The organism is Rahnella inusitata, from assembly GCF_965118895.1.
Taxonomy (GTDB): domain Bacteria; phylum Pseudomonadota; class Gammaproteobacteria; order Enterobacterales; family Enterobacteriaceae; genus Rahnella; species Rahnella inusitata_A.
Map to the genome: position 1 here is coordinate 1 of NZ_CBCPJJ010000021.1, position 57671 is coordinate 57671.

Below are 57671 nucleotides of genomic sequence, written 5' to 3' on the forward strand. Positions count from 1 at the left end.
TGGGAATAGGTGGTTCCGTTTACATATCAGAACGTTTTCTGCTCAGATCCACTGTTTATGAACCACTGCTTTATCGCTTGATTCCCCTAATATATGTCTCTATATATCTAAAACGTCTAAATAAATAACTGAAGCTGAAACATTTTCACTTACTGCTTGCAGGCTCGACATTGCTCCTAAAATTCGCTATCTTCGGCTATCTAGAAGTCTAAACGTATAAATGGATGCAGTGAGGAAGTTGCTATGCCGATCCGGGTTCCAGATGATTTACCAGCCGTGAATTTCCTGCGCAATGAGAACGTCTTTGTGATGACATCGTCGCGCGCAAAAACTCAGGAAATCAGACCTTTGAAAGTGCTGGTACTTAACCTGATGCCAAAGAAAATTGAGACCGAAAATCAGTTTTTACGGCTGCTTTCCAACTCTCCTTTGCAAATTGATGTTCAGCTTCTGCGCATCGATAACCGCGAGTCAAAAAATACGCCAGCTGAGCATCTTGATAACTTCTACTGTGATTTCGAAGATATCCAGCATGACAACTATGACGGTCTGATTGTCACCGGAGCACCTCTCGGACTCGTCGATTTCTGCGATGTCGCCTACTGGCCTGAGATAGAGCGCGTTATCCACTGGGCAAAGGAGCACGTTACTTCGACGCTGTTTGTATGTTGGGCGGTTCAGGCGGCTTTAAATGTGTTATACGACATTCCCAAAATGACGCGCGAAACTAAGCTGTCAGGTGTTTATCCGCATCAGACACTGCAATCCGTTGCATTGCTAACTCGCGGATTTGATGAAACTTTCCTGGCACCACACTCCCGCTATGCAGATTTCCCGGCGGAGGTCCTGCGTCAGTACACGGATCTGGATATTTTTGCTGAATCTGAAGAAGCGGGAGCTTATTTGTTTGCGACTAAAGATAAGCGAATGGCCTTCGTCACCGGGCATCCTGAATATGATGCAGGTACTCTGGCCGGTGAATATCTCCGAGATGTCGCAGCAGGGCTATCTCCAGACATGCCTTGCAACTATTTTCCGCAAGATAATGCCGAGTTATCGCCAAAGGCGACCTGGCGTAGTCACGGCCATTTGCTCTTTACGAACTGGCTTAACTACTACGTCTATCAGATCACACCGTTTGATCTTCGCCAGATGAATCCAACCCTGGAATAACAGACTTAAAGATCCGGAAAACGATCACGCCTGATCGTCTGCCGGATTTACTTCTTCCCCGCGATCACCCTACTTTTCGGTACATCCCCTAACAGTTTTTTCTAGATTTCGAAATTCATTATCATTTCTGAATAATTATATTTCTCAGTATCTATTTGATTAAAATGAATATATTTCAAAGCTAAAAATAAAATGGAAATCGTTTTTGATTTTATGTAATTCCTGATTACGCTTAAGTCTATCGGGTGATAAATAACCAGAAAGAAATCGTCATAGAGATTGGCTGACGAGACTGGTTTATTTCCTACCGTAATAGCATCTGTCCAGTGAGGCGGTCTGGCAGATTACGCAGATAAATCAGGAGAATAGCGATGTCAGAGCAAATTACCTGCAGTCAGCTTGGCTTTACACGCCAATTTGGTGAGCATGAACCCCTTATCCTGACGGAAGAAGCCGTCAATTTTTTGTCAGAACTGGTGGTGCATTTCACCCCATCGCGTAACCGACTGTTGGCAGACCGCATCGCTGTACAGCAGAAAATTGATCAAGGAGAATTTCCTGATTTTATTTCGGAAACAGATTCCATAAAAAAATTAGACTGGAAAATTCGTAATATTCCAACTGATTTGTTGGACCGTCGCGTTGAAATTACCGGACCGGTTGAGCGCAAAATGGTGATTAACGCGCTTAATGCCAATGTGAAAGTTTTTATGGCTGACTTTGAAGATTCGCTGGCTCCTGACTGGCAGAAGGTCATTGAAGGGCAAATCAATTTGCGGGATGCGGTAAATGGGACCATCAGCCACACCAATGAATCCGGTAAAATTTATCAGCTCAAGCCTGATCCTGCGGTGCTGATTTGCCGCGTTCGCGGTCTGCATCTCCCAGAGAAGCATGTGACATGGCAGGGCGAAGCGATCCCTGGTTCATTGTTCGATTTCGCTTTGTACTTTTTCCACAACTATCGCGCCTTGCTCGCCAAAGACAGCGGTCCCTATTTTTATCTGCCCAAAATGCAGTCTTATCATGAAGCTGACTGGTGGAGTCAGGTCTTCAGCTTTGCCGAGGACTACGCAGATTTACCGCGCGGCACAATCAAAGCCACCGTATTAATTGAGACGTTGCCCGCCGTTTTCCAGATGGACGAAATCCTGTACCACCTGCGAGATCACATTGTCGGACTTAACTGCGGTCGATGGGATTACATCTTCAGTTATATCAAAACGCTGAAAAATCATAGTGATCGCGTTTTACCCGATCGCCAGTCGGTCACCATGACCCAGCCTTTCCTTAGCGCCTACTCGCGGTTGCTGATCAAGACCTGCCACCGTCGCGGTGCCTTTGCTATGGGCGGCATGGCGGCATTTATCCCCAGCAAAGATGTCCAGCGTAATGAACTGGTGCTCAATAAAGTCAGAACCGATAAAGAGCTTGAGGCGAACAACGGACATGACGGCACGTGGATCGCGCATCCAGGGCTGGCCGACACGGTGTTGGAAGTCTTCGATAAAGCACTCGGATCGCGTACTAATCAGCTTGATGTCATGCGCGAAGAAGATGGGGGAATTACCGCTCAGCAGTTGCTTGAACCCTGCTCAGGCGAGCGTACCGAAGAGGGCATGCGCGCCAATATCCGTGTGGCGATTCAGTACATCGAAGCCTGGATTTCCGGCAACGGTTGCGTACCGATTTACGGGCTGATGGAAGACGCAGCAACTGCAGAAATCTCCCGTACCTCCATCTGGCAGTGGATCCGTCATGGCAAAACGCTCAGCGACGGCCAACTGGTGACCAAGCCCCTGTTCCGCCGCATGCTGAATGAAGAAATGCTGGTGATCCAGCAAGAGCTGGGAGAACAACGTTTCAGCGCTGGCCGCTTCACGCAGGCTGCCGCTTTGATGGAAAAAATCACTACACAGGATGAACTTATCGACTTCCTGACACTGCCGGGCTATCAGCTGCTGGCCTGATCCTTCTTACCCTACCTATAAAAAAGACCGGAGCATTTGCCATGAAAATAACACGTACTCAGCAAATTCAGCAGCTTGAAGAAACCTGGAGCCAGCCACGCTGGAAAGGCATTACCCGTCCGTATACCGCCGCTGAAGTGATCAGTCTGCGCGGCTCCGTTAACCCTGAGTGCACGCTGGCACAGCATGGCGCATCCCGTTTGTGGCGGTTATTGCACGGTTCATCACGTAAAGGGTATGTGAACTGTCTCGGCGCGCTGACCGGCGGTCAGGCATTGCAGCAGGCGAAAGCCGGTATCGAAGCCATTTATCTCTCCGGCTGGCAGGTCGCTGCGGATGCCAATACTGCATCCAGCATGTATCCCGACCAGTCATTGTATCCGGTGAATTCCGTTCCGGAAGTCGTGGCACGCATTAATAATACCTTCCGCCGCGCCGATCAAATTCAGTGGTCGAATAATATTGAACCGGGGCAGTCGGGTTACACAGATTACTTTCTGCCGATTGTTGCTGATGCTGAAGCCGGGTTTGGCGGTGTATTGAATGCATTTGAGCTGATGAAATCCATGATCGAAGCGGGCGCAGCGGCTGTGCATTTCGAAGATCAACTTGCAGCGGTGAAAAAATGCGGGCACATGGGCGGCAAGGTGCTAGTACCGACTCAGGAGGCGGTGCAAAAGCTGGTTTCCGCACGTCTTGCGGCAGATGTGCTCGGCGTTCCGACGTTACTGGTCGCAAGAACAGATGCCGATGCGGCGGATTTACTGACATCCGATTGTGACCCCTATGACAGCCAGTTTATTACTGGCGAAAGGACGCACGAAGGTTTTTACCGCACTAACGCCGGAATCGAACAGGCCATCAGCCGCGGGCTGGCTTATGCCCCTTATGCTGATATCGTCTGGTGCGAAACCTCGACGCCGGATCTGGCGCTTGCCCGGCGATTTGCGGACGCCATCCACGCAAAATTCCCAGGCAAACTGCTGGCGTACAACTGCTCACCCTCGTTTAACTGGAAGAAAAATCTCGACGATAAGACCATCGCCAGCTTCCAGGATCAGCTTGCCGCGATGGGCTACCAGTATCAGTTCATCACGCTGGCAGGTATCCACAGTATGTGGTTCAACATGTTCGATCTGGCCCATGCTTACGCGCAGGGCGAAGGCATGAAACATTACGTTGAAAAAGTGCAGGAACCGGAGTTTGCAGCCATCAGTCGCGGCTATACCTTTGCTTCTCATCAGCAGGAAGTGGGCACCGGCTATTTCGATAAGGTCACTAACATCATTCAGGGTGGGCACTCCTCGGTGACTGCTTTAACGGGTTCAACGGAAGAGCAGCAATTCTCGCCGACACATCACTGATTTTTATTCTGCCCGGCGAAAGTCGGGCATTTCTTCTTCAGGAGCCAGACGATGCGCATAGAGCTGTTGATTGCCCAGACGATTTTACAAGGGTTCGATGCGCAGTATGGTCGTTTTCTGGAAGTGACCGCCGGTGCTCAGCAGAGATTCGAGCAGGCAGACTGGCCCGCGATACAGGCGGCGATGAAGCAACGGATCCATCTTTACGATCATCACGTCGGGCTGGTGGTCGCCCAGCTTAAATGCATCACTGGCCCTCATTTTTATGATGCGGCTTTTCTGGTTCGGGTCAAAAATTGTTACTCAGAACTGCTGCCAGACTATCCACGGGCAGAAATTGCTGAAAGCTTCTTTAATTCAGTCTATTGCCGGATTTTCAAACACCGCGATCTGACCGCAGATAAACTCTATATTTTCAGTGGGCAGCCCGCTCATCCGCAGCGACACTGCCCGCGGCCGTTAGCGCGTAAATACCTGGTTCAGGGAAATCTGACGACCACGCTTGAAAAGGTGCTTGGCGATCTCCCAATGCGCTTACCCTGGGAAAACGCCCCGCGTGATGTCGAATATATCGCCACAGCGTTGCAACAACGTTTTTCTGCGGTACAACTCTCTGACGCTGTGATTGAGATAGCGATGGAGATTTTTTACCGCAATAAAGCCGCATGGGTCATTGGTAAAATCAGAGTCGGGCAGCAGGTTTTTCCGTTGTTGCTGCCTGTGCATCGGGGGCATAAGAGCATGTTGTTCGTCGATGCCTGTCTCACCGACAGCAACGACGCCAGTATTGTCTTCGGCTTTGCCCGATCGTATTTCATGGTGTATGCCCCTCAGCCCGGTGCGCTGGTGGAATGGTTGCGTGAGATTTTACCGGCCAAAACCACCGCCGAACTCTACAGCGCCATCGGCTGCCAGAAGCACGCAAAAACGGAGTGTTATCGTGAGCATTTACGTTTTATGGCGCAGACCGATGAATCTTTCATTGTAGCACCGGGTGTCAAAGGCATGGTGATGCTGGTGTTTACCCTGCCAGGCAGCGACCGTGTTTTTAAAGTGATAAAAGATCGTTTCGCGCCGCAAAAAGAGGTCACCGAAGCGCAGGTCATGGCGTGCTATCAGCTGGTCAAAGAACATGACCGTGTTGGACGTATGGCGGATACCCAGGAGTTTGAGCACTTTATTCTGCCGAAGAAAAATATCAGCCCGGAACTGATGGCGGAGTTACAGCGGGAGGTACCGGCAAAGATGGAGGATTTGGGAAACAGTATTGTTCTGCGGCATTTGTACATCGAACGACGTATGACCCCGCTGAATATCTATCTGGAGCAGGCCAGCGATCAGCAGCTGTATGACGTGATCGAAGAATACGGGAACGCAATAAAACAGCTGGCAGCCGCCAATATTTTTCCCGGCGATATGTTGTTCAAAAACTTTGGCGTGACCCGCCACGGCCGCGTAGTGTTTTATGATTACGATGAAATCTGTTATATGACTGAAGTGAATTTCCGTAATATTCCCTCACCGCGTTTTCCAGAAGACGAACTGGCCAGCGAACCCTGGTACAGCATCGCGCAGAACGATGTTTTCCCCGAAGAATTTCGACATTTTTTATGCAGCGATAAACGTATCAGGCAGATCTTTGAAGCTGTCCACGATGACCTGTTTCAGGCGGATTACTGGCGCGGTTTACAACAGCGTATTCGTGAAGGGCATGTGGAAGATGTGTTTGCCTACCGGCGTTGCCAGCGCTTTAAACCTAGCCCGGCTGGTGAATACGGATATCCCTGAACTTTGCATTTCAGGGATGTCTCATAAGTTATATTGTTATTAACTCGAAAAATCCGAGAGATGGCGTGAAATCACTGAACCTGACGGATTAACAACACTTAAATCATTAAAGATACATTCCTGGTAAAGATGTCCCGGAAGTAAGCGTTTAATATTCGCAGATAAATTGGTACTGCGTAATTGAGACGGTGGACGATAATGACCACTGTTATTTGTCCACATCGTTAATCTTCCATTATTAAATGTCATATCACCCGCAAAAAGGACGGGTTTCCACATAGTGATGGAAGTGTGACCTTCTATTTCAACCCGCTTATCTGATAAAAACCCATAGAACGGATGGGAAATATGACCGTTTGTTCCTAGCCCCGGATCGCTGCCGCGACGCTCACTTTTATAGGGATGTATAGAGGCATTGCTGACGTGTCTTTCAACTTTGTGTTGATTACCTTCCATCATTCTATTGAGAATATCGTACGGCTGTACGCAATAAATTGTTTCCGGTTCGCTTGCCAGTATAGCAAATAAGAAACGGCCATGAAGTCGTGGTCTGAATTTGGGAATATCATTAACTGGTTTGAAAAAATAATCAGTAGGTGAATTACACCCTAAAATGAAACGTTGATTTTTTGTGGCAGGTGCTTGTAAAGACGTAGAATCAACCGGTATCGGGGTGACGGATGATGAAGAGATAAAAGGAGACCCTGAATGACCACGATTTTTCGAGCCGAATACACTTGGCATAAATATCCTTATAAATTACTACCTGGAAAAATTAAAGGTCTTGACTGACTATCAATGAGTTAAGCATAAGAGCATGACTTAACCCAAATCATTTCATGGTCACTTCATCTGAAAATCAGTGTCCACCACCATAAGCCTGCGTAATTTCTTTTGCTGCGTGGATCACCAGTGCACCCAGTTCGGTGACTCGGTCATCGGTGATGCGTGAGACCGGGCCTGAAATCGATATCGCTGCATAGGCATCGTTATGCTCATCGTAAATGCAGGTCGCTACACAGCGCAGTCCCAGTGCGTGTTCCTCGTCATCAAAGGCATACCCGCGCTTGCGCGTTTCCGTCAGTTCCTGCTTCAGATTTACCGGCGAGGTTTTAGTCAGCGGCGTATAGCTATGCAACCCGATTTTATGCAGCAGTTTCACCAGCCGCTCTTCCGGCAATGTGGATAGAAACGCTTTCCCCGCGCCCGAGGCGTGCATCGGCAGTTTTCCTCCGATCGGCGCTGACATTCGCATTAGCGCATTACATTGCACCTGATCGATGATGATCGCCTGATAGTCACTGTGATCCAGCACCGCCAGATTCACGGTCTCGCCGGATTCTTCCATCAGGCGGCGGAGCATCGGATGCACCATCGCCAGCAAGTTACGGCTTTGCAGAAAGCTGCTGCCCACCACAAATGCATGCGAGCCAATTGTCCACAGACCTAAATCCCCGACCTGACGCACAAATCCCTGCTGCTGCATGGTGGTCAGCAAACGGTGTGTGGTGGAATTCGGTAAACCGGCCTGCTGAGCCAGATCGGTTAGCGCTACGCTGCCCTGTGCCTGGGCAATATATTCCAGCAATTTGAGGCCACGGGTCAGGGACTGGACCTGTCCGGTGGCGGCGCTGCCTGTTGCGGTTGCGGCTTTGGTTTTTTTAGCGCGTTTGGCCGGGGTCGATGCGGACGTTGCCATAAGCCTGTTCCTTGTAAGATGCGCCAAAGGTTGGCGAAGAAAAATCATTTTTGGAAGTAGTTTTCGTTTTTACAGTATGGATCGCAACCTGCCTTTGCGCTCATCCGATGTGTTGCATTGCATTTGCGGGATGTCTTCCCGAATTGAAAAAGTCTCACGTCGGCGCGGCCTTTTGGTTCGGGAAGGTATGCTAGGATGTTGACCATAATTTCCGGTGCATGAGTGAACAATTTGCCCGGTGTGCGTGATGGGTGATGAGGTGAAAGTGACTAATCGAGTAGAAGCGCTACATAAGCAGCTGGCACAGCGCATAATGGTTCTGGACGGCGGCATGGGCACCATGATCCAAAGCTATCGTCTGGAAGAAGAGGATTACCGCGGCGAGCGTTTTGCCGACTGGGAAAGCGATCTTAAAGGCAATAACGATCTTCTGGTGTTAAGCAAACCGGAAGTGATCGTCGAAATCCATAACGGCTACCTGGCTGCTGGCGCAGATATCCTTGAAACCAACACTTTCAACTCCACCACTATCGCGATGGCTGACTACCACATGGAGTCGTTGTCGTCTGAAATTAACTATGAAGCCGCCCGTCTGGCGCGTATCTGCGCAGACGAATGGACCGCCCGCACACCAGAGAAACCGCGTTACGTTGCGGGTGTTTTAGGGCCGACCAACCGCACCGCCTCGATCTCTCCGGATGTGAACGATCCGGCATTCCGTAACGTCTCTTTCGATCAACTGGTGGAAGCCTACCGCGAATCCACCCGTGCGCTGATCAAAGGTGGCGCTGATCTGATCATGATCGAAACCGTGTTTGACACGCTCAATGCCAAAGCCGCCACATTTGCAGTAGAAACAGAATTTGAAGCATTGGGTATTGTGCTGCCGGTCATGGTCTCCGGCACAATCACCGATGCCTCCGGCCGTACCTTGTCAGGCCAGACGACTGAAGCCTTTTACAACTCCCTGCGTCACGTCAAACCGCTGACCTTCGGCCTGAACTGCGCACTGGGCCCGGATGAATTACGTGAATACGTCGCCGAATTATCCCGTATCGCGGAATGCTACGTTACGGCCCACCCGAACGCCGGGCTGCCGAATGCCTTCGGTGAGTACGATCTTGAAGCCAAAGAAATGGCCGAGCATATTGGCGAATGGGCGCGCTCAGGCTTCCTGAACATTGTCGGTGGTTGCTGTGGTACAACGCCCGCGCACATCGCGGCGATGGTCAAAGCCGTCGAAGGCGTGCCACCGCGCGTCATACCGGACATTCCTGTCGCCTGTCGTCTGGCCGGGCTTGAACCGCTGACCATCGATCCGAAAACACTGTTCGTTAATGTGGGTGAGCGTACCAACGTCACTGGCTCAGCGCGCTTTAAACGTCTGATCAAAGAAGAGAAATATGCCGAAGCGCTGGCGGTTGCCCGCCAGCAGGTAGAAAGCGGTGCGCAAATCATCGATATCAACATGGATGAAGGGATGCTGGACGCCGAAGCGGCGATGGTGCGTTTCCTTAACCTGATTGCCGGTGAACCGGATATCGCCCGTGTACCAATCATGATCGATTCCTCCAAGTGGAACGTTATCGAGCAAGGGCTAAAGTGCATTCAGGGCAAAGGCATTGTTAACTCGATATCGATGAAAGAAGGTGAGGAGGCCTTCTTACATCATGCGCGTATTGTTCGTCGCTACGGTGCCGCCGTGGTGGTCATGGCGTTTGATGAAACCGGGCAGGCGGATACCCGCTCGCGCAAAATTGAAATTTGTCGCCGCGCCTATAAATTACTGACCGAAAAAGTGGGTTTCCCGCCGGAAGACATCATTTTCGATCCGAATATTTTTGCCGTCGCAACAGGTATCGAAGAACACAACAACTACGCGGTGGATTTCATCGAAGCCTGCGCTGACATCAAAGCGCAGCTGCCGCACGCCTTAATTTCCGGTGGTGTTTCCAATGTTTCGTTCTCGTTTCGCGGCAATGATCACGTCCGCGAAGCTATTCACGCCGTATTCCTCTATCACGCCATCCAAAACGGTATGGACATGGGGATCGTCAACGCCGGTCAGTTAGCGATTTATGATGATTTACCAGCCGAACTGCGCGATGCCGTGGAAGATGTGATTTTGAACCGTCGCGATGACGGTACGGAGCGGTTGCTCGATCTGGCGGAAAAATATCGCGGTAACAAAGATGACGGCGAAGCCAATAAACAACAGGCCGAATGGCGTGGCTGGGACGTCAAAAAACGTCTCGAATATTCCATGATTAAAGGCATTACTGAGTTTATCGAACTGGATACCGAAGAGTGTCGTCAGCAGGCTGCCCGCCCGATTGAAGTGATCGAGGGACCATTGATGGACGGCATGAACGTGGTCGGGGACTTGTTTGGTGCCGGTAAGATGTTCCTGCCGCAGGTGGTAAAATCTGCGCGCGTGATGAAACAGGCGGTGGCTTACCTCGAGCCATACATCGAAGCCAGCAAAGAGAAAGGCAAAACCAACGGCAAAATCTTGCTGGCCACGGTGAAAGGCGATGTGCATGACATTGGGAAAAACATCGTTGGCGTGGTGCTGCAGTGTAATAACTACGAGATTATTGATCTCGGCGTAATGGTTGCTACTGACAAAATTCTGAAAACCGCCATTGAGGAAAAGGTTGATATCATTGGTCTTTCCGGGCTGATTACGCCTTCGCTGGATGAAATGGTGAACGTGGCAAAAGAGATGGAGCGCCGTGGTTTTACCATGCCGCTGCTGATTGGTGGGGCGACGACTTCCAAAGCGCACACCGCCGTGAAAATCGAGCAAAATTACAGCGGGCCAACAGTGTATGTGCAAAATGCCTCACGTTCGGTTGGCGTGGTGTCTGCGTTGTTGTCGGATGAACAGCGCGGTCCTTTTGTTGAGCGCACGCGCAAAGAGTACGACACCGTGCGTATTCAGCATGGCCGTAAAAAGCCGCGCACACCGCCGGTCAGTCTGGAAGTCGCACGTGATAACGCCACAACGATTGACTGGGAAAGCTATACGCCGCCGGTTGCGCACCGTCTGGGTGTGCAGAAAGTGGAAGCCAGTATTGAAACGCTGCGTAATTATATCGATTGGACGCCGTTCTTCATGACCTGGTCGCTGGCGGGTAAATATCCCCGCATTCTGGAAGATGAAGTGGTCGGCGAAGAAGCCAGGCGCCTGTTCAAAGATGCCAACGATCTGCTGGATAAACTCTCGCTGGAGAAACTGCTCAATCCGCGTGGGGTCGTTGGTTTATTTCCGGCAAACCGCAAAGGCGATGATATTGAGATTTACAGCGATGAACGCCGTCAGGACGTGCTGGTAGTCAGCCATCATCTGCGTCAGCAGACGGAGAAAAATGATTTCGCCAACTACTGTCTGGCTGACTTTGTCGCCCCGAAATCCACTGGCAAAAAAGATTATATGGGCGCGTTTGCGGTCACCGGCGGGCTTGAGGAAGACGCGCTGGCCGAGGCGTACGACAAACAGCATGACGACTACAACAAAATCATGATCAAGGCGCTGGCAGACCGTCTGGCCGAAGCCTTTGCGGAATATCTGCACGAGAAAGTACGGAAAGTGTACTGGGGCTTCGCGGCCAATGAGAATCTCAGTAACGAAGAATTGATCCGCGAAAATTATCAGGGCATCCGCCCTGCGCCAGGCTATCCGGCTTGTCCTGAACATACAGAAAAGGGCCAGATCTGGAAATTATTGGATGTGGAAACCAACACCGGTATGCAACTGACGGAATCTTTCGCCATGTGGCCGGGTGCGGCGGTATCGGGCTGGTACTTCAGTCACCCTGACAGCAAATACTTCGCCGTGGCGCAGATCCAGCGCGATCAGGTGGAGGATTATGCGGCGCGTAAAAATATGCCGATCGCTGAAGTTGAGCGCTGGCTGGCACCGAATCTGGGCTACGACGCCGACTGATCGTAAAAATGCCCGTTAATTAACGGGCATTTTTTTATCTGTTTTCCCCACTCAGTTCACTTCCACATCAATGTGCAACGCGTCATAACGCCAGTATTCAAGATCGCAGTCGATAACCCGGTCATGCTGATCGCGGTTGGTGCGCGTAATAAATAACGCCGGGCTACCGGAGGCGACCCTCAGCGCGCGTGAAGCTTCTTCGGTCAGCAGCGTCGGCACCATATCGAAACGAACCCGACCATAGTGAATGTCATAACGCGAGGCATACAGGTCGGTCAGCGAGGACGTCAGGTCCGCGTCGAGAATGCCCTGAAAATACAGCGCATTGAGATAATGCTCGACGTATAAGACAGGGCGACCGTCGATGTAACGAAGCCGCCGGATACATATCACTTCACTGTCAGGCGGCAGCTGCAATTTTTGACCTACGGCTTCGCTTGCGGCGCACTGTCTGGCATCGATCACTTCAGTTTGCGCACTGCGGCCCTGGTCTCTCGCCATGGCATGAAAATGGCTGCGTTGCAGCGGGTTGTAGATAATCCGTGGCGGTGAGACAAACCAGCCGCGGCGGACTTCCCGGTAAATCAGCCCCTGAGCTTCCAGCTGACTTAATGCTTCCCGCAGCGTGATACGGGTGGTTGAAAAACGTTCGCTCAGCGCACGCTCAGAGGGCAGCCTTCCCTCGGCCGAAAATTCCCCCGTCGCGATACTTTGACTTAATGCCTTACAGATCACGGCCAACGTCGTCTGCGGATCTCTCATCGGTCAGCAAGCCTCATTTCAGTGCGGTTATGCACCAATCCGACCCTTTTTTGTGTAAATAATGTGCGCCCGATAACAGCTGGAAGCTTAAAACTGCTGCTTTTTCAGGCTGACATATAATTATCACAATTGATCGTTAGATTGGCTTGGTTATTGCTGGACTAGACCAGCACCTCACACCCTACCATCTGGAGCTTCCGTTATGAAACAGTTGTTCGCTTCTGTGTTAACCAGCGCGCTCGTATTGTCCACCTCAACGGCTTTTGCCGCTGAGCCTCCTGCTGAACTTCTTAAAGCAGCGCAAGCTGAAGGAACGGTAAACAGTGTCGGTATGCCTGATGACTGGGCCAACTGGAAAGGGACCTGGAGTGATCTGAGCACCAAATACGGTCTCAAACACAGCGATACTGACATGAGTTCGGCGCAGGAAATTGCCAAATTCCTCGCTGAAAAAGATAACGCCAGTGCCGACATTGGTGATGTAGGCGCCGCGTTCGGACCGGTCGCCGTGCAAAAGGGCGTCACCCAGCCTTATAAGCCAACCACCTGGGATCAGGTGCCAGAGTGGGCGAAGGACAAAGAGGGTATGTGGGCACTCGCTTACACCGGAACCATTGCGTTCATTATCGATAAGTCTCAGGTGAAGGATGAACCACACAGTTGGGCTGAACTACTGAAGGGCAAATATAAAGTCACTATCGGAGATGTCAGCACCGCTGCGCAGGCTGCCAACGGCGTGCTTGCCGCCACATACGCCATGGGCGGTAATGAAACTAATCTGAAACCGGGTCTGGAATATTTCGGCAAACTGGCGAAAGCAGGGCGTCTGAGCCTCACTAATCCGGTGATCGCTTCTCTGGAAAAAGGCGAAGTGCAGGTCGGCGTGGTGTGGGACTTCAACGGCCTAAGCTATCGCGACAAAATCGACAAAACACGCTTCGACGTTGTTATCCCGTCCGATGGCTCTATCACCTCCGGTTACACCACGATCATCAACAAATTCGCTAAACACCCGAACGCCGCCAAACTGGCGCGCGAATATATCTTCTCCGATGCCGGTCAGATCAATCTGGCGCAGGGTTATGCCCGCCCAATCCGTGCCGACCACATCACCTTGCCTGACGACGTGAAAGCTAAACTGCTGCCGTCCAGCGAGTACAAAAATGCCCATCCGATTGCTGACCCTGCCGCCTGGGACAAGAGCGCCAAAACGCTGCCTCGTCTGTGGCAGGAAAACGTCATGATCAATATGCAGCAGTAATTACCTGAAAAAAAATAATAAAAGTATCCCCAAACTCATTAGGGTTGCCCGAACGACGGCGGGGATTTCAGCACCTGCAAGAAAGGCAAAAGTTTCATGAAAAGCATTCTGGTAGTACTGGACGGCCTGAATTATCAGGTCGCCCGCGACGCAATGGGGTATTTACAGGCGCAGTGTGCTGAAGGACGAGGCCGCTTGTATCAGCTGGAATGTGCCTTGCCTTCGCTGTCCCGGCCGCTATATGAGTGCATCCTCACCGGAATTACGCCGGTCGTGAGCGGCATTGTGAATAATCAGGTCGATCGCTTATCCACACAACGCAGTATTTTTCATTATGCCCGTGATGCCGGTCTGACGACGGCGGCCGCGGCCTATCACTGGGTCAGCGAGTTGTATAACCGTACGCCGTTTGATCCACCGCGTGACCGCCATACCAGCGATGAAACGCTGGCAATTCAGCACGGTCATTTCTATTACGATGACGCTTATCCGGATTCGCATTTGTTTGACGATGCCGAAAGCCTGCGTCGCCGTCATGACCCCGATTTTCTGCTGATCCACCCGATGAACATTGACGATGCGGGCCACAAATTTGGCCTCTCAACGCCGCAATACCGCAACAAAGCGCGGACGGCGGACGGAATTTTATCCCGCTTTTTAGGTGACTGGCTGGAGGCGGGTTATCAGGTGATTGTCACCGCCGATCACGGCATGAACGACGATCGCAGCCACGGCGGCATTTTGCCGGAAGAGCGTCAGGTACCGTTATTTGTTTTCGGCAGTGCGTTCACGTTAGGAGACGCTGCGCCACTGCAAACCGAGCTGTGCGGCACCGTCTGTCAGATCCTCAATATCACCCACGATAAGCCACATTGTGCGGCATTACTGGCCTGAATCCCGTCACTTTTAGAGGATACCCGATGAAAGCTAAGTGGATTGCGGCGCTGTTTATGCTGCCATTTCTGGTGTTTTTCATTGCCTTCCAGCTCGCGCCGCTGGCATGGATTGCGGTCAGCAGCTTCTACAGCGAAACCTATGAAGCCTGGGGGCTGGGAAATTACACCGATATCCTCACGTCGCCGTTCTATTTGCAGGCAATGCGCTTCTCGCTGGATATTTCAATCTGGTCAAGTTTCTATGGTTTGCTGATTGCGTTAGTGGGCAGTTACTCACTCCGTCAGCTAGGCCCGACAAAGCTTCATGACTTCGTGATGTCGTTTACCAACATGACCAGTAACTTTGCAGGCGTGCCGCTGGCCTTCGCGTTCGTCATTCTGCTCGGTCTCAACGGCTGTCTGACCTTACTGCTGCAAAAATACGGGCTGATGGAAAACTTCAATCTGTACTCGAAAAGCGGGCTGATTGTGCTTTACACCTACTTCCAGATCCCGCTCGGCGTCTTGCTGATGTATCCGGCATTTGACGCGCTGCGCGAAGACTGGCGTGAATCCGCCGCGTTGCTCGGCGCTGGTCGCTGGAGTTACTGGCGCTTCATCGGGATGCCGGTGCTGTTCCCGGCGCTGATGGGGACGTTCGTGATTTTACTCGCCAACGCGCTGGGGGCCTATGCCACGGTGTATGCCCTGACCACTGGCAACTTCAACGTGGTGCCGGTGCGGATCGCCGCGCTGGTTTCGGGTGATATTTCCCTCGACCCGAATATGGGCAGCGCGCTGGCGATGTTGCTGGTGGTGCTGATGGCGTTTATCACGCTAATCCATCAGTGGCTGCTGCGTAAAAGCTATCTCAGCCAACGGCAGTAATTGCTGCAAAAGAGGAGTGTGAAATGTCGCGATCTGAAGCGATTTACCACCGTGTGGTGATCTGGGTTTTACTGATTGTGTTGATGTTGCCCCTGCTGGCGACGCTGGTTTACGCGCTGGTATTGGAATGGGGCGCGACGATTTTACCGAGCGGCTTTACGCTCAAATGGCTGGTGGCGCTGTGGAGCGATCCACGATTTCTTATCGCGTTGTGGCATTCGCTGCTGGTGTGTTTCGGGACGCTTTTTCTCTCGCTGGCGCTGATTCTGCCACTGATGTTTGTGATTGCTTACTATTTTCCTAAGCTCGACGCGCTAATGAATATCCTCATTCTGCTGCCGTTTGCGGTGCCACCGGTGGTGTCATCGGTCGGCCTGATGCAGCTTTATTCTGGCGAGCCGTTATCGCTGACCGGCACGCCGTGGATCCTGATCGGTTGTTACTTCACCATCGCGCTGCCGTTTATCTACCGCGCCATTTCCAACAACATGCAGGCCATTAACCTGCGCGATTTGATGGACGCCGCACATCTGCTGGGAGCCAGCACCTGGAAAGCTGCGCTGCTGGTCGTGCTGCCGAACCTGCGCAAAGGCGCAACCATCGCCGTGCTGCTCTCTTTCTCCTTCCTGATCGGGGAATTTGTCTTCGCCAATCTGCTGGTGGGCAGCCGCTATGAAACGGTTCAGGTTTATCTCTATAACATGCGCAACGGCAGCGGCCATTTCACCAGCGCGCTGGTCATCTCCTATTTTATGGTCGTCCTGATTTTCACCTGGGTGGCGAACATGCTGAACAAAGGAAAGAGCTGATATGTCTTATTTGCAGGTCACTCAACTCAACAAGTCTTATGGCCCTACGCAGATTTTCAACAATATTGATTTCTCCGCCAGAGAGGGTGAATTCGTCACGCTGCTGGGGCCGAGCGGCTGCGGCAAGTCCACGCTGCTGCGCTGTCTTGCCGGTCTGACGTCCGTCGACAGTGGAAAAATTGTGCTTCAGGGGCAGGATATCGTTCCGTTGCCACCGCAGCAGCGCGGCATCGGTATGGTCTTTCAGAGCTATGCGTTGTTTCCCAATATGACGGTGGAAGCTAACGTGGCGTTTGGGCTGAAGATGCAAAAATTGCCTGCCGGAGAAGTGCATCGCCGCGTCGGTGAAGTGTTGGAACTGGTGGAAATGAATGATTACGCCAGACGTTATCCTCACCAACTTTCTGGCGGCCAGTGCCAACGCGTGGCGCTCGCCCGCTCGCTGGTGACGCAGCCGCGGCTGCTGTTGCTGGATGAACCGCTGTCCGCGCTGGATGCCCGCATCCGTAAACATCTGCGCGAACAAATCCGTCGTATCCAGCGTGAAATGAACCTGACCGCCATTTTTGTCACACACGATCAGGAAGAAGCGTTGACGATGTCAGATCGCATTGTGCTCATGAACAAGGGGCAAATCGTCCAAAATGCCGATGCCGAAACCTTGTATACTGAACCCGTGGATGCTTTCGCCGCCGGATTTATCGGCAGTTATAACCTGCTAAGTGCCGAACAGGCGATGGCGCTGACCGGCATCACCTACACGGGGCGCGTCGCTATCCGCCCGGAGTCAGTCACTGTGTGTGAAGTGATTGAAGGTATTCCGGCCAAAATTCTCAGCCACAGTCTGCTTGGCAACGTGGTGCGTTATCGCGTGTTAGCGCACGGCGTAGAGCTTTCTGTGGACGTCTTAAACCGGTCTGTGGCTTCACTTCGCGCCGATGGCAGCGATATTGGTCTACAGTTAGATCTTGTTACGTTACGGGAAGTTGCATGAAACTGGCGCTGTTTGATCTCGATGAAACCCTGATTAGCGGCGACTGTTCCAGTTTGTGGTCTGCCTATATGGTGGCACAAGGCTGGGTGGCCGATGAACAGGCTTTTCTGCAACAGGATGCTGCGCTGATGCAGCAATATGCCGTCGGTCAGATGGATATGCGCGAGTACATGCGATGTACGCTGGCGCCGCTGACCGGCCGTACTCAAGGCGACGTCGCGGCGATGGTCGCGCGTTACATCGAAGATGTTATTGCACCGCGTATTTATGCGCAGGCGCGTGAGTGTCTGGCCACTCACCGCGCACAGGGCGACCGGACGGTGATTATTTCCGCCTCCGGTGAGCATCTGGTGCAGCCGATTGCCCGTTTCCTTGGTGTCGATGAAACGCTGGCGATCGGTGTAGAAATTCAGAATGGCCGCTTTACCGGGGCCACGCAGGGAACGATGACCTATCGCGAAGGCAAAGTCTCGCGGTTGCTGGATCTCATCAATCAGGATGAAACCCTGCTGCAACAAGCCAGTTTTTATTCGGATTCCCACAACGATCTGCCGTTGTTGACCAAAGTGGGTCAGCCTTACGCAGTGAATCCGGACGCCATCCTGCTCCAGCACGCCCGGCAGGCAGGATGGCCGGTCTATGCCTGGCGTTAATGGAGCTGTTTTTTCGTGTTAACCCTTCTTCATCTGTTATCTGCTGTTTCCCTGCTGGTGTGGGGAACGCACATCGTCCGTACCGGCATCATGCGCGTTTTTGGTGCGAATTTGCGCCGCGTGCTGAGCAGTAGTGTAGAAAAAAAACCGCTGGCCTTCGTGGCCGGTATCGGTGTGACCGCGCTGGTGCAAAGCAGTAACGCCACTGCGCTGCTGGTGACGTCGTTCGTTTCTCAGGGGTTGGTGGCGCTGGCGCCCGCGCTGGTGATCATTCTCGGTGCCGACGTCGGTACTGCTGTCATGGCGCGTATCCTGACGTTCGATTTGTCGTGGCTTTCCCCGCTGTTTATCTTCGTCGGTGTGGCGTTCTTCCTCAGTCGCAAGCAAACCCGCGCGGGCCAGATGGGACGCGTAGGGATCGGCCTTGGCCTGATATTGCTGGCGCTGGAACTGATTGTTTCGGCAGCGACGCCGATCATGCAGGCGTCCGGCGTCAAAGTGCTGTTCTCGTCGCTGACCGGGGACGTGTTGCTCGATGCCCTGACCGGTGCGATCTTTGCCATCATCAGTTATTCCAGTCTCGCCGCCGTACTGCTGACCGCCACGTTGACGGCCACCGGTGTGATTTCACTGAAAGTGTCATTGTGTCTGGTGATCGGGGCCAACCTCGGTAGCGGTTTACTGGCGATGATTAACGCCAGTAAAATGAATGCTGCAGGTCGCCGCGTGGCGCTGGGCAGCACGCTGTTTAAGCTGATTGGTCTGGTGATTGTACTGCCGTTTGTCGGCCCGCTTTCGACGCAGCTGGCGCGGCTCGGTATTCCGGACGAAGAGCTGGTGATCTACTTCCACATGTTCTACAACCTTATCCGTTGTCTGGCGATGGTGCCGCTGACCGCGCCGATGGCGAGAGTGTGCGAGATGATGATTGCCGACGTGCCGGAAGATGACCCGCGCCTGCGTCCGCGCCATCTGGACGTCAGCGCCATTGATACCCCGACGCTGGCGCTGGCCAACGCCGCCCGCGAAACTCTGCGCATGGGCGATGTGGTAGAACATATGTTGATCCTCAACCGCGAAGTCATGCACGGGAAACTGGCGCAGGATCGCGAAGTGCGCCGCCTCGACGACGACGTGGATGTGCTGTACACCGCCATCAAACTCTATCTGGCGCAAATCAACAAAGAGGGGCTGGGGGAAGAGGATTCACGTCGCTGGGCGGAAATCATCGAAATGGCGCTGAACCTGGAACAGGCAGGCGACATCATCGAACGCATGACCGGCGATATCACCGCCAAATCCCACGCAACGCGCCGCGCATTTTCGCCGGAAGGGCTGGTGGAGCTGGAAGCCCTGCATGAAAAACTGCTCGATAACCTGCGTCTGAGCCTCGGAGTGTTCTTGTCGAATGACCTGACCAGCGCGCGTCGTCTGCGCCGTTCCAAACACCGCTTCCGCATTCTCGACCGTCGCTATGCACACGCGCACGTTGACCGTCTGCATCAGCATAACGTCCAGAGTATCGAAACCAGTTCGTTGCACCTTGGCCTGCTGGGCGACATGAAGCGTCTGAATTCGTTGTTCTGTGCGGTGGCGTATAACGTGCTGGATCAGGATGAGCAGGAAGATGAAATGCGTGAACCCAATGATGACGTGAAAGTGGTTTAACGTAAGGTATTCAGTAAAGTAAAACGGGCGCTGTCAAAAGCGCCCGTTTCTTTTTTAGTCTTTCTTAACCGGTTTGCCTGACCAGTAACCGGCCAGCAGAGAACCTGACAGATTGTGCCAGACTGAGAACAGCGCGCCCGGCAAGGCGGCCAGCGGGGAGAAGTAAATCTTCCCGAGCGTCGCGGCTAAACCTGAGTTTTGCATCCCGACTTCCATCGCCAGCGTACGGCAGGTGGTTTCGTCAAAGCCAAACAGTTTCCCGCCCCAGTAGCCGCTCAGCAGGCCGATCGCGTTATGCAGGATCACCGCCACAATCACCACCAGACCGACCGAGCCGATAAAGCCCTGACTGCCCGCCACCACGGCGCTGATGATAGCGACAATGCATACCATGGAAAACAGCGGCAGCAGCGGTTCGATCCGTTTCACCGTTTTAGTGAATAAATGATGAATAATCAGACCGGCTAAAATCGGGATCACCACGATCTGCAAAATACTCAGCAGCATGCCTTCCACATCGACTTTAATGTGCGTATCGACATACAACCGTGTGAGCAACGGCGTGGCCACCACGCCCACCAGCGTTGATACGGCTGAAATCGTGACTGACAGCGCTACGTCACCTTTCGCCAGATAGATCATCACGTTGGAAGCGGTTCCGCTGGCGACACTGCCCACCAGAATCATCCCGGCAGACAAATCCGCCGGCATGTGGAACAGTTTTGCCAGCACCCACGCCGCCAGCGGCATGATCAGATAATGCAGAAACGTCGCCGCTGCCACCGGGCCGGGGCGAGAGAGCACGCGTTTGAAATCACCGAACTCGAGGGTGACGCCCATCGCAAACATAATCAGCATCAGCAGGGTAGAAACATGCGGGCCGATGGGGGTGAACGTGGTGGGTGAATAGTACGCGGCGACCGATAACAGCACGGCCCACAACGGAAACAGACGGGTGATAATGGCTAACATTGAGGATGATCCTTGTCTTTGTTGTTTTGCAAAAATACAGACAAAAAAAAGACCGGGCACAAGGCCCGGTCTTCACAGATACCGCGCCCGTTATTGTTCGAATAGGTTGCGGTGTAGTGTTTTAACGACCTGATCGGCATCACTGCCCGGTACCAGGAAGCACAGGTTATAGCTGCTCGCGCCGTAGCAAATCATGCGGATGTTGAACGGATCCAATACGCCGAAGACTTCTTTGCCAACGCCACACGCCTGCGACAGCTTGTTGCCGATGATAGCGATCAGCGCCAGATTCTCTTCGACTTCCACGCGGCACAGCGACGACAGTTCGGTCAGCAGTGACGTGGTCAGCAGGCTGGCGTCAGATGAGGTGGAACCGGTGGTGTCCAGCGTCAGCGCTACGCTGACTTCGGATGTAGTGATCAAATCCACAGAAATGTTGTGGCGGGCCAGAATACCAAACACGTCAGCGAGGAAACCGCGTGAATGCAACATGCTCAGGCTGTGCAACGTGACCAGCGTTTGTCTGCGACGCAGGGCGATCGCGCGGAATAACGGTGGATTATCGCTGGTATCGCACACCAACGTGCCGCCGCCCGACGGATCTTTGCTGGAGCCGACAAATACCGGAATGCCGCGACGTACCGCCGGCAGCAGCGTGGCAGGATGCAGAACTTTGGCACCGAAAGTGGCCATTTCAGCGGCTTCTTCAAACGCGATTCGGTCAATACGTTTCGCAGCCGGTACCAGACGCGGGTCAGTAGTGTAAATGCCCGGTACGTCCGTCCAGATATCCACACGCACCGCGCCGAGCGCTTCGCCCAGCAATGCTGCGGTGTAGTCACTGCCGCCACGGCCAAGCGTCGTGGTGCGGCCTTTACCTTCTGAACCGATAAAGCCCTGAGTGATCACCAGCGCGTCCTGCAAACGCGGTTGCAGCTGCGAAAGCGTCAGGTCGGTCAGCGCCTGCGTGTCCGGCTCTGCGCGACCAAAGTGATCGTTGGTGCGCATGACTTTACGCACGTCGAACCATTCTACAGGCACGTTGCGCTGGCGGATGACTTCAACAAACAGCAGGGTGGACATCAGCTCGCCGTGGCTGACCAGTTCGTCGGTCAATGCGGTAGAGGTCGCGAGGCTTGCGGCTTCCGACAGCATGGCGATATTTTCCAGCATGCGACCCACTTCTTCGCGGATCACCGTTGGATTATCGAGGCGGTCAATAATGGCATTCTGGATGCGGCGGATTTCGTCAAGCAGGAAGACACGGCGTTCGGTTTCCTGGCCCGTTGCCAGCTCGACTAATAAATTGGTGACGCCCGCAGAGGCGGAGAGAACGACCAGACGAACTTCCGGGCGCGCAAGAACGATGTCTGCACTGCGGTTCATCGCGTCGAAATCAGCCACACTGGTACCGCCGAACTTGGCGACGATAACGTTGCCCAAAGGCTGCACAGTGGCGTTGCGGGATGCTGCGTGATTCATGTAAAACCTCATGTCCGGGACGTCATTTCTATGACGGCCACCTAATCCATAAGAATTGGCACAAGGGGAGAGCGGGAAACGGGAGCAGGCGTAGAGATGCTACGATACACCCAGAAGCGCCCCACCATGCCAATACCCTTTTTCGGGTATGTCGGTGACAACCCAGAGGATTCAGCCCCTGTGGTCGATCATCTGCCTGCCGTCAGCATTTGACCTCGGCGCCGCTCCCCCTGATGCACCTTCGTAGGATTTCGGCTCCTCCGGTACACTGCCTGGGCGACGCGCCTCTTCTGGCTCACAACAGCGTACGTGAGCACGCGTGCGAGTTCGGTGCTTAGGAATAACGGGTTATGGCGCGTCTGTCAACGGTCTCACGGCCGGTCGAGCCACATTTTGAGCGATTGTCATCTAATATTGTTCTTTGTCATTGTGGATCCACAGATCTGGCCTATCGCAAGAAAAGGCATCTCATCTCGGGAAGTTCAGGATACAATCGGGACAGTGACCTCATATTTATTCTCAGCCTAAGAGCATTGCTATGAAAAATATCAATCCAACTCAGACCGCTGCCTGGCAAGCGCTGCAGCAGCATTTCGACACGATGAAAGATGTGCAGATTAGCCATCTGTTTGCTGAAGATGGTGATCGTTTCTCCAAGTTCTCTGCCACGTTTGAAGACCAGATGCTGGTCGATTTCTCCAAAAACCGCATCACATCAGAAACGCTGGACAAGCTGCAGGCTCTGGCAAAAGAGACTGATCTTCAGGGGGCCATCAAATCGATGTTCTCTGGTGAGAAGATCAACCGTACCGAAGACCGCGCCGTTCTGCACGTTGCGCTGCGTAACCGCAGCAACACGCCGATTGTGGTCGATGGCAAAGATGTGATGCCGGAAGTCAACGCGGTTCTGGCGAAGATCAAAGGTTTTACCGAGCGCGTTATCGGTGGTGACTGGAAGGGTTATACCGGCAAAGCGATCACTGACATCGTCAACATCGGTATCGGCGGTTCAGACCTCGGCCCGTTCATGGTGACCGAAGCGCTGCGTCCGTATAAAAATCATCTGAACATGCATTTCGTCTCCAACGTTGATGGCACCCATATCGCCGAAACGCTGAAAGACCTGTCGCCGGAAACCACGCTGTTCCTGGTGGCATCAAAAACGTTCACCACGCAAGAAACCATGACTAACGCCCACAGCGCGCGTGACTGGTTCCTGAAAACCGCGGGCGATGACAAACACGTGGCGAAACACTTCGCCGCGCTGTCTACCAACGGTAAAGCGGTCGGCGAGTTTGGTATCGACACCGACAACATGTTCGAGTTCTGGGACTGGGTCGGTGGCCGTTACTCTCTGTGGTCCGCAATCGGCCTGTCAATTGCGCTGTCCGTCGGTTTCGAAAACTTCGAGCAGCTGCTGAGCGGCGCGCACGCGATGGATAACCACTTCGCGAATACCCCTGCTGAGAAAAACCTGCCGGTTCTGCTGGCGCTGATCGGTATCTGGTACAACGATTTCTACGGCACTGAAACCGAAGCGATCCTGCCATACGATCAGTACATGCACCGTTTTGCTGCATACTTCCAGCAAGGCAATATGGAATCCAACGGTAAATTCGTTGACCGTAACGGCAATCCGGTGGATTACCAGACTGGCCCGATCATCTGGGGCGAGCCGGGTACCAACGGCCAGCATGCGTTCTATCAGCTGATTCACCAGGGTACTAAAATCATCCCTTGTGACTTCATCGCGCCGGCCATCAGCCATAACCCGCTGAGTGATCACCACGCGAAACTGCTGTCTAACTTCTTCGCACAGACGGAAGCGCTGGCATTTGGTAAATCTCTGGACGTGGTCGAGAAAGAATTCGCCGACCAGGGTAAAAAACCGGAAGACGTGAAACACGTTGCGCCGTTCAAAGTGTTCGAAGGTAACCGTCCGACTAACTCCATCCTGCTGCGTGAAATCACGCCATACAGCCTGGGTGCGTTGATCGCGATGTACGAGCACAAAATCTTCACGCAGGGCGCTATCCTGAACATCTACACCTTCGACCAATGGGGCGTGGAATTAGGTAAACAACTGGCGAACCGCATCCTGCCAGAGCTTGAAGGCAGCGAAGATGTGAAGGGTCACGACAGCTCGACGAATGGCCTGATCAATCGTTTCAAAAACTGGCGCGCATAATTGCGTAGAAATACGTAAAAGAACGCTGGAAATAAAAGGGTTAGCCTTCACAGGCTGACCCTTTTTTAATGCCGCTTTTCCTGTGCGGACTCTGTGGTATTCTGCGGGTATTAATAACAAAAGTGGGATGTAGATCACATGGCAGGATCAAAACGGGCAACGATGATTTCGGTCATCATGCAGCGAATTTTGAACGTTTTTTTATTGGGACTGGCCGCGATTCTGATGATTTTTATCGGCCGCGAAACCTATCATTTAGCAATGGTATTGTTCGTGAATAACGATCAGTCTTCGTCGTATCTTCTGATAGAGGGGATTGTCATTTACTTCCTCTATTTCGAATTTATCGCGCTGATCATTAAGTATTTTTCGTCGGGATATCATTTCCCGCTGCGCTACTTTATTTACATCGGTATCACGGCGATTATTCGACTGATTATTGTCGATCACAAAAGCCCTTATGACACGCTGGTGTATGCCTGCGCGATCCTCGTTCTGGTCGTCACGCTCTTCCTGGCGAACAGCGAGCGTCTGCGCCGCGAGTAAAATGATGCAATTACTGCCTCGCATTCATGCGTTAGAATACGAGGCAGATAATTCATTGGAGGTATGAATACCTCCATTACGGAGCCGTTGATGTCTGATTCCCATTCCCCTGCACAACCCCCGATTCACTGGTTTAACGATCCGACTGATGTTCCTGCGGACGTGGCTGACTGGCTGATGGAAATGGGATCCATGACCCGTCGCTTTGAAAAACAGGGTGTTACTGTCACCGTTAAACCTCAAAACGAATGCTTTGTCAGCCGCGCTGAACTGGGAGAAAGTGAAGCGCAGCAGTTGCCGGAAAGCACCCGTTACTGGGTGCGCGAAATCGTACTGTTTGGCGACGCTGAGCCTTGGTTGCTCGGTCGTACCGTCATTCCCGAAGAGACACTGACCGGGCCTGACATGGCGCTGGTGGATCTCGGTACCATACCGCTTGGCCGTTACCTCTTCAGCGGTAATAACCTGACCCGCGATTACATCCATCTCGGGCAGTTGCAAAGTGAGCAGGGCGACTTATGGGCGCGGCGTTCGCGTCTGCGTCTTTCTGATAAACCGCTGCTGCTGACGGAAATTTTCCTGCCAGATTCACCGGTTCACCGCCCTGAAGGCAAAGTGAGCGGGATATGAGCCAGACCAATCCACAAGGAGAACAGAGAGTGTCGGGAAGTATGACGCAGGGCACCTGGCGGGATTATTGCCGCCTGATGCGCATTGATAAACCCATCGGCTCGCTGTTGCTGCTTTGGCCGACGCTGTGGGCACTTTGGCTCGCCGGTGGCGGCATGCCTTCTGCAAAAATTTTAGTGGTGTTCGTGCTTGGCGTTTTCTTTATGCGCGCCGCCGGTTGCGTGGTGAATGATTATGCTGACCGCAAAATCGACGGGCACGTTAAGCGCACCGCCAACCGGCCACTGCCGAGTGGGGCGGTCAGCGGTAAACAGGCCAAAATGCTGTTTGCCGGGCTGGTGCTGGTGTCGTTCCTGCTGGTGCTGACCCTCAACCGCATGACGATTTTCCTCTCGCTTGCCGCGCTGGCGCTGGCGTGGATTTACCCGTTCATGAAACGCGTCAGCCATCTGCCGCAGTTTGTATTGGGCGCGGCGTTTGGCTGGGCGATCCCGATGGCTTTCGCAGCCGTCAGTGAAACCGTTCCGCTCAGTTGCTGGTTATTGTTCGTGGCAAATATCTGCTGGACGGTGGCCTACGACACGCAATATGCGATGGTCGATCGCGATGACGATTTAAAGATTGGCGTAAAATCGACGGCCATTTTGTTTGGCCGTTTTGACACGCTGATCATCGGCCTGTTGCAGCTGGCAACGCTGGTTCTGATGGCGATGGTCGGGCATCTTTCCCAGCTTGGCGCGCCGTTCTACTGGTCGCTGTTGCTGGCCGCCGCGCTATTTGCGCACCAGCAAAAACTGATCGCGAAGCGCGAACGTGACGCCTGTTTCCTGGCTTTCCGTCAGAATAACTATGTTGGCCTGGTGTTGTTCCTTGGCATCCTGATGAGTCTGTCGGCGTTCAGTTTCTAATCCCTTCAGACAATGAAAAAACGCCCGGACTTTTTGCAAAGTCCGGGCGTTTTGTTTTCTGCCTTTTAAAGCGCTACTACGGGTGATTAATGATCGGTATCGCGCACATCCATCTTAGGTTCAGCCGGCGGTTCAGTCGGCTGTGGCAGCTCGGAAGGCATACCGGCGCTTTCGATAGTGAGTTTGATGTCTGGCGTCATCAGGTCGCTAAGCATGTTGTAAATCTCGCGCGTTTGTTCCTGAATCGCATCACCGATATCGTTGATATAGCCCTCTGCGCGCAGCGTGCCAACCAGCGTTGAGAATACCGCTTTATCGAAGAACTCAGGGGCATTGATACCGTGCAGCACCGACAGACGCTGCGCCATAATCCGGCTCTCTTTTTCCAGCGCACCGCGGTTGATGCTTGGATTGGTTGTGAGCAAGGAGAAGGTGATCGCGTAGCGTTGCAATGTTTCACGTACACCGGCAGCCAGCAGTTGCAGCGTGCGGATACGTGCCGGGTTCAGCGATAACTCATCATCTTCCAGATGAATAATCTGCTGACGCGCCAGTTCCAGCGTCAGAACATCCAGCACCTGTGGCAGATCGGTTTTATCGAAATGCATGAACAGTTCGGCTTTCAGCATCGGATAAATCAGTTCAACCTGACGCAGCAATTCCTCGCGGGTGACCAGACGGTGGTGCATCACGATGCTTGAAATCAGCGATGGTAACACCAGCATATGATGGATGTTGTTGCGGTAGTACGTCATCAGTACGGCTTGCTCGCGCGGCAGAACGATAATGTCACCGATATTATCTTTTTCGACCTGGAACTTGTTCATGTTCAGCGCGTGATCAAGTAACTGATCGGCGGTCAGATCGGGCACCGTTGAATCAGCATTGTACGGCACATTGCGCAGCAGCTGCAGGTAGCAATCAATCTGCTCAGTCAACTGTTCGCGGGTCAGTGAGCGCTGACGGGACGCCAGCAACGCGGTACAGCACAGGTTCATGGCGTTGGCCGCCGCTGAATTGTTGATGCGCACCATAATCTGCTCAGCCAGATCCTGCACCGTCGGCGTCAGCCAGCTCGGGCGCTGGGCTTCGATAGGGTCGATCGCCTCACGCCACGTTGGCACGTTTTGGTTCAGATAGGTGGTCAGATGCAGAGGTTCACCGAAGTTCACATAGCCCTGACCGAGGTTGCGCAGCTTACGCAGTCCGTTGAGCATTTGAGTCAGGCTCTCTTTCTCTTTGGTCGCGCCGCGTAACTCTTTCGCGTAAGTTCCCACTTCCATCACGTGTTCGTAACCGATGTAAATCGGCACCAGCGTAATAGGGCGGGAACCGCCGCGCAGCATGGCCTGAATCGTCATCGCCAGCGTGCCGGTTTTTGGCTCCAGCAGACGCCCGGTTCGCGAGCGGCCCCCTTCGACAAAGTATTCCACCGAATAACCCCGGCTGAACAGCTCGCCCAGATATTCGCGGAACACGGTCGAGTAAAGTTTATTGCCTTTAAAGGTACGACGGATAAAGAACGCACCCAGACGGCGGAAAATCGGGCCGGCTGGCCAGAAATTCAGATTGATACCGGCTGCAATGTGTGGCGGTACCAACCCCTGATGATAGAGCACGTAAGACAGCAGCAGATAATCCATGTGGCTGCGGTGGCAGGGCACATACACGATTTCCTGCCCGTCCTGCGCTAACTGGCGCACGCGCTCGGCGTTATTCACGTTGATGCCTTTATAAAGGCGGTTCCACGTCCAGCTCAATACGCGGTCGGAAAGGCGCACGGCTTCATAAGAGAAGTTCGCGGCAATCTCTTCCATCAGCGCGATAGCGTTTTGCTGGGCCTTTTCGTGTGAAATCTTTTTGCTGCGCGCTTCATCTTCAATGGCTTTTTCAATGGCTTTCGAGGCCAGCAGCTTATTGAATAAATCCTGACGGGCAGGCAGGCGCGGGCCGACTGCTGCCAAACGCAGGCGAGAGAAGTGCATTCGCGCCACGCGGGCGAGCTTTTGCGCGATGGTTTTATCCGTACCGTGCTCGGTCGCCATGTAGCGCAACGACACCGTATTAGAGAAGCGGACAAAACTGTCGCGGCCTAGCCACAACACGGCGAAGAATTTCTGAATGCCGTTCAGCACGCGCAGATGTGGCGTATCCTGACCTTCACGGCCCGGTGCACGTCCGAACATCACCGAGACGGGCAACATCTGAATGTCTAAATCCGGATTATTACGGTGCAGATCCAGATAGTCGTGGAACAGTTTTACGGATTCCTGCTTCGGCGTGTAATACGAAAACACGCGCGGGCCTTCAGCGATGAACACATGGCTTGGCAGCAGTGTGCCGTCGATATCCAGCGGAATCAGCGGATCGGGCAAATTCTGGGCAAGACACTGCGCACGCAGGGTCAGCAAATCTGCTTTGGAGTTATAAGGTAATACGTACAGGATCGGGCGCGTCGGGTCTAAGTGCAACTCGGTCACCGGATCTGTAGGTATGACTTTGCTCTTTACCAGCAATGAAAGCGGTAAATTCAATAATGTGTAATAAAGTCTACGCCAACCTGACATAAAAACGTGAAGCCTCTTGTTAGCCATTTCGCCGCAAGGATACCAGAAAGCTCAAATGAGATCTGTGGTGATGAGAGACCATTAAACCGCTAAAATGCATCAAACACCCGAAGGACTACCCCTCAAGGATCAGTAACAGAATGGCGAACCAAGTCACTGGATTTACCCGAATTTATAAAGCAGCCGGATATTCATGGAAAGGGCTGAAAGCGGCATGGCAAAATGAAGCGGCTTTCCGTCAGGAAGCCAGTGCGGCTATCCCCTTAATTTTGCTCTCTTTCTGGTTCGATGTGAGCAGCATCGAACGCATCCTGCTAATCGGCTCGGTGGTCCTGGTTTGCGTGGTGGAATTGCTCAACAGCGCCGTGGAATGCGCAATCGACCGCATCGGGCCTGAGTTTCACGTGCTCTCAGGACGTGCCAAAGACATCGGGTCGGCTGCCGTACTGTTGACCATCATATTGGCGATTTTTGTCTGGGTCAGCATCTTTTGGCCGCGATGGTTCTGATTTGGAATCTGTATTCCAGGAATCGCGCTTATGCACTGTTTTTATTCAATCTTAGGTTTTCATTGCCCGTATAGCTGTATATACTCACAGCTAGACTGTATAAACAACCAGGGGGCGGAATGAAAGCTTTAACGACCAGACAACAAGAGGTCTATGACCTGATTCGCGATCATATCTCCACTACGGGTATGCCACCAACCCGCGCGGAGATTGCCGCTCGTCTTGGGTTCCGTTCCCCGAATGCTGCGGAAGAACACCTGAAAGCTCTGGCGCGTAAAGGCGTCATTGAGATTGTCTCCGGGGCTTCGCGCGGTATCCGTCTGCTGATGGAAGAAGAAGAAGGTTTACCGCTCATTGGCCGTGTAGCCGCCGGTGAACCTCTGCTGGCTCAGCAACATATCGAAGGACACTATCAGGTAGACCCCGCGATGTTTAAACCGAGCGCGGATTTCCTGCTGCGTGTCAGCGGTATGTCGATGCGTGATATTGGGATTCTTGATGGTGATCTTCTGGCCGTGCATAAAACGCAGGACGTGCGTAATGGCCAGGTTGTCGTCGCCCGTATCGATGATGAAGTCACGGTAAAACGCCTGAAGAAACAAGGCAACGTGGTGCAGTTACTGCCTGAAAACAGCGAGTTCCAGCCGATTGTGGTGGATCTGCGTGAGCAAAACTTCAGCATTGAAGGCTTAGCGGTAGGTGTTATTCGCAACGGCGACTGGATCTAATCAGCCAACGAAAATGCGATTTCTGCGCTTTCCCCTGAACTAAGTCACACGAATTTCGCATTATCGCCCCTCACGGGGCGATTTCATTTTAGGCATATCCTGAACCTCCGGCATGAGATTCTCTATGCAACATCAATCCCTTCTGCAAAAGCTTCAACACACTTTTCTGAGCCCGACCGATAAAGCCCTCTGGATGCTCGCGCTGCCAATGATCTTTTCTAATATCACTGTGCCTTTGCTGGGACTGGTGGATACGGCAGTGATCGGTCATCTCGACAGCCCGGATTATCTCGGCGGCGTCGCGGTGGGTTCGATGATCACCACCTTCCTGTTCATGATGCTGCTGTTCCTGCGCATGAGTACCACCGGTATGACCGCGCAGGCGCTCGGCGCTAAAGATAAAGTCCTGCTGGCGCGCGCTTTTGTGCAGCCTTTTCTTCTGGCTGTGCTGGCGGGGGTGGTGATTTTATTGTTTCGGCATCCGCTAATGGAAGGGGCTTTTTACATTGTTGGCGGCAGTCAGTCGGTGCTGGAACAGGCGCGGCTGTTTATTGAAATTCGTTGGATTAGCGCGCCTGCTTCTCTGGCAAATCTGGTGATCCTGGGCTGGCTCCTCGGAATTCAATACGTGCGCGGGCCGGTGATTTTACTGATTGCCGGTAACCTGCTTAACATCGTGCTGGATCTGTGGCTGGTGATAGGGCTCGGCTGGAATGTACAGGGCGCAGCGACGGCAACTGCCTGTTCGGAGTATTTCACGCTGTTCATCGGGCTGTATTTTGTCTGGCGTGTGATGAAGCGCTGGGGGATCACTTTCCCGCTGCTGACCTCATCGTGGCGTGGCGACTTGCACCGGTTGCTGAGTCTCAACCGTGACATCATGCTGCGTTCGTTACTACTCCAGCTCTGTTTCGCCTCGCTGACTATTCTCGGGGCGCGGCTCGGCAGCCATATCGTTGCGGTGAATGCCGTTCTGATGAATCTTCTGACCTTTACAGCTTTTGCGCTCGATGGCTTTGCTTACGCGATTGAAGCCCATTCCGGTGAGGCGTTTGGTGCCCGTAACCGTGAAAAACTGCTGAAGGTATGGCGCGCAGCCTGTCGGCAGGCGGGTCTGGTGGCACTGGCGTTTGCGCTGTTGTATGCCCTGACCGGCGAGCAAATTATTAATGCGCTGACGTCTCTGCCAGAGCTGCGCCAGCTGGCTGACAGTTATCTGGGATGGCAGATTGTTCTGCCGCTGGTCGCGGTCTGGTGTTACCTGCTCGATGGTATGTTTATCGGCGCGACCCGCGGGCGGGATATGCGCAACAGCATGGCGATTGCCGCACTCGGGTATGGACTGACGTTGCTGTCATTACCGCTTTTGGGCAACCATGCGCTGTGGCTGGCGCTGACCGTCTTCCTCGGGCTGCGGGGCGTTTCTCTCGGCTGGATATGGCACCGGTACTGGCAGCGAGACGCCTGGTTTTCCTCGTCATCACACTGAATTGGCGACTTTTTTACATGGCAGGATATAGCGGTTAGCCGTTATATCCTGCTTTGGAATAATCCTAATAACGCGTTTTATCCCTTCGTTTGCAGGATAAATCCAAATTCTCTACTAACCTTAAAAGTGTTAAGCCCGAGCTGCAGCGGTAACCCGCAGCTCCATAAACCCTAAGGTAACAGGAGATATTTTATGAATAAGGACCAAGCCGACGGTAACTGGAAGCAGTTTAAAGGCAAAGTAAAAGAAAAATGGGGCAAGCTGACTGACGACGATCTGACCGTAGTGGAAGGTAAACGCGATCAGCTGGTTGGTAAGATTCAGGAGCGTTACGGCTATCAGAAAGATCAGGCCGAAAAAGAGCTCAAGGATTGGGAATCAAGCAACAAATATCACTGGTAAAAACGCGACTCCCCCTCGTGTTTCAGTGACGTATCCTGAGTAGAAGCTGCTCCTACCCGGAACGCTTTCAGGATACGGGTACAAGGATGTACCCACTGTTTTATCTTGAGCACGTCAGCCGTAAAATCCTCCCGACAGTACCGCATCCTCGCTATTCAAATCCCGCGATCTAAAATTTAGCGTTTCTTCACCACGATTGTGTGGTCGTGATCGCAGTGGTCGTGGCTTTCGCATGTCTCAACGACTTTGCATTCGCCGCACAGACCATGCGCTTCTACTACGGAATGACGTAATTCGAACCCAGAATCCAGTGCCAGTTTCGCCAGGCGCTCTTCGATACCGTCAGTGGTTTTTTCCGTCACCAGACCGCAGCGGTCGCAAATAAATAGCGCTGACGTATGGCTGGGCTCTTCAAAATGATGGCACAACACGTAGCTGTTAGCGGATTCCACCCGGTGAATAAACCCTTGTTCCAGCAGGAAATCCAGCGCACGATAGACCGTTGGTGGCTTGGCCTGCGGTTCGCTGACGCGCAGCAAATCCAGTAAGTCATAGGCGCTGATCGCACCGGGCTGTTGCGTCATCAGGCGCAGCACTTCCAGACGCTGCGGCGTAAGGCGAACATTACGCTGCTGGCAAAGCTCTTCAGCTTGTGAAAGGACTTTTTCCGGATTATTCAGGGTCATAAAAACGTTCTCTGAGCGCAGATTGGGATCGATAAGCCACATCATGTGGCCATTGTTGATTTTATCATGCTTCGGCCAAATCGACGAATTATGCGCCGCCGGGCTGTGACATATTCTGCCTCCTAAAACCCGCAGCGGATGCCGAATCTTTGTTCTGTGGTATAATCAGCAACTACCTTCCCTCTGGCCTGTGCGCCGGAGGGAGCGCCACGAACTCCTTCAGCGAATGTCAGGTCGATGTCAGAAACTCAACACGAAATACCCCAAACCCCCCCGTTTTCCGCTCAGCGTTTTTCCGTTGCGCCGATGCTTGACTGGACCGATCGTCACTGTCGCCATTTCCACCGCCTGATGACTGGCCAGACGCTGCTTTACACTGAAATGGTGACCACCGGCGCCATCATTCATGGTAAAGGGGATTATCTCGGCTTTGGTGAGGAAGAGCATCCGGTGTCGCTTCAGCTCGGTGGCAGTAATCCGGCCGATCTGGCGCACTGCGCTAAACTGGCCGAAGCGCGCGGGTATGATGAAATTAACCTCAACGTTGGTTGCCCGTCGGATCGTGTGCAGAACGGCATGTTCGGGGCCTGTCTGATGGGACAGGCGTCGCTGGTAGCGGATTGCATCAAAGCGATGCGCGACGTGGTGTCAATTCCTGTTACCGTCAAAACCCGCATCGGCATCGACGACCAGGACAGCTATGAATTCCTGTGCGATTTCATCCGTCAGGTCTCTGAAAAAGGCGGCTGCGATACGTTTATCATTCATGCGCGCAAAGCGTGGCTTTCCGGTCTGAGCCCAAAAGAAAACCGTGAAATCCCACCGCTGGATTACCCACGCGTGTATCAGCTTAAGCGTGATTTCCCGCATCTGACGATGGCGATTAATGGTGGGATTAAGACGCTGGAAGAAGCCAAAACGCATCTGCAATTTATGGATGGCGTCATGGTGGGCCGCGAAGCTTACCAAAATCCTGGCATGTTATTGAACGTGGATCGCGAACTGTTTGGCTCAGACGCACCGCTGAAAACAGGTCCGGACATTATCCGTGCGCTGTATCCGTACATTGAAGCGGAGCTGAGCAAAGGCACTTATCTTGGTCATATCTCCCGCCATATTCTCGGCCTGTTCCAGGGCGTGCCAGGTGCGCGTCAGTTCCGTCGTCATCTCAGTGAAAATGCGCATAAAGCCGGCGCGGGCATTGATGTGGTCGAGCAGGCTCTGTCGATGGTAAATCAACCTCAGGAAGCGACAGCGCAGGTTTAAGCCGTGAGTAAAATCACTATCTGTTAGTCAAATTCGCTATCTCTTCGCAGGTCATTCATGCCTGCGAATAATTTTATCCTTGATATTCAATGCAATAATTACTGTCTCCGATTGGCACGTTTCTTGTAATGGTAAACAGGTGTTATGACATCGCGTCTTAATGCAATTCGCTTATTAAGGAGCACCCGATGCTGGAAATTCTCTTTGTGCTTGGCTTTTTCTTCATGCTGATGCTGACCGGCGTCTCTCTGCTGGGCATGGCGGCTGCACTGATCGTGGCGTTTGCTCTGATGATGCTGGGCGGATTCTTGGCAATTGTTATCAAAATGTTGCCGTGGTTGGTTCTGGCTGTCATCGCGGTCTGGATTTATCGTGCGTATATCAGGCCGGACGCGCCTAAATACCGTCGCCGCCGTTTACCATGATTTTTGAAGTCAATAAGTGGATTCTATAACATCATGAAATCATGACGGTTAATAACGCACTGCTGTGCACATAAAAATGTAATCGTTACAAAGATAACTTTTACTTATGTGCTCGCGATCACAAGCTGGATCAGAATGTGCGGTCAAAGGTTATAAATCATATTTTTTAACATGGGTGACTGTTAGGATGAGATTCATTCATGGTCAGCAGGCCATAAACTGAATTCATCAAGTCCGTTGAGGCACACAATAGTCGCATAAGTGACACCGCCCTTCGGATTTACCTTGCAGTACCCTACGGCAGTACCCGTCTGAAATCAGAGGTCGTCTGGATCAGACAGTAAGAAAGGCTTCCAGATGGAAGCCTTTTTTGCATTTATCATTCAGCGGACTGATTATTTACCTGGAATCAGCAAACTCGACCCCTGGGTCGCGCGGCTTTCCAGCGTTTCGTGTGCGCGTTTGGCTTCGGACAGCGGGAATTTCTGCGCATCGCTGACGTCTACCTGAATTGCGCCGCTGGCGATCAGCGAGAACAGTTCGCCGCTGGCTTCTTCCAGCTCCTCGCGGTTAGTCACATAGCCATTGAGGGAAGGGCGCGTGACGAACAGTGAGCCTTTCTGATTAAGGATCGCCAGATCCACGCCTTTCACCGGTCCGGACGCATTGCCGAAACTCACCAGTAAACCACGGCGTTTCAGACTGTTCAGCGACTTTTCAAACGTGTCTTTGCCGACGGAATCGTAGACCACGCCGACTTTCTCACCGTTTGTCAGCTCCGCCACGCGGGTAGCGATATCTTCTTTATGATAATTGATCGTCGCCCAGGCACCGGCCTGTTTCGCGCGCTCCGCTTTTTCATCTGAACCGACGGTCCCGATCAGTTTCACGCCCAGCGCTTTCGCCCAGTGGCAGGCAATCAAACCCACGCCACCGGCGGCGGCATGGAATAAAATCGTTTCGCCCGGCTGCACTTTATGGGTCAGACGCAGCAGATAATAGACCGTCAGTCCTTTCAGGAAAGATGCCGCCGCCTGCTCGAAGCTGATTACATCCGGCAGAATGGCGATTTTTTCCTGCGGCACGTTATGGATTTCACTGTAAGCACCCAGGGCTGACTGGGCATACACCACGCGGTCGCCCGGTTTGATGCCGGTGACGGCGCTGCCCACTTTGATAACCACGCCTGCCGCTTCGGTGCCTAAACCGGCGGGGAAGCTGGCGGGCGGATACAGGCCGCTGCGCACATAGGTATCAATGTAATTGATGCCGATGGCTTTGTTTTCGACCTGAACTTCACCGGCCTGCGGATCTTGTGGCTGATAATCAACATATTGCAGAACGTCAGGTGTACCTGTTTCAGAAAACTGGATGCGCTTGGCCATGCTTTTCCCTCGTGATGGAGTCTGTTTTCCACCCTAGGCTAAATGCCCGCGACAATCCAGATTTTAGGCACAGCCGGTTAATACCCTTTTGAAATGAGACATGACAACCTATACTAACGCGCTAGTCTGGCTTTGGTTTTTTAGAAGCCCGACGCTCACAAAACAGGCGCTTAGAGCAGGAAGTAATCCACCGATGGCAGCAAAAAAACCAACCTTTCAACAGAACGAAACCCGCGATCGCCAGATGGAAGGCCTTAAGCTTCCGCCGCATTCGCTGGAAGCAGAGCAATCCGTTCTGGGCGGGCTGATGCTGGACAACGAACGCTGGGATAACGTCGCCGAGCGCGTGGTCAGCAATGACTTCTTCAGCCGGCCACACCGCCTGATTTTCACCGAAATGCAGCGCTTGCTGGAAATGAGCAAACCGATCGACCTGATTACGTTGTCTGAATCTCTGGAACAGAAAGGGGATTTGGATTCGGTCGGTGGTTTCGCCTATCTGGCAGAACTCTCGAAAAACACACCAAGTGCGGCGAACATCGGTGCTTATGCCGACATCGTGCGCGAACGCGCCGTGGTGCGTGAAATGATTTCCGTCGCCAATGAAATTGCCGATGCCGGATATGATCCGCAGGGCCGCAGCAGCGAAGACCTGCTGGATTTGGCCGAATCCCGCGTATTCCAGATTGCCGAAAGCCGCGCCAGTAAAGACGAAGGCCCGAAAAGCATCGACCGCATTTTGGAAAGCACAGTTTCCCGTATCGAAGAGCTGTTCCAGCGCCCGCACGACGGCGTGACGGGCGTCTCGACCGGCTATGCCGATCTGGATAAGAAAACCGCGGGTCTGCAAAAATCCGATTTAATCATCGTGGCGGCGCGTCCGTCGATGGGTAAAACGACGTTTGCGATGAACCTCGCCGAAAATGCCGCGATGATGCAGGACAAACCGGTCTTAATCTTCAGTCTCGAGATGCCCGGTGACCAGATCATGATGCGTATGCTAGCGTCGCTTTCCCGCGTCGACCAGACCAAAATCCGTACCGGCCAGCTTGATGATGAGGACTGGGCGCGTATTTCCAGCACCATGGGGATTTTGCTCGAAAAACGGAACATGTATATCGATGACTCTTCGGGCCTGACGCCGACGGAGGTCCGTTCGCGCGCGCGCCGTATCTTCCGTGAGCACGGCGGCCTGAGCCTCATCATGATCGACTATCTCCAGCTGATGCGCGTTCCGGCGCTGTCTGACAACCGTACGCTGGAAATCGCCGAAATCTCCCGCTCGCTGAAAGCGCTGGCGAAAGAATTGCAGGTGCCGGTGGTGGCGCTGTCGCAGCTTAACCGAAGCCTGGAGCAACGTGCGGATAAACGCCCGGTCAACTCCGACTTACGTGAATCCGGCTCCATTGAGCAGGACGCCGACTTGATCATGTTTATCTATCGTGACGAGGTTTATCACGATAACAGTGAAGAAAAAGGCATCGCGCAAATCATCCTCGGTAAGCAGCGTAACGGCCCGATCGGTACGGTAAGACTGACCTTCAACGGCCAGTTTTCGCGTTTCGATAACTATGGCGGCCCGCAATACGACGAAGATTAACCTCCCGGTTTTTGACGTTATCCCTCCCCTTCCAGAAGGGGAGGCCAGGTGGGGTTGTGTTCTCAACCCCGCTATCAGAAACTCTTAATTTCATTCCAAGGACTAAAAATGAAAGCGGCTACGGCTGTCATTGATCGCCGCGCTCTGCGACACAATCTGCAACGGGTACGTCATCTGGCGCCACAAAGTCGTCTGGTTGCGGTAGTGAAAGCAAACGCTTATGGGCACGGTTTGTTGGAAACAGTGCACAGCCTGCAAGACGCTGATTTTTACGGCGTCTCCCGGCTCAGCGAGGCATTATCGCTGCGCAAGGCCGGGATCGTTAAACCGGTTCTCCTGCTTGAAGGCTTCTTCTCCGCCAGCGAATTACCGCTGCTGGTGGAACATCAGCTGCATACCGCCGTCCACAGTGTTGAACAACTCGAGGCGCTGGAAAATGCGCAACTGGCACGGCCGCTGAACGTCTGGTTAAAAATCGATACCGGTATGCACCGTCTGGGCGTTCAGCCCGCACAGGCTGACGCATTTTATCAGCGTCTGAGCGCCTGCCCGAGCGTGGTTCAGCCGGTCAATATGATGAGCCATTTCTGCCGCGCCGATGAACCTCAAAGCGATGCGACGCCAAAACAGATGCGTTGTTTCCATGAGGTATCCGAAGGCAAAGCGGGGCTGAAATCTATTGCTGCCTCCGGTGGCATCCTGCTGTGGCCGGAATCGCATCTGGATCTGGTACGCCCCGGCATCGTTCTCTACGGTGTGTCGCCCTTGGAGACCGGTGACGCCAGTGATTTTGGTCTGCAACCGGTAATGACGCTCACATCCAGCCTGATTGCCGTGCGCGAACACGCTGCCGGTGAGCCGGTGGGTTACGGCAGCACCTGGACCAGCGAGCGCGATACGCGCCTCGGCGTGGTGGCAATGGGCTATGGCGACGGTTATCCGCGCAGTGCGCCGAACGGCACGCCGGTGCTGGTGAATGGCCGCATTGTGCCGATCGCCGGGCGGGTATCGATGGACATGATCACCGTTGATTTAGGGCCGGAGGCGACAGATAACGTCGGTGATGAGGTGATTTTCTGGGGCAAGGAGTTGCCGGCAGAGCGCGTTGCTGCAGCTACCGGCATCAGTGCTTACGAGCTGATTACGCAGTTAAGCGAGCGTGTCAGCCGTGACTATATTGGCGACTGACCGCCTTACTTCTTCACCGCCAGCCATTTACTGACCACCTGCTGATACTCACCGGTGGCTTTACTCAGATGAAGCCACTGGTCGACATACATTTTCCAGCTCAGATCATCACGCGGCAGCATGTAGGCTTTCTCGCCATATTGCAGCGGCTTCTTCGGGTTCACTGCGCACAGTTTCGGATAGCGTTTCTGTTGATACAGCGCTTCGGACGCATCGGTAATCATCACGTCCGCTTCCTTATCCGCCAGCTTCTGGAAGATGGTCACGTTGTCGCTCAACGTCAGCGTGCCTTTTGGCAGATGGCTGTGAACGAAGGCCTCATTGGTGCCGCCCGCCGGTTCGATCAGGCGCACTGTCGGTTTATTCAGCTGTTCAACGGTCTGGTATTTACGCACGTCTTCGCAGCGCACCAGCGGGATTTTGCCATCCTGATCCAGTACGTTGGCGAACCAGGCTTTTTGCTGGCGTTTGAGCGTGACCGAAATCCCTCCCATCGCGATATCACAATGCCCGGCCGACATCTCATCCATCAGCGATTTCCACGTCACCGGCACCCAGTTGACCTTCACGTCCAGACTTGCCGCCAGCGACTCAGCCATCGCAATATCAATGCCCTCGTACTGGCCTGGCGCTTTCAAAAAAGTATAAGGTTTATAGTCGCCGGTGGTGCAGACATTCAGAGAACCTTTCTGAATAACCCGCTCCAGACGTGAGGATGTGGCGTCTGCCAGAGCCAGCGTGGGGAACAGGGTAAGCAGGGCGAGAGAGGTGAGGATCTTTTTCATTATTCTTTCCTTGCGGTGAAATCATTTTGTTTTTGCTATTAATCTGCGCAAGTATAAGAAAAAAAAGCCGATAAGTATTTAGTCCTTATATACCCGCCATACTTCAGACTGCAGGTGCGTTGGCTGCGCTCAATCACCCGAATCACTTACTCATGTAAGCTCATCGTGATTCATTCGCTTACCGCCTTCCTGCAACCCGAATTATTCAGGGTATGAAGTAGGAATAGTCCTTGCAGTGTGAAATAACGATAAACAAAAATTAAAACGACAGGAAAAGCACCATGTACAGCATCGATGATTACGACCTGAAGATTTTGACGTTATTACAAGCCAACGGAAGACTGACCAATCAGGAGCTTAGTGAGCTGGTTGGGTTATCCGCATCACAATGCTCCCGCCGTCGTATCGGGCTGGAACAGGCGCAGTTGATCCTCGGTTATCACGCCCGACTGGCGCCTGAAGCGGTCGGCCTGGGGATGATTGGCCTGATTGAAGTTAGATTAATCAATCATTTGCCTGCGCAAGTGGATTCCTTCCACAGCATGCTCGGTGAAGTGGACGCCATTATTGATGCCTATAAAACTACCGGTGACGCCGATTATTTATTAAAAGTCGCGGTGAAGGATTTAGCGGGTTTAAGCACATTGATCAGCCAAATCCTTTCAGTGCATAAAAGTGTGGCACATGTAAAAACGTCGGTTGTGCTTAACCGGTTAAAGGAAAACGGCTTATTAACGGTTGCCTGATTTTTAATGGCCGTTATTTTTAATGCACTATTATGGTGACTCTTTTTGGAGCGATACCCCTATTGTGGTGCATAAACATCAATTAAAATGCGTGATTTGTGCATGTAAAGAATAATTAACGCTACTAAAAATCTTATTTTCGATTTTTAATGCAAATTCCGTGCGTCGATATTGCCTTGAATTCACATCTCAGGAATTATCACTAAAACTCTTTTGGTGGTTATTTTTCGGGGAAATGGGAATTTATGGCAAGTGTAGATAATTTTGATAAGCCGGTGGAACAACCGCGTACCGCGCACACGGTGCTGGAAGACGTGCTGGCGATTGTGATTGGTACGTTGATGGTCTCTTTTGGCGTGGTAATGCTGCGCCAGGTTGGTGCGCTCACCGGCGGCACGGCCGGCATGGCGTTTCTGGCGCATTATCTGACGCAGGTCTCCTTCGGCACGGCCTTCTTTATCATCAACTTACCCTTCTATTATCTTTCTATACGCCGCATGGGCTGGCAGTTCACGTTGAAAACCTTCAGCGCCGTGGCGCTGGTGTCGGTGTTTTCCGATCTGCATCCGCTGTTCGTTCACTTCGACCATCTCCAGCCGTTTTACGCCACATTATTCGGCAACGTTATTATGGGCATTGGCTTCATCGTCCTCTTTCGTCACAAGGCCAGCCTCGGCGGCGTGAATATTCTGGCGCTGTTTCTGCAAGATAAATACGGCATCCGTGCGGGCAAATTGCAGATGGGCGTGGACTGCTGCATCGTGCTGGCGTCGTTGTTCGTGGTCAGCTTTGAAATGCTTATCGCCTCTATTTTGGGCGCGGTGATTGTGAATCTGATTATCGCGATGAATCATCGTCCGGGGCGTTACAGCGTCTGACGCAACGACCGCGCGGCTGCCCGAAAAATGACAACATAGTTCTCATCTTTTTTAACGAACTTTGATAGTCTGTGAAACAGTGTCGATCCACCGCTCGGGCGTTGCGATCGCCGCGCCACTTAACCCTACCAAGGAGATGTATACCGTGTTCCAACATGTCGATGCCTATGCCGGTGACCCGATTTTGTCGCTGATGGAAAGCTTTAAAACCGATCCAAGACAAGACAAAGTGAACCTGAGCATCGGTCTGTATTACGACGAGCAGGGTATTATTCCGCAACTGGCGGCAGTAGAAAGTGCAGAGAACCAGCTGAACGCCGAGCCACAGGCCGCGTCAGTGTACCTGCCAATGGAAGGGCTGACCGCTTACCGTGCTGGCATTCAGGAACTGTTATTTGGCGCTGAACATCCGGCCCTCAAACAGCAGCGTATCGCCACCATTCAGACCGTCGGAGGTTCCGGCGCACTGAAAGTGGGCGCAGACTTCCTGAAGTTTTACTTTCCAGATTCAGACGTTTATGTGAGCGACCCGACCTGGGAAAACCACGTGGCTATCTTCGGTGGTGCGGGCTTTAAAGTTCACACGTATCCGTACTACGACCCAGAAACACTGGGCGTGAACTTCACAGCGATGATTGAGCGCCTGAAAACGCTGCCGGCGCAAAGCATTGTGCTGCTGCACCCGTGCTGTCACAACCCGACCGGTTCTGACCTGACGCCAGCGCAGTGGGATCAGGTGATCGAAGTGACCAAACAGCGCGAGCTGATCCCGTTCCTCGACATCGCCTATCAGGGCTTTGGCGCAGGCATTGAGGAAGACGCCTACGCAATTCGCGCGATGGCATCTGCCGGCGTGAACTGCTTTGTCAGCAACTCGTTCTCGAAAATTTTCTCCCTGTACGGCGAGCGCGTCGGCGGATTATCCGTAGTGTGTGAAGACAGCGAGGCCGCAGGCCGCGTGCTGGGTCAGCTGAAAGCGACCGTGCGCCGCAACTACTCCAGCCCGCCGAATTTCGGCGCGAAAGTGGTAGCCAAAGTCCTGAGCGACAGCGCGCTGAACGCCCAATGGAAAGCTGAAGTTGAGAAGATGCGCACCCGTATTCTGGAAATGCGCCACACGCTGGTCGATACCTTGAAAACGGCCTTGCCGGGCCGTAACTTTGACTACCTGCTGCAACAGCGCGGGATGTTCAGCTACACCGGTTTCAGCGAAGCACAGGTCATACGTCTGCGTGAAGAGTTCGGCGTTTATCTGATTGCCAGCGGCCGAGTTTGCATGGCGGGTCTGAATCACCACAACGTTAAACAGGTGGCTGAAGCCTTCGCCCGAGTGCAGTAGAATCTGCTAAAAATACTTCCCAAGGGCCGTCAGCAATGTCGGCCCTTTTTGTTTTGCATTGGAAATCAGACTGCCGCAGATTTCTCCGACGTACTGACTTTGATGATTTCGATCTGCTGCGCTTTGAGCAGTTTTTGCAGGGCTGCGCCGGGTAGTTCATCGGTGAAGAGAGCCGTTGTTTGTGACACGTTACCGATCTCAACGGCCGCCGAAGCGTGATATTTGGTGTGATCAGCGGCCAGCAGAATGTGGCGTGAGTGCGCCATCATCATTTTCACTACGCTGGCTTCATTCACATCGAACTCCATCAGCGCGCCATCACTTTCAATGGCACCGACGCTGGTCACCAGATAATCGGCGCGAAAGCCCGCAATAAACGCCGTGGCCGATGCGCCAATAATACCGCCGTTGTGCGGACGCAGTGTGCCGCCCGGCACCATCACCTCAAAGCGTGGATTTTTATACAAAATATGTGCGACACGCAGACAGTTAGTGATGATGCGTAAATGGCTGTGGTTGAGCAGGGCATGCGCCACCTGCTCGACGGTGGTGCCGATGGTGATGAACACCGTGGAGCCGTCGGGAATGTAATCGGCAATCGCTTCGGCAATAGCTTTCTTCTCTTCCGTCCAGGAAATCTCCCGCTGTTCAAACGCTGTATTCACCACACTTGACGCCCGGCCCGCCCCGCCGTGATGGCGGGTCACTAATCCCTGTTCACTGAGTTTGCGGATATCGCGGCGCACGGTTTGCGTCGAGACCTCCAGCAACTCTGCCAGCTCTTCGATATTCATATAACCGCGTGCGGCAATTAGCTGTAAAAGCTGATCGTGGCGCGGGTTACCGGTCAGTTCAGTAAGACTCATAGCCGTACCCCTAAAATGAGCGTCTGAGTCGTATTCTATACAGAAAGTGACAAAAAAGACCGGGTTTGATCACAGTCGGGGATCCCGGCGCGTCCGCCCGGTCGGGTACATTTCAGCGCTGCCACGCCACTGGCAAAGTACGCCGCCTCTGCAGATGATTCTCCCTGTGCCAGAGCCATCGCTAATGCGCCGTGGAAAACATCGCCTGCACCGGTCGTGTCCACCACGTTCACGCGAAAGGCGGGCTGATGGTGCAGGATGCCGTTTTCCAGCCAGTCACAACCGTGCGCACCCTGCGTGACGTAAACCTGTCCATTCGTGAGCGTTTGTGCGAATTGCAGGCCGTCAAGGGCATCTTTAACACCTGATAACCGTCGCAAACCCGGCGCGGAAAAAGCGGCGTGATCGCTCAGCGCCACCAGTTCAGAAATGTCCTGCGGCGTGACGTCGGCGTCCAGCACGGTCATCACTCCGGCCTCGCGCGCCAACCTAAACGCCTGCTGCGTGCCGTTGTGCCAGCGCACATCCGCCAGCACCACATCCCACTGCGAAAAGTCGATCTCGTTGAGCCAGTCGCCGGTGGCCGGCAGATCGGGGCTGGGGTAATTGATAATCATGCGTTCACCCTGTGCATCCACCAGCACGGCAGATTGGGAGGAGTGCGCCTGTTTAACACGCATCACAAAACGGGTGTTTACTCCCAGGGATCCCAGCTCCGCGAGCAGCCGGTGGCCGGTATCGTCATCGCCCACGCGCCCGATAAAGTCCACTTGCGCACCCAGTTTTGCGGCAGCCACCGCCGCTGTCGCCGCCGGGCCACCGCCGATTTCTGAATACTTCTGAGCGACATATTTTCCTCCTTCCGACGGCAACGTTTCGACGTTGTAGATGCGATCCAACACGGCAATTCCGACACAAACAATACGAATCATGGCTATTCCTTAAGCGTTTTTGATGGGTTTATTTTAATTAAGCCAATTGTTAAAAAAGTGATGGCTGTCAATTTTTTGACTTGAAATTACAAATACGATCAAAAAACGACAAATAAACACATCATAAGTAATCAAAAAATGACACTGAGTGTCGTCGCAAAGGAGAAGTCCATGGCAAACGTTGCATTTATCGGTCTGGGGCAGATGGGCGCCCCGATGGCCTGCAATCTGATCAAGCAGGGGCACGCACTACGGGTTTTCGATATCAATCCGCAGGTTACAGAAAAGTTGGTCCGGCAGGGCGCAACCGGCTGCAACAGTGCAGCGGAAGCTGCAAAAGACGCAGAATTCGTGATCACCATGCTGCCTGACGGCGATCTGGTGCGCGAGGCCTTATTTGCTCCGGGCGGTGTTTGCGAAACCTTATCCCCGGCGGCGCTGGTGATCGATATGTCGACCATTCACCCGCTGCAAACCGACAGGCTGATCGCTCAGATGCGGGAAAAAGGTTTTAGCATGATGGATGTGCCGGTGGGGCGAACTTCCGATCACGCCATTGCGGGTACGTTGCTGCTGCTGGCGGGAGGTACGCAAGAACAGGTGGAACGCGCGACGCCGGTGCTGATGGCGATGGGAGCAGAGCTTATCAATGCCGGCGGGCCGGGCCGGGGGATCCGCGTCAAGCTCATCAATAACTACATGAGCATTGCACTCAATGCGTTATCGGCGGAGGCGGCGGTGCTGTGTGAAGCACTGGATCTCTCTTTCGATGTTGCCCTTAAGGTCATGAGCGGCACGCCCGCAGGGAGAGGCCACTTCACGACGACGTGGCCGAACAAAATCCTGAAAGGCGATCTTTCTCCGGCTTTCATGATCGATCTTGCGCATAAAGATCTGGGGATTGCCCTCGACGTCGCCAATCAGCTTCATGTCCCGATGCCGCTCGGCGCGGCCTCCCGCGAAGTGTACAACCAGGCCCGCGCCGCAGGACGTGGCCGTCAGGACTGGACCGCCATTCTTGAACAGGTGCGTGCCAGCGCCGGATTACCTGAAAAATCAAACCAGTAACATTCAACAAAGGACAAATGAATGAATAATTACACCCTCAGAGACATTACCCGACCTTCCGGCGGATTTGCCATGCTGGCTGTTGATCAGCGTGAAGCAATGCGTTCGATGTTCGTGGCGGCGGGCGCAAAGGCGCCGGTGGCCGATCAGGTGCTGACAGATTTCAAAGTGAATGCGGCCAAAATTTTATCGCCTTACGCCTCCGCCATTCTGGTCGATCAGCAGTTCTGCTACCGGCAGGTCGTTGAGCAGCAGGCAGTTGCCAAAACCTGTTCCATGATTGTCGCGGCTGATGCGTTTATTCCCGGTAACGGTATTCCGGTGGACAGCGTGGTGATCGACAAAAATGTGGACGCACAGGCCGTCCGCGAAAACGGCGGAAAAGCGCTGAAACTGCTGGTGTTATGGCGCAGTGATGAAGATGCGCAGCAACGTCTGGCAATGGTGAAAGAATTCAATCAGCTGTGCCATGCGCACGGCCTGCTGAGCATTATTGAGCCGGTTGTCCGTCCGCCGCGCTGTGGAGATAAGTTTGACCGCGAACAGGCGATTATTGACGCCGCGAAGGAGCTGGGTGACAGCGGTGCCGATCTCTACAAGGTAGAAATGCCGCTGCACGGTAAAGGCACGCAGCCGGAGCTGCTGGCGGCCTCCCAACGGCTGAATGCACACATCAGCATGCCGTGGGTGATCCTCTCTTCCGGTGTCGATGACAAGCTGTTCCCGCGTGCAGTTAGCGTGGCGATGACGGCGGGTGCTTCAGGTTTTCTCGCCGGTCGCGCCGTGTGGTCATCGGTCGTGGGAATGCCTGATACCGAACTCATGCTGCGCGACGTCTCTGCGCCGAAGTTGCAGCGCCTGGGTGAAATTGTCGATGAAATGATGGCCCGCCGCTAACCGAGGACTGCGTGATGAAATGGTTTAACACGATGAGCCACAATCGCTGGCTGGAGCAGGAAACCGACCGGATTTTTGATTTCGGCAAAAAAGCGGCCGTCCCGACGGGTTTTGGCTGGCTGGGAAATAATGGTCAGGTCAGGGCAGACATGGGCACGCATCTTTGGATCACCGCCCGCATGTTGCACGTCTATTCGGTGGCCGCATCGATGGGGCGACCGGGCGCATATCAGCTGGTCGATCACGGGATCAAAACTCTCAACGGCGCGCTGGCCGATAAAGAACACGGTGGCTGGTATGCCTGTGTGAACGAGGAAAGCGTGGTGGACGCTTCTAAGCAGGGTTATCAGCATTTCTTCGTGCTGCTGGGCGCGGCCAGCGCCGTCACCACCGGCCATCCTGAGGCCAGGAAGTTACTCGATGAGACCATTAAGGTCATCGAAAAATACTTCTGGAGCGAAAGCGAGCAGATGTGTCTGGAGTCGTGGGACGAGACTTTCAGCCAGACGGAAGACTACCGTGGCGGCAATGCCAACATGCACGCCGTAGAAGCATTCCTGATTGTTTATGACGTCACGCATGAGCGCAAATGGCTCGACCGTGCGCTGAGCATTGCGTCAGTGATTATTCACGATGTTGCCCGCAAAGGGGAATACCGTGTTAACGAGCATTTCGATGCACAGTGGAACCCGATCCGCGATTACAACCAAGATAATCCCGCACATCGCTTCCGAGCTTATGGCGGCACGCCCGGCCACTGGATTGAATGGGGACGCCTGATGCTGCATCTTCATGCCGCGCTCGAAGCCCGCATCGAAACACCCCCGGCGTGGTTGCTGCAAGATGCTAAAGGGCTGTTCCACGCCACCATCCGCGATGCCTGGGCGCCGGACGGCGCAGACGGTTTTGTCTATTCGGTCGGCTGGGATGGCAAACCTATCGTACGCGAACGGGTGCGCTGGCCGATCGTTGAAGCGATGGGCACGGCTTACGCGCTTTATACGGTCACCGGCGATGCGCAATACGAAAGCTGGTATCAGAAATGGTGGGACTACTGCATCACCTATCTGATGGACTATGAAAATGGTTCCTGGTGGCAGGAGCTGGATACCAATAATAAGGTCACCACCAAAGTCTGGGATGGCAAACAGGATATTTATCATCTTCTGCACTGTCTGGTTATTCCGCGTCTGCCGCTGGCACCGGGTCTGGCACCCGCCGTGGCTGCTGGCCTGCTGGACATTAATGCCCGATAAAAATAACGGAGATCGACATGAGTACCCTACAAACGACGATTCCTCATCTTGAATTAATTGCCGGAAATAATGAATTTTCCCTGATCTATAAACATCGCACGATCCTGCGTCATACGGCAGAAATGCCCTGTCTATGGATTGGCGGTGGCGAAGCCGACATAGAAATGTTTCGCGGCAACTTCAGTATTAAAGACCGCCTCAACGAGAAAATCGCCCTGCGTGACGTCGCGGTGACCGCGCAATCTGACGGCTGGACGCTACGTTTCAGCCGGGGAGATATTCTCAGCGCAACGCTTCGCGTCACTTGTGATGAAAATGACCGCTTACAGGTTCAGCTGCAAAATGCGGATCAGGCGCATAACCGCATCTGGCTGCGACTGGCGGCACAGGTGGAAGATCATATTTACGGCTGTGGTGAACAGTTCTCTTATTTTGATTTGCGTGGAAAACCGTTCCCGCTGTGGACCAGTGAGCAGGGCGTTGGCCGCAACAAGCAGACTTACGTCACGTGGCAGGCGGACTGCAAAGAGAACGCTGGCGGCGACTATTACTGGACCTTCTTCCCGCAGCCCACGTTCGTCAGCACACAAAAATACTACTGCCACGTCGATAACAGCTGTTACATGAATTTCGATTTCAGCGCGCCGGATTACCACGAACTGGCATTTTGGGAAGACAACGCCACCCTGAGTTTTGAATGTGCGGACAACTACATCAGCCTGCTGGAAAAACTCACCGCGCTGCTGGGTCGCCAGCCGGAATTACCCGACTGGGTATACGACGGTGTGACGCTGGGCATTCAGGGCGGGACGGAAGTCTGCCAGAAAAAACTCGACGCCATGCGCGACGGCGGGGTGAAAGTCAACGGGATCTGGGCGCAGGACTGGTCAGGGATCCGCATGACGTCCTTTGGCAAACGTGTGATGTGGAACTGGGAATGGAGCCGCGATCTCTACCCGCAGCTCGATACCCGCATTGCGCAGTGGAAAACACAGGGCGTGCAGTTTCTTTCTTACATCAATCCCTACGTTGCCAACGATCGTGAGCTGTGCGCAGAAGCGTCGGCGCGCGGATATCTGACCAAAGATGCCCGTGGCGGTGACTATCATGTCGAGTTCGGGGAATTCTACGCAGGCGTGGTGGATCTCACGAATCCCGAAGCCTACGACTGGTTTAAGAACGTCATCAAAAAGAATCTGATTGAGTTGGGTTGCAGCGGCTGGATGGCAGATTTTGGCGAATATCTGCCCACTGATACGTTCCTGCACAACGGCGTCAGCGCCGAAATCATGCATAACGCGTGGCCTGCCTTGTGGGCAAAGTGCAACTACGAGGCGCTGGAGGAAACCGGCAAGCTCGGCGAGATCCTGTTCTTTATGCGCGCCGGGTATACCCACAGCCAGAAATACTCGTTGATGATGTGGGCGGGGGATCAGAACGTCGACTGGAGTCTGGACGACGGGCTGGCATCGGTGGTGCCCGCCGCGCTGTCGCTGGCGATGAGCGGACACGGATTACATCACAGCGATATCGGCGGTTATACCACCCTGTTTGAGATGAAACGCAGCAAAGAGTTGTTGCTGCGCTGGTGCGATTTCAGCGCCTTCACGCCGATGATGCGCACTCACGAAGGTAACCGTCCGGGGGATAACTGGCAATTTGACGGCGACGGCGAAACCATTGCGCATTTCGCCCGCATGACTGAGATCTTTACTCGCATGAAGCCCTACATCAAACAGGCTGTGGCGCAAAACACCCGCAGCGGTTTGCCGGTAATGCGCCCGCTGTTCCTGCATTACGAAGACGATGCCCGTACCTACTCGCTGAAATACCAGTATCTGTTTGGCCGCGATCTGCTGGTTGCACCGGTGTTTGAGGAAGGGCGTCGCGACTGGACGCTGTACCTGCCGCAGGACACCTGGATCAACCTGTGGACGGGTGAAACCTGTGGCGGTGGGGAGATTACGGTGGATGCCCCGCTGGGGAAACCGCCGGTATTTTATCGCGCCGACAGCGAGTGGGCTGCGCTGTTCAGTTCATTCCGTCACATCTGATAAGACTCATCCGCCGGTACGGGTGAGCTAACGCACCGGCGGAATAAAGGAGAATAAGAATGAGTCAGACCCACACAGCCGATCCCGCGACGCAACGTTTGCCTTTCAAAGAAAAACTGGCGTACGGAATGGGCGATTTAGGCTCCAATATCCTGCTGGATATTGGCACGTTGTATTTACTCAAGTTCTATACCGACGTGCTCGGCCTGCCGGGAACGTATGGCGGTATCATCTTTCTGATTGCCAAATTCTTTACGGCATTCACCGATATGGGCACCGGCATCATGCTTGATTCGCGCCGCAAAATCGGCCCGAAAGGAAAATTCCGCCCGTTCGTACTGTATGCCGCGTTTCCGGTGACCTTGCTGGCGGTCGCTAACTTTGCCGGCACACCGCTGGAGATGACGGGCAAAACGGTCGTGGCGACGGTGCTCTTCATGCTTTACGGGCTGTTTTTTAGCATGATGAACTGCTCCTACGGCGCGATGGTGCCCGCGATGACCAAAAATCCGAACGAGCGCGCGTCGCTGGCAGCGTGGCGACAGGGCGGTGCGACGCTTGGCCTGTTGTTATGTACCGTAGGATTTGTACCGGTGATGAACCTGCTCGAAGGCAGTTCGCAGCAGAGTTACCTCTTTGCCGCGACGATTTTCTCCCTGTTCGGGTTGCTATTTATGTGGCTGTGTTATGCAGGGGTCAAAGAGCGATATGTTGAAGCGGCGCACGCCAGCGCCACCCAGAAACCCGGTCTGTTGCAGTCTTTTCGTGCGATTGCCGGGAATCGTCCGCTATTTATTCTGTGTATCGCTAATCTCTGCACGCTGGGGGCGTTCAACGTCAAACTGGCGATCCAGGTCTATTACACGCAGTACGTGCTCAATGACCCGATTTTGCTCTCCTATATGGGCTTTTTCAGCATGGGATGCATTTTCATCGGCGTCTTCCTGATGCCCGCTGCCGTCCGGCGATTCGGCAAGAAAAAAGTTTACATCGGTGGTTTATCGCTGTGGATTATCGGCGACATTCTCAATTACTTCTTCGGCGGCGGGTCGGTGAGTTTTGTCGCGTTCTCCTGTCTGGCGTTCTTCGGCTCGGCGTTTGTGAACAGCCTCAACTGGGCGCTGGTGTCAGACACTGTGGAATACGGCGAATGGCGAACCGGGGTGCGCTCGGAGGGCACGGTCTACACCGGTTTCACCTTCTTTCGCAAAGTGTCGCAGGCGCTGGCCGGTTTCTTCCCCGGCTGGATGCTGACGCAGATCGGCTACGTCCCCAACGTTGTGCAGTCGGCAGGCACCCGCGAAGGCCTTCGCCAGCTGATCTTCATCTATCCGTGTGCGCTGGCGGCAATCACCATCGTGGCGATGGGCTGCTTCTATAATCTCAACGAGAAAATGTACGTCCGCATCGTGGCTGAGATAGAAGACCGGAAGCGTCAGGGGTAGTTCACTCAACAGGATGGCGCTTTCACTGGTGCCATGGGGATGGATGATGAAGCATTTATACCAGGATGATCCGCTGACGCTGCGTGAGAAGTGCGCCTACGGGATGGGCGATTTCGGCTCAAACCTGATGCTGTGCATCGGCACGCTGTATCTGCTGAAATTTTACACCGATGAACTCGGAATGCCGGCGTTCTATGGCGGGATTATCTTTTTAGTCGCCAAGTTCTTTACTGCCTTTACCGACATGCTGACTGGCGTGCTGCTCGATTCACGTCGCCAGATTGGGGCGAGAGGAAAATTCCGGCCGTTCATTCTCTACGCCTCGGTGCCAGTCGGGCTGGTGGCGACGGCGCAGTTTATGGCGAACGATTTCGGCCTGCCGGTTAAAACGGCGCTGGCAACGGTGCTGTTTATGCTGTTCGGACTCTTCTATAGCCTGATGAATTGCTCCTATGGCGCGATGGTGCCCGCCATCACCAGAAATTCTCAGGATCGCGCGCAGCTGGCGGCGTGGCGTCAGGGCGGTGCAACGCTGGGTTTATTGTTGTGCACAGTCGGATTTATGCCGGTACAGGCGCTGTTTAGTCAGTCGCCAACGCTGGGATATCTTATCGCCGCCCTGATCTTCGCCACCTGCGGGGTGTTCTGCATGTGGTGGTGTTACAGCGGCGTCAAAGAGCGCTATGTGGACGTCAGCCCGGCAGGGCACAAACCCGGCATTCTGAAATCTTTTCGCGCGATTTTTCATAACCCACCGCTGCTGGTGCTGTGCCTCGCCAACTTATGCACGCTGGCGGCGTTCAACATCAAACTGGCGATCCAGGTCTATTACACGCAGTACGTGCTCAATGATATCGGCCTGCTGTCATGGATGGGTTTCTTTAGCATGGGCTGCATTTTGCTCGGCGTGTTTCTTGTACCCGGCGCGGTAAGACGTTTTGGCAAGAAGCAGGTGTATCTGGGAGGTCTGGGGCTGTGGGCAGCGGGCGATATCATGAATTTCATGTGGGGTACCAGCTCGTTGTCCTTTGTTCTGTTTTCCTGCATGGCGTTTTTCGGTACTGCATTTGTGAACAGCCTGAACTGGGCGCTGGTGCCGGATACGGTGGATTACGGGGAATGGAAAACGGGTATTCGTGCTGAAGGCTCGGTATATACCGGTTATACCTTTTCCCGCAAAATTTCGGCCGCTCTTGCCGGTTTCCTACCGGGCATTATGCTGACGCAGATCGGTTATATTCCACACGCCATTCAAAGCAGTGAAACGCTGCTGGGTTTACGAAGGCTGATCTTTATTTGGCCATGCTCACTGGCGATTGCGGCGGCATTCATTATGGGCACCTTCTATAAACTTAACGAAGAGCGTTTTGCCAAAATTATTGAGGAGATTAGTCAGCGAAAGAAAAATACATTTCCTGAAAAGATAAGAGAAAATACAAAACCTTCTGTAGTCACACAATAAAAATAATGGCCGCTATCGGTCACCCGATCGGGTGGCGGCCTCCTTACGTCTGAAAAATGGATTTATCATGAAAAAATTGACGCTTTTACTCACACTCTCATCTGTTATTCCCGCTTCTGCTTTTGCTGGGGCGTATGTAGAAACGCGTGAAGCTTATAATACGGCTTCAGATTTAAACGAAGTGATCCTGCGGGCCGGCTATAACTTTGATATGGGCGCAGGCTTGATGTTCACCAATGCGTACAACGTCGGCAGGTGGGATGAAATTAAACACGGTTATAATGAAATCGAGGGCTGGTATCCCTTATTTAAACCTACCGATAAATTAACCTTCCAGCCTGGCGGTCTGATTAATGATAACAGCGACGGTTCCGGCGGGGCGGTGTATCTGGATATTAACTATAAATTTATTTCTTATTTTAATCTGACCTTTCGTTATCGTTATAACCATAGTAATTACGACACGCTGGATCTCAATGGTGATATGGATAAAAACGATACGCATGAGATCGCTAATTACTGGAACTTCAAAGTGACAGATTCCTTCTTTTACACCTTTGAACCACATTACTTTCAGCGTGTGAACGATTACAACAGTAAGAATGGCAAAGACCATCACTGGGAAATCACCAACAAGTTCAGCTACAAAATTGATCAGAACTGGCTGCCCTATCTCGAGTTGCAATGGCTGGATCGCTGGAATACCTATAACAGCGAGCAGTACCGTATCCGGCTGGGGCTGAGGTATACGTTCTGACCGCCCGCCAGTTCAGATGTCAAAGTGACAAAGAGCCGACAGCAATGTCGGCCCTTTTTTCTTCTTTACGCCTCTTTACGCCTTCCGCCTTTATTTTTCGTCATGTTGCTGCACACTTACTACAGTTGAATTTTACGCAGGCAAGGTGTTGAGAAATCCTATGTGGCATCAGCAAACTATTACGCTCGGCGCGAAATCGCGGGGCTTTCATCTGGTCACCGACGAAGTGATCGGCAAAATTTCGCGGCTCGGTGAGGTCCAAACCGGGCTGCTTCATCTGTTTATCCAGCATACGTCGGCCTCGCTGACGCTCAATGAAAACTGTGATCCGACGGTGCGGTTCGACATGGAGCAACACTTCATGCGAAGCGTGCCGGAGAATGCGCCCTACGAGCATGATTACGAAGGCCGCGATGACATGCCGGGTCACATTAAATCATCGTTACTCGGTGCATCATTAGTTCTGCCCGTTTCCAGAGGAAGGTTGCTGCTCGGCACCTGGCAAGGGATCTGGCTGGGCGAACATCGGATCGACGGCGGACAGCGCCGGATCGTCATCACATTACAAGGAGAAATCCAAACATGACCAGTTCGGAACTGCTGACTTACTGCATGGGAAAACCCGGTGCGGAGCAAAGTGTTGAAAATCAGCGCGGTGCAAATCAGGTAAAAGTGGGCGACGCTATGTTCGCCATGGTGTGTGATGTCGGCGGGCGTGAGGCGATTTCGCTGAAAACCAGCCCGGAGCTGGCGGAGCAGTTGCGTGCCAAACACCCTGAAATTGTACCGGGCGACCATCTCAACAAAGCGCACTGGAACACCGTGTATCTCGACGGCTCCCTGCCGGATTCACAGTTTTATTATCTGATCGACGGATCCTATCAGCTGGTGGTCTCTGGCCTGCCGGAAGCGGTGCGTCACAATTTAGGCATCTGATTCACGCTGCCAGTGACCGGTGTTCAGCGTGGCGGAAGAGTATTCCACGGTTTCAGCGCGCCACGGCAACGTGGAGCGAAAACGCCACAGGCGTGTGATGTCCAGCGTCCAGTAGCGTTCAGTGCCCGCCGGAACGGGGATCTCATCCGCCTGCCAGTGGATCTGCGTTGTGCCCTGAATATGCAAAATATCACCGTTGTCGAAATCGATAAACAGCAGCGCGGCGCGGGGTTCGGCCAGCAGATTCCCCAGCGTGTTCATGTACTTATTGCCGCGATAATCCGGTACCCATAGCCGGTTTCCCACCAGATGCGCAAATCCCGGCTGACCGCCGCGATGTGACACATCTGCGCCATCGGGCGCGTGACTGGCGATGAAAAAGGTGTCAGAGCGTGCAATCAGCGCACGGGCATCATCATCGGGCTCAGTCATATCTTCCCTCAGTGCCAGCGATGTGCTGACCGGTGCGTCGGCCAGTTGGCGGATCTGAATATATTGCGGACAGTTACCAAAACTCTGATCGACGACGATCTCGATCCGATTTTTGTCCATCCGCCCGATCCTGCCGTTGACGCGGTTGCGGCGCCGGTTAGAAAAATCGATCCCCAGCGCACCGATCTGTTTACCCGGCTGCAATGCCGCCAGCGCGGGATCGTCTGCCCGTCGCGGCGCGTTAACCCGTAAATGACCGTCATCTGGCGCACGGATAAAACCGGCAGGGCCGCTCAACAATGTCGCCACCGGCCAGCCGTTTTCATCCAGCGTTGAGATAAACAGGTAGGGCAGCGCGGCGAAAAACAGCTGATGTTGTTCTGGCATCGCCTCGCGGATCCCATGCGCGACGACGTCGAAACCGGCCAGTGCCTGCGCCTGACGTTCACCGGCATGGAACGGATTATTCATGGCGCTTACTTCTTGTCTTCTGGCAGCGGCAGGGCGGGCAGCGGCGTGAAGCCCGGCAGGCTCTCGATGCGCCTCAGCCAGCGTTGAATCGCAGGATACTGTGCCAGCGAAATACCGCCTTCCGGTGCGGTCGCGACATAGGCATAGCAGGCCAGATCGGCAATGGTGGCGCGCTCTGTCGCCAGAAACTCATGCGTCTCAACGTGCAGTTCCAGCTGCGGCAGGAATTTTGCCGTGACCGCCAGCGCGCTTTCCAGCGATTCCGGCGCGGAAAACTGTTTCACCATGCGCGCAGAGGCCGGACCGAAGCGCACTTCACCGGCGACGCGGGATAACCATTTCTGCACCTCTGCCGCTTTCAGCGGATCTTCCGACAGCCAGTGACTGTCTGGCGCGTAGCGTTTCACCAGATACACCAGGATCGCATTGCTGTCGGTGATGGCATGGCCGTCATCGACAAGCACCGGGATTTGCCCCAGCGGATTCAGACGTAAAAATTCGGCGGACTGACGTACATCGGCAGGCGCATCTTTCACTTCAAACGGTAAGTTGAGCATGTTGAGCAGCAGGGTGACGCGGTGGCAGTGGCCGGAAAACGGCGTGCTGAACAGTTGAATGGCGGGCATAAGGTTTCTCCTTTGTGGCTGTCATTGAAGATTACTCTTGCGCTAAACGATTGTGATCCACGAAGATTGAAATTGAGTGTTTCACTTTGTGGAAGAATCTATGGATCGTTTGGACGAAATGGCGATTTTTGTCGCCGTACTTCAGTATGGCAGCCTGGCAGAAGCCGCCCGTAAACTTCACCGTTCCCCTCCGGCAATCACCCGTGCCATCGCCTCGCTGGAACATCGCTTTGGCGCGCGGCTGGTTGAGCGCACCACGCGCAGCCTCGCGCCGACCGAAGCGGGTGCAAGGCTGGCCGAAAAAGCGCGCGTTCTGCTCAGCCAGTATCAGGACGCCGTCGAAGACGCGGCCGAAACCCAGCTCAGTGGTCTGTTGCGGTTAACTGCGCCGGTGCAGTTCGGCCGTAAACACGTTGCGCCGCTGGTGATGGCTTTTCTGGCGCAGAACCCGGACATGCAGATTGAAATGATGCTCAACGACCGCAATCTGGATTTTATTGACGAAGGGCTGGATCTGGCGGTGCGTATCGGACATCAGATTGATTCGGGGAAAGTCGCGCGCAAGGTGGCGGAAGTAACCCGCGTGCTGGTCGCCAGCCCGGATTATCTGGCCGAGTACGGCGTCCCACAGCATCCGTCGGAGCTGGCCAGGCATCAGACTATTATGGGCACGCTGCGAACGCAGATCCGCGAATGGCGGTTCGGACCGCACGAGGAGGGCCTGCGCGTGCGCCTCTCGCCACGGTTGCTGTCGAATGACGTTGAGTCGCAACTGCTGGCCGTGCGCAGCGGGCAGGGCATTGCGCGGCTGCTGTCGTATCAGGTAATGGACGATTTGCAGGCGGGAAACATGGTGCGGCTGTTAACGCATTTCGAACCGCTGCCGTTGCCGGTCCAGTTAGTGGCGCAGCAGGTGCAGCAGATGCCGCGTAAAGTCCGCACCTTCTGGGATTTTGCTTTTGAGCGGCTCAGCGCGCTTCCGCAGCTGCATTCCTTAGAATCAACCTCCAAACAGTGACGCCGATCACGCCCGCTTGCGGTAAAAATAACCTACTCTGAGAGTTGTGCAAAAACAGTGAGTTACTTAAGGACAGGTTGTCCGTCTGCTCACGCCAACCCAGAAGGAAAGGATGATGACCCGTAACCGGCTGAATCTCGCCACGCTTTTGATTCTGACGCTCAGTGCGCCGCTCCCCCTGACCGCGTTCGCGCAGAGCCTGCCGCAGGATCCTGACGCATCGTCTCCGGCGAAGACTTACATCACCGCCGTGAATCCTGATCTCACCATCACTTACCGGCTTTACGCGCCCACGGCGGAGCATGTGGACGTGGTGACCGGTTCAACGCCGGTGAGCTATATTCCTCATCAGATGACCAAGGATGAAAAAGGCGTCTGGAGCTGGACCTCTGCGGCACAAAAACCGGATCTGTATGAATATTTCTTTAACGTGGATGGCCTGCGCATCGCCGATCCGGGCAGTGCGATGCCGAAACCGCAGCGTCAGGTGAACACCAGCCTGATTCTGGTGCCGGGCAGTATTCTGGATGTGAAGAACGTGCCGCACGGCGAAGTGCGCATGCTGACCTACCATTCGGCGGCGCTGAATTCAGAACGGCAGGTGGCGGTCTGGACGCCGCCGGGCTACACCGATGCGTCGCAACCGCTGCCGGTGCTTTATTTCTATCACGGTTTTGGCGACACCGGCCGCTCGGCGCTGGATCAGGGGCGCATTCCGCAAATCATGGATAATCTGCTGGCGGAGAAAAAAATCGCGCCGATGTTAGTGGTCATCCCGGATACCGAAACCGACGCCAAAGGCATCGTGCCTGAGGAGTACGTCACTAAAGATCGCCGCAAAGAGTTCTATCCGCGCAATGCTGCCGCAGCGGATAAAGA

General features: G+C 53.6%; 51 protein-coding genes and 1 riboswitch (1 of these 52 running past the window's edge). Of the genes, 38 read left to right on the forward strand and 13 right to left on the reverse strand.

Annotated features, from left to right (window positions below; translation table 11 throughout):
- Nucleotides 1-243: 243 nt before the first annotated feature.
- The 4 genes from metA to aceK all read left to right on the forward strand — a co-directional run bounded on the left by metA (nt 244) and on the right by aceK (nt 6295).
- Entirely contained in the window at nt 244-1173 is a 930-nt protein-coding gene (gene metA, locus ACMHLI_RS16855) for a homoserine O-succinyltransferase MetA (protein WP_413530458.1), read from the forward strand.
- Nucleotides 1174-1544: 371 nt separating this feature from the next.
- A complete protein-coding gene (aceB, locus tag ACMHLI_RS16860; protein WP_413530459.1) occupies nt 1545-3143 on the forward strand; it encodes a malate synthase A in 1599 nt (532 codons plus the stop codon).
- A 41-nt stretch (nt 3144-3184) separates the two neighbouring features.
- Complete coding sequence (aceA, locus tag ACMHLI_RS16865; RefSeq protein WP_413530460.1) at nt 3185-4507, forward strand: isocitrate lyase; 1323 nt, start codon at nt 3185-3187, stop codon at nt 4505-4507.
- 51 nt (nt 4508-4558) lie between these two features.
- Complete coding sequence (gene aceK, locus ACMHLI_RS16870; protein WP_413530461.1) at nt 4559-6295, forward strand: bifunctional isocitrate dehydrogenase kinase/phosphatase; 1737 nt, start codon at nt 4559-4561, stop codon at nt 6293-6295.
- 39 nt (nt 6296-6334) lie between these two features.
- Here aceK and ACMHLI_RS16875 read toward each other — a convergent pair whose 3' ends face one another.
- Nucleotides 6335-7039, reverse strand: a complete 705-nt coding sequence (locus ACMHLI_RS16875; protein WP_413530462.1) for a hypothetical protein — start codon at nt 7037-7039, stop codon at nt 6335-6337.
- A 115-nt stretch (nt 7040-7154) separates the two neighbouring features.
- Complete coding sequence (gene iclR / locus ACMHLI_RS16880; RefSeq protein WP_413530463.1) at nt 7155-7994, reverse strand: glyoxylate bypass operon transcriptional repressor IclR; 840 nt, start codon at nt 7992-7994, stop codon at nt 7155-7157.
- A gap of 247 nt (nt 7995-8241) precedes the next feature.
- Between iclR and metH the strand changes: the two genes are divergently transcribed.
- Nucleotides 8242-11943 carry a methionine synthase gene (gene metH / locus ACMHLI_RS16885; RefSeq protein ID WP_413530464.1) on the forward strand — a complete coding sequence of 1234 codons (3702 nt, stop codon included), beginning with the start codon at nt 8242-8244 and terminating at the stop codon, nt 11941-11943.
- 51 nt (nt 11944-11994) lie between these two features.
- On the opposite strand, the gene ACMHLI_RS16890 is transcribed toward metH, so the two are convergent.
- The gene (locus ACMHLI_RS16890; protein WP_413530465.1) at nt 11995-12705 is read right to left on the reverse strand and encodes a UTRA domain-containing protein; all 711 of its coding nucleotides are present in this window, start codon (nt 12703-12705) and stop codon (nt 11995-11997) included.
- 202 nt (nt 12706-12907) lie between these two features.
- Here ACMHLI_RS16890 and ACMHLI_RS16895 point away from each other — a divergent pair, with 202 nt between their 5' ends.
- The 7 genes from ACMHLI_RS16895 (at nt 12908) to ACMHLI_RS16925 (ending at nt 19853) form a co-directional block, all read left to right on the forward strand.
- On the forward strand, nt 12908-13966 hold the full coding sequence (locus ACMHLI_RS16895; RefSeq protein ID WP_413530466.1) for an ABC transporter substrate-binding protein: 1059 nt from the start codon (nt 12908-12910) through the stop codon (nt 13964-13966).
- A 96-nt stretch (nt 13967-14062) separates the two neighbouring features.
- Complete coding sequence (locus ACMHLI_RS16900; protein ID WP_413530467.1) at nt 14063-14860, forward strand: alkaline phosphatase family protein; 798 nt, start codon at nt 14063-14065, stop codon at nt 14858-14860.
- Nucleotides 14861-14886: 26 nt separating this feature from the next.
- Nucleotides 14887-15729 (forward strand): ABC transporter permease, encoded by an 843-nt coding sequence (locus tag ACMHLI_RS16905; RefSeq protein WP_413530468.1) that lies wholly within the window; start codon nt 14887-14889, stop codon nt 15727-15729.
- Nucleotides 15730-15752: 23 nt separating this feature from the next.
- Nucleotides 15753-16538: an ABC transporter permease gene (locus tag ACMHLI_RS16910; RefSeq protein WP_413530469.1), complete on the forward strand. Its 786-nt coding sequence runs from the start codon at nt 15753-15755 to the stop codon at nt 16536-16538.
- 1 nt (nt 16539) lies between these two features.
- Nucleotides 16540-17532: an ABC transporter ATP-binding protein gene (locus ACMHLI_RS16915; protein ID WP_413530470.1), complete on the forward strand. Its 993-nt coding sequence runs from the start codon at nt 16540-16542 to the stop codon at nt 17530-17532.
- Nucleotides 17529-18185: an HAD family hydrolase gene (locus ACMHLI_RS16920; protein WP_413530471.1), complete on the forward strand. Its 657-nt coding sequence runs from the start codon at nt 17529-17531 to the stop codon at nt 18183-18185. The genes ACMHLI_RS16915 and ACMHLI_RS16920 overlap by 4 nt, the downstream gene beginning before the upstream one ends.
- A 15-nt stretch (nt 18186-18200) precedes the next feature.
- Nucleotides 18201-19853, forward strand: coding sequence for a Na/Pi cotransporter family protein (locus ACMHLI_RS16925; RefSeq protein WP_413530472.1), 1653 nt, complete (start codon nt 18201-18203; stop codon nt 19851-19853).
- A gap of 54 nt (nt 19854-19907) precedes the next feature.
- Here ACMHLI_RS16925 and panS read toward each other — a convergent pair whose 3' ends face one another.
- On the reverse strand, nt 19908-20825 hold the full coding sequence (panS, locus tag ACMHLI_RS16930) for a ketopantoate/pantoate/pantothenate transporter PanS (protein ID WP_112168462.1): 918 nt from the start codon (nt 20823-20825) through the stop codon (nt 19908-19910).
- A gap of 90 nt (nt 20826-20915) precedes the next feature.
- Nucleotides 20916-22307, reverse strand: coding sequence for a lysine-sensitive aspartokinase 3 (gene lysC / locus ACMHLI_RS16935; protein WP_413530473.1), 1392 nt, complete (start codon nt 22305-22307; stop codon nt 20916-20918).
- A gap of 106 nt (nt 22308-22413) precedes the next feature.
- Nucleotides 22414-22605, reverse strand: a riboswitch (Lysine riboswitch).
- A 240-nt stretch (nt 22606-22845) separates the two neighbouring features.
- Here lysC and pgi point away from each other — a divergent pair.
- The 4 genes from pgi (at nt 22846) to ubiA (ending at nt 26579) form a co-directional block, all read left to right on the forward strand.
- Entirely contained in the window at nt 22846-24495 is a 1650-nt protein-coding gene (gene pgi, locus ACMHLI_RS16940) for a glucose-6-phosphate isomerase (protein WP_413530474.1), read from the forward strand.
- Between the two features lie 138 nt (nt 24496-24633).
- On the forward strand, nt 24634-25041 hold the full coding sequence (gene psiE, locus ACMHLI_RS16945) for a phosphate-starvation-inducible protein PsiE (protein WP_056776022.1): 408 nt from the start codon (nt 24634-24636) through the stop codon (nt 25039-25041).
- Nucleotides 25042-25131: 90 nt separating this feature from the next.
- Nucleotides 25132-25671: a chorismate lyase gene (ubiC, locus tag ACMHLI_RS16950; protein WP_413530475.1), complete on the forward strand. Its 540-nt coding sequence runs from the start codon at nt 25132-25134 to the stop codon at nt 25669-25671.
- Nucleotides 25672-25712: 41 nt separating this feature from the next.
- Nucleotides 25713-26579 carry a 4-hydroxybenzoate octaprenyltransferase gene (gene ubiA / locus ACMHLI_RS16955; protein WP_413530629.1) on the forward strand — a complete coding sequence of 289 codons (867 nt, stop codon included), beginning with the start codon at nt 25713-25715 and terminating at the stop codon, nt 26577-26579.
- Between the two features lie 86 nt (nt 26580-26665).
- Here ubiA and plsB read toward each other — a convergent pair whose 3' ends face one another.
- Entirely contained in the window at nt 26666-29146 is a 2481-nt protein-coding gene (plsB, locus tag ACMHLI_RS16960; protein WP_413530476.1) for a glycerol-3-phosphate 1-O-acyltransferase PlsB, read from the reverse strand.
- 140 nt (nt 29147-29286) lie between these two features.
- On the opposite strand from plsB, the gene ACMHLI_RS16965 reads away from it, so the two are divergent.
- The 4 genes from ACMHLI_RS16965 (at nt 29287) to ACMHLI_RS16980 (ending at nt 32274) form a co-directional block, all read left to right on the forward strand.
- Nucleotides 29287-29655 (forward strand): diacylglycerol kinase, encoded by a 369-nt coding sequence (locus ACMHLI_RS16965; RefSeq protein ID WP_112168455.1) that lies wholly within the window; start codon nt 29287-29289, stop codon nt 29653-29655.
- 119 nt (nt 29656-29774) lie between these two features.
- Complete coding sequence (gene lexA, locus ACMHLI_RS16970) at nt 29775-30383, forward strand: transcriptional repressor LexA (RefSeq protein ID WP_413530477.1); 609 nt, start codon at nt 29775-29777, stop codon at nt 30381-30383.
- 124 nt (nt 30384-30507) lie between these two features.
- Nucleotides 30508-31872, forward strand: a complete 1365-nt coding sequence (gene dinF / locus ACMHLI_RS16975; RefSeq protein WP_413530478.1) for an MATE family efflux transporter DinF — start codon at nt 30508-30510, stop codon at nt 31870-31872.
- 192 nt (nt 31873-32064) lie between these two features.
- Nucleotides 32065-32274: a CsbD family protein gene (locus tag ACMHLI_RS16980; RefSeq protein ID WP_056776037.1), complete on the forward strand. Its 210-nt coding sequence runs from the start codon at nt 32065-32067 to the stop codon at nt 32272-32274.
- Between the two features lie 176 nt (nt 32275-32450).
- Here the strand turns inward: ACMHLI_RS16980 and zur are convergent, their stop codons facing one another.
- Nucleotides 32451-32960, reverse strand: coding sequence for a zinc uptake transcriptional repressor Zur (gene zur, locus ACMHLI_RS16985; RefSeq protein WP_112168478.1), 510 nt, complete (start codon nt 32958-32960; stop codon nt 32451-32453).
- A 237-nt stretch (nt 32961-33197) separates the two neighbouring features.
- On the opposite strand from zur, the gene dusA reads away from it, so the two are divergent.
- Both dusA and pspG read left to right on the forward strand, forming a co-directional pair.
- Nucleotides 33198-34226, forward strand: a complete 1029-nt coding sequence (dusA, locus tag ACMHLI_RS16990) for a tRNA dihydrouridine(20/20a) synthase DusA (RefSeq protein ID WP_413530479.1) — start codon at nt 33198-33200, stop codon at nt 34224-34226.
- A gap of 188 nt (nt 34227-34414) precedes the next feature.
- Nucleotides 34415-34651, forward strand: coding sequence for an envelope stress response protein PspG (gene pspG, locus ACMHLI_RS16995; RefSeq protein ID WP_413530480.1), 237 nt, complete (start codon nt 34415-34417; stop codon nt 34649-34651).
- A gap of 395 nt (nt 34652-35046) precedes the next feature.
- Here the strand turns inward: pspG and ACMHLI_RS17000 are convergent, their stop codons facing one another.
- On the reverse strand, nt 35047-36036 hold the full coding sequence (locus tag ACMHLI_RS17000; RefSeq protein WP_413530481.1) for a quinone oxidoreductase: 990 nt from the start codon (nt 36034-36036) through the stop codon (nt 35047-35049).
- A 193-nt stretch (nt 36037-36229) separates the two neighbouring features.
- Here ACMHLI_RS17000 and dnaB point away from each other — a divergent pair, with 193 nt between their 5' ends.
- Both dnaB and alr read left to right on the forward strand, forming a co-directional pair.
- A complete protein-coding gene (gene dnaB, locus ACMHLI_RS17005; protein ID WP_112168449.1) occupies nt 36230-37636 on the forward strand; it encodes a replicative DNA helicase in 1407 nt (468 codons plus the stop codon).
- Nucleotides 37637-37744: 108 nt separating this feature from the next.
- The gene (gene alr / locus ACMHLI_RS17010; protein WP_413530482.1) at nt 37745-38824 is read left to right on the forward strand and encodes an alanine racemase; all 1080 of its coding nucleotides are present in this window, start codon (nt 37745-37747) and stop codon (nt 38822-38824) included.
- A gap of 5 nt (nt 38825-38829) precedes the next feature.
- On the opposite strand, the gene ACMHLI_RS17015 is transcribed toward alr, so the two are convergent.
- Nucleotides 38830-39609, reverse strand: coding sequence for a transporter substrate-binding domain-containing protein (locus ACMHLI_RS17015; protein WP_413530483.1), 780 nt, complete (start codon nt 39607-39609; stop codon nt 38830-38832).
- Nucleotides 39610-39890: 281 nt separating this feature from the next.
- Between ACMHLI_RS17015 and ACMHLI_RS17020 the strand changes: the two genes are divergently transcribed.
- The 3 genes from ACMHLI_RS17020 to ACMHLI_RS17030 all read left to right on the forward strand — a co-directional run bounded on the left by ACMHLI_RS17020 (nt 39891) and on the right by ACMHLI_RS17030 (nt 42572).
- Nucleotides 39891-40355: an Lrp/AsnC family transcriptional regulator gene (locus ACMHLI_RS17020; RefSeq protein WP_112168446.1), complete on the forward strand. Its 465-nt coding sequence runs from the start codon at nt 39891-39893 to the stop codon at nt 40353-40355.
- Between the two features lie 245 nt (nt 40356-40600).
- Nucleotides 40601-41233: a YitT family protein gene (locus tag ACMHLI_RS17025; protein ID WP_413530484.1), complete on the forward strand. Its 633-nt coding sequence runs from the start codon at nt 40601-40603 to the stop codon at nt 41231-41233.
- 145 nt (nt 41234-41378) lie between these two features.
- Entirely contained in the window at nt 41379-42572 is a 1194-nt protein-coding gene (locus ACMHLI_RS17030) for an aromatic amino acid transaminase (protein ID WP_413530485.1), read from the forward strand.
- 65 nt (nt 42573-42637) lie between these two features.
- Here the strand turns inward: ACMHLI_RS17030 and ACMHLI_RS17035 are convergent, their stop codons facing one another.
- Both ACMHLI_RS17035 and ACMHLI_RS17040 read right to left on the reverse strand, forming a co-directional pair.
- Nucleotides 42638-43438 carry a DeoR/GlpR family DNA-binding transcription regulator gene (locus ACMHLI_RS17035; RefSeq protein WP_413530486.1) on the reverse strand — a complete coding sequence of 267 codons (801 nt, stop codon included), beginning with the start codon at nt 43436-43438 and terminating at the stop codon, nt 42638-42640.
- Nucleotides 43439-43473: 35 nt separating this feature from the next.
- Nucleotides 43474-44370, reverse strand: a complete 897-nt coding sequence (locus ACMHLI_RS17040; protein WP_413530487.1) for a sugar kinase — start codon at nt 44368-44370, stop codon at nt 43474-43476.
- A gap of 171 nt (nt 44371-44541) precedes the next feature.
- Between ACMHLI_RS17040 and yihU the strand changes: the two genes are divergently transcribed.
- From yihU to ACMHLI_RS17085, 9 genes are all read left to right on the forward strand, one after another.
- Nucleotides 44542-45438, forward strand: a complete 897-nt coding sequence (yihU, locus tag ACMHLI_RS17045; protein WP_413530488.1) for a sulfolactaldehyde 3-reductase — start codon at nt 44542-44544, stop codon at nt 45436-45438.
- A 21-nt stretch (nt 45439-45459) separates the two neighbouring features.
- Nucleotides 45460-46335 carry a sulfofructosephosphate aldolase gene (yihT, locus tag ACMHLI_RS17050; protein WP_413530489.1) on the forward strand — a complete coding sequence of 292 codons (876 nt, stop codon included), beginning with the start codon at nt 45460-45462 and terminating at the stop codon, nt 46333-46335.
- A gap of 14 nt (nt 46336-46349) precedes the next feature.
- On the forward strand, nt 46350-47591 hold the full coding sequence (gene yihS, locus ACMHLI_RS17055; protein ID WP_413530490.1) for a sulfoquinovose isomerase: 1242 nt from the start codon (nt 46350-46352) through the stop codon (nt 47589-47591).
- A 17-nt stretch (nt 47592-47608) separates the two neighbouring features.
- Nucleotides 47609-49645, forward strand: coding sequence for an alpha-glucosidase (locus ACMHLI_RS17060; RefSeq protein WP_413530491.1), 2037 nt, complete (start codon nt 47609-47611; stop codon nt 49643-49645).
- Nucleotides 49646-49704: 59 nt separating this feature from the next.
- On the forward strand, nt 49705-51090 hold the full coding sequence (locus ACMHLI_RS17065) for an MFS transporter (protein ID WP_413530492.1): 1386 nt from the start codon (nt 49705-49707) through the stop codon (nt 51088-51090).
- Between the two features lie 46 nt (nt 51091-51136).
- Entirely contained in the window at nt 51137-52552 is a 1416-nt protein-coding gene (locus tag ACMHLI_RS17070; protein WP_413530630.1) for an MFS transporter, read from the forward strand.
- 67 nt (nt 52553-52619) lie between these two features.
- A complete protein-coding gene (gene ompL / locus ACMHLI_RS17075) occupies nt 52620-53309 on the forward strand; it encodes a porin OmpL (RefSeq protein WP_413530493.1) in 690 nt (229 codons plus the stop codon).
- 160 nt (nt 53310-53469) lie between these two features.
- Nucleotides 53470-53895: a secondary thiamine-phosphate synthase enzyme YjbQ gene (locus ACMHLI_RS17080; protein WP_413530631.1), complete on the forward strand. Its 426-nt coding sequence runs from the start codon at nt 53470-53472 to the stop codon at nt 53893-53895.
- Nucleotides 53892-54245 carry an MmcQ/YjbR family DNA-binding protein gene (locus ACMHLI_RS17085; protein WP_413530494.1) on the forward strand — a complete coding sequence of 118 codons (354 nt, stop codon included), beginning with the start codon at nt 53892-53894 and terminating at the stop codon, nt 54243-54245. Before ACMHLI_RS17080 ends, ACMHLI_RS17085 begins: the two co-directional genes overlap by 4 nt.
- Here ACMHLI_RS17085 and ACMHLI_RS17090 read toward each other — a convergent pair.
- Both ACMHLI_RS17090 and ACMHLI_RS17095 read right to left on the reverse strand, forming a co-directional pair.
- Complete coding sequence (locus tag ACMHLI_RS17090) at nt 54234-55148, reverse strand: pyridoxamine 5'-phosphate oxidase family protein (RefSeq protein ID WP_413530495.1); 915 nt, start codon at nt 55146-55148, stop codon at nt 54234-54236. The two genes, ACMHLI_RS17085 and ACMHLI_RS17090, sit on opposite strands and share 12 nt — an antisense overlap.
- Before the next feature lie 5 nt (nt 55149-55153).
- Nucleotides 55154-55774, reverse strand: a complete 621-nt coding sequence (locus ACMHLI_RS17095; RefSeq protein WP_413530496.1) for a glutathione S-transferase family protein — start codon at nt 55772-55774, stop codon at nt 55154-55156.
- 100 nt (nt 55775-55874) lie between these two features.
- Between ACMHLI_RS17095 and ACMHLI_RS17100 the strand changes: the two genes are divergently transcribed.
- Both ACMHLI_RS17100 and ACMHLI_RS17105 read left to right on the forward strand, forming a co-directional pair.
- The gene (locus tag ACMHLI_RS17100) at nt 55875-56792 is read left to right on the forward strand and encodes a LysR family transcriptional regulator (protein WP_413530497.1); all 918 of its coding nucleotides are present in this window, start codon (nt 55875-55877) and stop codon (nt 56790-56792) included.
- Nucleotides 56793-56907: 115 nt separating this feature from the next.
- Nucleotides 56908-57671 carry the 5' portion of an alpha/beta hydrolase-fold protein gene (locus ACMHLI_RS17105; RefSeq protein ID WP_413530632.1) on the forward strand. It continues 418 nt past the right edge of the window, so only the first 764 of its 1182 coding nucleotides appear in the window; the start codon lies at nt 56908-56910; the stop codon falls past the right edge of the window.

Coding starts and splice junctions, on each gene's coding strand:
- metA (WP_413530458.1), top strand. CDS start 244: ATGCCGATCCGGGTTCCAGATGATTTACCAGCCGTGAATTTCCTGCGC.
- aceB (WP_413530459.1), top strand. CDS start 1,545: ATGTCAGAGCAAATTACCTGCAGTCAGCTTGGCTTTACACGCCAATTT.
- aceA (WP_413530460.1), top strand. CDS start 3,185: ATGAAAATAACACGTACTCAGCAAATTCAGCAGCTTGAAGAAACCTGG.
- aceK (WP_413530461.1), top strand. CDS start 4,559: ATGCGCATAGAGCTGTTGATTGCCCAGACGATTTTACAAGGGTTCGAT.
- ACMHLI_RS16875 (WP_413530462.1), bottom strand. CDS start 7,039: ATGCCAAGTGTATTCGGCTCGAAAAATCGTGGTCATTCAGGGTCTCCT.
- iclR (WP_413530463.1), bottom strand. CDS start 7,994: ATGGCAACGTCCGCATCGACCCCGGCCAAACGCGCTAAAAAAACCAAA.
- metH (WP_413530464.1), top strand. CDS start 8,242: ATGGGTGATGAGGTGAAAGTGACTAATCGAGTAGAAGCGCTACATAAG.
- ACMHLI_RS16890 (WP_413530465.1), bottom strand. CDS start 12,705: ATGAGAGATCCGCAGACGACGTTGGCCGTGATCTGTAAGGCATTAAGT.
- ACMHLI_RS16895 (WP_413530466.1), top strand. CDS start 12,908: ATGAAACAGTTGTTCGCTTCTGTGTTAACCAGCGCGCTCGTATTGTCC.
- ACMHLI_RS16900 (WP_413530467.1), top strand. CDS start 14,063: ATGAAAAGCATTCTGGTAGTACTGGACGGCCTGAATTATCAGGTCGCC.
- ACMHLI_RS16905 (WP_413530468.1), top strand. CDS start 14,887: ATGAAAGCTAAGTGGATTGCGGCGCTGTTTATGCTGCCATTTCTGGTG.
- ACMHLI_RS16910 (WP_413530469.1), top strand. CDS start 15,753: ATGTCGCGATCTGAAGCGATTTACCACCGTGTGGTGATCTGGGTTTTA.
- ACMHLI_RS16915 (WP_413530470.1), top strand. CDS start 16,540: ATGTCTTATTTGCAGGTCACTCAACTCAACAAGTCTTATGGCCCTACG.
- ACMHLI_RS16920 (WP_413530471.1), top strand. CDS start 17,529: ATGAAACTGGCGCTGTTTGATCTCGATGAAACCCTGATTAGCGGCGAC.
- panS (WP_112168462.1), bottom strand. CDS start 20,825: ATGTTAGCCATTATCACCCGTCTGTTTCCGTTGTGGGCCGTGCTGTTA.
- lysC (WP_413530473.1), bottom strand. CDS start 22,307: ATGAATCACGCAGCATCCCGCAACGCCACTGTGCAGCCTTTGGGCAAC.
- pgi (WP_413530474.1), top strand. CDS start 22,846: ATGAAAAATATCAATCCAACTCAGACCGCTGCCTGGCAAGCGCTGCAG.
- psiE (WP_056776022.1), top strand. CDS start 24,634: ATGGCAGGATCAAAACGGGCAACGATGATTTCGGTCATCATGCAGCGA.
- ubiC (WP_413530475.1), top strand. CDS start 25,132: ATGTCTGATTCCCATTCCCCTGCACAACCCCCGATTCACTGGTTTAAC.
- ubiA (WP_413530629.1), top strand. CDS start 25,713: ATGACGCAGGGCACCTGGCGGGATTATTGCCGCCTGATGCGCATTGAT.
- plsB (WP_413530476.1), bottom strand. CDS start 29,146: ATGTCAGGTTGGCGTAGACTTTATTACACATTATTGAATTTACCGCTT.
- ACMHLI_RS16965 (WP_112168455.1), top strand. CDS start 29,287: ATGGCGAACCAAGTCACTGGATTTACCCGAATTTATAAAGCAGCCGGA.
- lexA (WP_413530477.1), top strand. CDS start 29,775: ATGAAAGCTTTAACGACCAGACAACAAGAGGTCTATGACCTGATTCGC.
- dinF (WP_413530478.1), top strand. CDS start 30,508: ATGCAACATCAATCCCTTCTGCAAAAGCTTCAACACACTTTTCTGAGC.
- ACMHLI_RS16980 (WP_056776037.1), top strand. CDS start 32,065: ATGAATAAGGACCAAGCCGACGGTAACTGGAAGCAGTTTAAAGGCAAA.
- zur (WP_112168478.1), bottom strand. CDS start 32,960: ATGACCCTGAATAATCCGGAAAAAGTCCTTTCACAAGCTGAAGAGCTT.
- dusA (WP_413530479.1), top strand. CDS start 33,198: ATGTCAGAAACTCAACACGAAATACCCCAAACCCCCCCGTTTTCCGCT.
- pspG (WP_413530480.1), top strand. CDS start 34,415: ATGCTGGAAATTCTCTTTGTGCTTGGCTTTTTCTTCATGCTGATGCTG.
- ACMHLI_RS17000 (WP_413530481.1), bottom strand. CDS start 36,036: ATGGCCAAGCGCATCCAGTTTTCTGAAACAGGTACACCTGACGTTCTG.
- dnaB (WP_112168449.1), top strand. CDS start 36,230: ATGGCAGCAAAAAAACCAACCTTTCAACAGAACGAAACCCGCGATCGC.
- alr (WP_413530482.1), top strand. CDS start 37,745: ATGAAAGCGGCTACGGCTGTCATTGATCGCCGCGCTCTGCGACACAAT.
- ACMHLI_RS17015 (WP_413530483.1), bottom strand. CDS start 39,609: ATGAAAAAGATCCTCACCTCTCTCGCCCTGCTTACCCTGTTCCCCACG.
- ACMHLI_RS17020 (WP_112168446.1), top strand. CDS start 39,891: ATGTACAGCATCGATGATTACGACCTGAAGATTTTGACGTTATTACAA.
- ACMHLI_RS17025 (WP_413530484.1), top strand. CDS start 40,601: ATGGCAAGTGTAGATAATTTTGATAAGCCGGTGGAACAACCGCGTACC.
- ACMHLI_RS17035 (WP_413530486.1), bottom strand. CDS start 43,438: ATGAGTCTTACTGAACTGACCGGTAACCCGCGCCACGATCAGCTTTTA.
- ACMHLI_RS17040 (WP_413530487.1), bottom strand. CDS start 44,370: ATGATTCGTATTGTTTGTGTCGGAATTGCCGTGTTGGATCGCATCTAC.
- yihU (WP_413530488.1), top strand. CDS start 44,542: ATGGCAAACGTTGCATTTATCGGTCTGGGGCAGATGGGCGCCCCGATG.
- yihT (WP_413530489.1), top strand. CDS start 45,460: ATGAATAATTACACCCTCAGAGACATTACCCGACCTTCCGGCGGATTT.
- yihS (WP_413530490.1), top strand. CDS start 46,350: ATGAAATGGTTTAACACGATGAGCCACAATCGCTGGCTGGAGCAGGAA.
- ACMHLI_RS17060 (WP_413530491.1), top strand. CDS start 47,609: ATGAGTACCCTACAAACGACGATTCCTCATCTTGAATTAATTGCCGGA.
- ACMHLI_RS17065 (WP_413530492.1), top strand. CDS start 49,705: ATGAGTCAGACCCACACAGCCGATCCCGCGACGCAACGTTTGCCTTTC.
- ACMHLI_RS17070 (WP_413530630.1), top strand. CDS start 51,137: ATGAAGCATTTATACCAGGATGATCCGCTGACGCTGCGTGAGAAGTGC.
- ompL (WP_413530493.1), top strand. CDS start 52,620: ATGAAAAAATTGACGCTTTTACTCACACTCTCATCTGTTATTCCCGCT.
- ACMHLI_RS17080 (WP_413530631.1), top strand. CDS start 53,470: ATGTGGCATCAGCAAACTATTACGCTCGGCGCGAAATCGCGGGGCTTT.
- ACMHLI_RS17085 (WP_413530494.1), top strand. CDS start 53,892: ATGACCAGTTCGGAACTGCTGACTTACTGCATGGGAAAACCCGGTGCG.
- ACMHLI_RS17090 (WP_413530495.1), bottom strand. CDS start 55,148: ATGAATAATCCGTTCCATGCCGGTGAACGTCAGGCGCAGGCACTGGCC.
- ACMHLI_RS17095 (WP_413530496.1), bottom strand. CDS start 55,774: ATGCCCGCCATTCAACTGTTCAGCACGCCGTTTTCCGGCCACTGCCAC.
- ACMHLI_RS17100 (WP_413530497.1), top strand. CDS start 55,875: ATGGATCGTTTGGACGAAATGGCGATTTTTGTCGCCGTACTTCAGTAT.